At 72.7% G+C, this 56660-nt stretch carries 53 protein-coding genes (1 of these 53 running past the window's edge); 23 read left to right on the forward strand and 30 right to left on the reverse strand.

Annotation, left to right across the window (positions count from 1 at the left end; genetic code table 11):
• From AB0B86_RS17660 to AB0B86_RS17670, 3 genes are all read right to left on the reverse strand, one after another.
• A partial coding sequence (locus AB0B86_RS17660) for a DUF222 domain-containing protein (protein WP_357413355.1) occupies positions 1-438 on the reverse strand: 438 nt, incomplete at its 3' end.
• 175 nt (positions 439-613) lie between these two features.
• Complete coding sequence (gene panB, locus AB0B86_RS17665) at positions 614-1459, reverse strand: 3-methyl-2-oxobutanoate hydroxymethyltransferase (RefSeq protein ID WP_357413357.1); 846 nt, start codon at positions 1457-1459, stop codon at positions 614-616.
• Positions 1460-1663: 204 nt separating this feature from the next.
• Positions 1664-3421, reverse strand: coding sequence for an NAD+ synthase (locus tag AB0B86_RS17670; RefSeq protein ID WP_357413359.1), 1758 nt, complete (start codon positions 3419-3421; stop codon positions 1664-1666).
• A gap of 258 nt (positions 3422-3679) precedes the next feature.
• Here AB0B86_RS17670 and glnA (AB0B86_RS17675) point away from each other — a divergent pair, with 258 nt between their 5' ends.
• From glnA (AB0B86_RS17675) to AB0B86_RS17690, 4 genes are all read left to right on the forward strand, one after another.
• The gene (gene glnA / locus AB0B86_RS17675) at positions 3680-5029 is read left to right on the forward strand and encodes a type I glutamate--ammonia ligase (RefSeq protein WP_357413360.1); all 1350 of its coding nucleotides are present in this window, start codon (positions 3680-3682) and stop codon (positions 5027-5029) included.
• Between the two features lie 89 nt (positions 5030-5118).
• The gene (locus AB0B86_RS17680; protein WP_357070446.1) at positions 5119-5544 is read left to right on the forward strand and encodes a DUF350 domain-containing protein; all 426 of its coding nucleotides are present in this window, start codon (positions 5119-5121) and stop codon (positions 5542-5544) included.
• Positions 5545-5587: 43 nt separating this feature from the next.
• Positions 5588-6280: a WYL domain-containing protein gene (locus AB0B86_RS17685; protein ID WP_357418628.1), complete on the forward strand. Its 693-nt coding sequence runs from the start codon at positions 5588-5590 to the stop codon at positions 6278-6280.
• 200 nt (positions 6281-6480) lie between these two features.
• Positions 6481-6858, forward strand: coding sequence for a VOC family protein (locus AB0B86_RS17690; protein ID WP_357413364.1), 378 nt, complete (start codon positions 6481-6483; stop codon positions 6856-6858).
• A 147-nt stretch (positions 6859-7005) separates the two neighbouring features.
• On the opposite strand, the gene AB0B86_RS17695 is transcribed toward AB0B86_RS17690, so the two are convergent.
• On the reverse strand, positions 7006-7467 hold the full coding sequence (locus AB0B86_RS17695) for a hypothetical protein (RefSeq protein ID WP_357418750.1): 462 nt from the start codon (positions 7465-7467) through the stop codon (positions 7006-7008).
• A gap of 184 nt (positions 7468-7651) precedes the next feature.
• Between AB0B86_RS17695 and AB0B86_RS17700 the strand changes: the two genes are divergently transcribed.
• Positions 7652-8569, forward strand: coding sequence for a hypothetical protein (locus tag AB0B86_RS17700; RefSeq protein ID WP_357418630.1), 918 nt, complete (start codon positions 7652-7654; stop codon positions 8567-8569).
• A gap of 33 nt (positions 8570-8602) precedes the next feature.
• On the opposite strand, the gene AB0B86_RS17705 is transcribed toward AB0B86_RS17700, so the two are convergent.
• Positions 8603-9538 carry an LD-carboxypeptidase gene (locus AB0B86_RS17705; protein WP_357413368.1) on the reverse strand — a complete coding sequence of 312 codons (936 nt, stop codon included), beginning with the start codon at positions 9536-9538 and terminating at the stop codon, positions 8603-8605.
• A 103-nt stretch (positions 9539-9641) separates the two neighbouring features.
• Here AB0B86_RS17705 and AB0B86_RS17710 point away from each other — a divergent pair, with 103 nt between their 5' ends.
• Both AB0B86_RS17710 and AB0B86_RS17715 read left to right on the forward strand, forming a co-directional pair.
• Positions 9642-10409: a type 1 glutamine amidotransferase gene (locus AB0B86_RS17710; protein WP_357413370.1), complete on the forward strand. Its 768-nt coding sequence runs from the start codon at positions 9642-9644 to the stop codon at positions 10407-10409.
• Positions 10409-13456, forward strand: a complete 3048-nt coding sequence (locus AB0B86_RS17715) for a bifunctional [glutamine synthetase] adenylyltransferase/[glutamine synthetase]-adenylyl-L-tyrosine phosphorylase (RefSeq protein ID WP_357413371.1) — start codon at positions 10409-10411, stop codon at positions 13454-13456. The genes AB0B86_RS17710 and AB0B86_RS17715 overlap by 1 nt, the downstream gene beginning before the upstream one ends.
• 4 nt (positions 13457-13460) lie before the next feature.
• On the opposite strand, the gene AB0B86_RS17720 is transcribed toward AB0B86_RS17715, so the two are convergent.
• Complete coding sequence (locus tag AB0B86_RS17720; RefSeq protein ID WP_357418632.1) at positions 13461-15065, reverse strand: hypothetical protein; 1605 nt, start codon at positions 15063-15065, stop codon at positions 13461-13463.
• Positions 15066-15109: 44 nt separating this feature from the next.
• On the opposite strand from AB0B86_RS17720, the gene mptB (AB0B86_RS17725) reads away from it, so the two are divergent.
• The 4 genes from mptB (AB0B86_RS17725) (at position 15110) to AB0B86_RS17740 (ending at position 18963) form a co-directional block, all read left to right on the forward strand.
• Positions 15110-16510 (forward strand): polyprenol phosphomannose-dependent alpha 1,6 mannosyltransferase MptB, encoded by a 1401-nt coding sequence (gene mptB / locus AB0B86_RS17725; protein ID WP_357418635.1) that lies wholly within the window; start codon positions 15110-15112, stop codon positions 16508-16510.
• A gap of 14 nt (positions 16511-16524) precedes the next feature.
• The gene (mptB, locus tag AB0B86_RS17730; protein WP_357418637.1) at positions 16525-18000 is read left to right on the forward strand and encodes a polyprenol phosphomannose-dependent alpha 1,6 mannosyltransferase MptB; all 1476 of its coding nucleotides are present in this window, start codon (positions 16525-16527) and stop codon (positions 17998-18000) included.
• Positions 18001-18105: 105 nt separating this feature from the next.
• Positions 18106-18582 (forward strand): hypothetical protein, encoded by a 477-nt coding sequence (locus AB0B86_RS17735; RefSeq protein WP_357413379.1) that lies wholly within the window; start codon positions 18106-18108, stop codon positions 18580-18582.
• Positions 18583-18639: 57 nt separating this feature from the next.
• Positions 18640-18963: a hypothetical protein gene (locus tag AB0B86_RS17740; protein WP_357418639.1), complete on the forward strand. Its 324-nt coding sequence runs from the start codon at positions 18640-18642 to the stop codon at positions 18961-18963.
• A 52-nt stretch (positions 18964-19015) separates the two neighbouring features.
• Here the strand turns inward: AB0B86_RS17740 and AB0B86_RS17745 are convergent, their stop codons facing one another.
• Positions 19016-19552, reverse strand: coding sequence for an SUKH-4 family immunity protein (locus AB0B86_RS17745; protein WP_357413383.1), 537 nt, complete (start codon positions 19550-19552; stop codon positions 19016-19018).
• Positions 19553-19780: 228 nt separating this feature from the next.
• On the opposite strand from AB0B86_RS17745, the gene AB0B86_RS17750 reads away from it, so the two are divergent.
• From AB0B86_RS17750 to AB0B86_RS17760, 3 genes are all read left to right on the forward strand, one after another.
• Entirely contained in the window at positions 19781-20314 is a 534-nt protein-coding gene (locus tag AB0B86_RS17750) for a sigma-70 family RNA polymerase sigma factor (protein ID WP_357413384.1), read from the forward strand.
• Positions 20311-20781 carry a hypothetical protein gene (locus AB0B86_RS17755; RefSeq protein WP_357413386.1) on the forward strand — a complete coding sequence of 157 codons (471 nt, stop codon included), beginning with the start codon at positions 20311-20313 and terminating at the stop codon, positions 20779-20781. Before AB0B86_RS17750 ends, AB0B86_RS17755 begins: the two co-directional genes overlap by 4 nt.
• A gap of 65 nt (positions 20782-20846) precedes the next feature.
• Entirely contained in the window at positions 20847-20993 is a 147-nt protein-coding gene (locus AB0B86_RS17760; RefSeq protein WP_357418641.1) for a hypothetical protein, read from the forward strand.
• Here AB0B86_RS17760 and AB0B86_RS17765 read toward each other — a convergent pair whose 3' ends face one another.
• From AB0B86_RS17765 to glnA (AB0B86_RS17780), 4 genes are all read right to left on the reverse strand, one after another.
• Positions 20994-21116 (reverse strand): hypothetical protein, encoded by a 123-nt coding sequence (locus AB0B86_RS17765; protein ID WP_357413388.1) that lies wholly within the window; start codon positions 21114-21116, stop codon positions 20994-20996. It abuts the gene before it with no gap.
• A 141-nt stretch (positions 21117-21257) separates the two neighbouring features.
• Positions 21258-22217 carry a hypothetical protein gene (locus tag AB0B86_RS17770; protein WP_357413390.1) on the reverse strand — a complete coding sequence of 320 codons (960 nt, stop codon included), beginning with the start codon at positions 22215-22217 and terminating at the stop codon, positions 21258-21260.
• On the reverse strand, positions 22214-22579 hold the full coding sequence (locus tag AB0B86_RS17775) for a helix-turn-helix transcriptional regulator (protein WP_357418643.1): 366 nt from the start codon (positions 22577-22579) through the stop codon (positions 22214-22216). The genes AB0B86_RS17770 and AB0B86_RS17775 overlap by 4 nt, the downstream gene beginning before the upstream one ends.
• A gap of 122 nt (positions 22580-22701) precedes the next feature.
• Entirely contained in the window at positions 22702-24126 is a 1425-nt protein-coding gene (glnA, locus tag AB0B86_RS17780) for a type I glutamate--ammonia ligase (RefSeq protein WP_357410991.1), read from the reverse strand.
• 262 nt (positions 24127-24388) lie between these two features.
• On the opposite strand from glnA (AB0B86_RS17780), the gene AB0B86_RS17785 reads away from it, so the two are divergent.
• Positions 24389-24787, forward strand: coding sequence for an RDD family protein (locus AB0B86_RS17785; protein WP_357410989.1), 399 nt, complete (start codon positions 24389-24391; stop codon positions 24785-24787).
• A 225-nt stretch (positions 24788-25012) separates the two neighbouring features.
• On the opposite strand, the gene AB0B86_RS17790 is transcribed toward AB0B86_RS17785, so the two are convergent.
• Positions 25013-25699: a DUF4191 domain-containing protein gene (locus tag AB0B86_RS17790; protein ID WP_091407420.1), complete on the reverse strand. Its 687-nt coding sequence runs from the start codon at positions 25697-25699 to the stop codon at positions 25013-25015.
• 205 nt (positions 25700-25904) lie between these two features.
• Here AB0B86_RS17790 and AB0B86_RS17795 point away from each other — a divergent pair, with 205 nt between their 5' ends.
• Both AB0B86_RS17795 and AB0B86_RS17800 read left to right on the forward strand, forming a co-directional pair.
• On the forward strand, positions 25905-26075 hold the full coding sequence (locus tag AB0B86_RS17795; protein ID WP_357410986.1) for a hypothetical protein: 171 nt from the start codon (positions 25905-25907) through the stop codon (positions 26073-26075).
• A gap of 116 nt (positions 26076-26191) precedes the next feature.
• Positions 26192-29083, forward strand: a complete 2892-nt coding sequence (locus AB0B86_RS17800) for an AAA family ATPase (RefSeq protein WP_357418645.1) — start codon at positions 26192-26194, stop codon at positions 29081-29083.
• Between the two features lie 72 nt (positions 29084-29155).
• On the opposite strand, the gene AB0B86_RS17805 is transcribed toward AB0B86_RS17800, so the two are convergent.
• Together AB0B86_RS17805 and lipA are read right to left on the reverse strand one after the other, a co-directional pair.
• The gene (locus AB0B86_RS17805) at positions 29156-30880 is read right to left on the reverse strand and encodes a hypothetical protein (RefSeq protein WP_357418647.1); all 1725 of its coding nucleotides are present in this window, start codon (positions 30878-30880) and stop codon (positions 29156-29158) included.
• Positions 30881-30949: 69 nt separating this feature from the next.
• Entirely contained in the window at positions 30950-31939 is a 990-nt protein-coding gene (lipA, locus tag AB0B86_RS17810; protein WP_357418649.1) for a lipoyl synthase, read from the reverse strand.
• A gap of 447 nt (positions 31940-32386) precedes the next feature.
• Between lipA and aspS the strand changes: the two genes are divergently transcribed.
• On the forward strand, positions 32387-33673 hold the full coding sequence (aspS, locus tag AB0B86_RS17815; protein WP_357418651.1) for an aspartate--tRNA(Asn) ligase: 1287 nt from the start codon (positions 32387-32389) through the stop codon (positions 33671-33673).
• 49 nt (positions 33674-33722) lie between these two features.
• On the opposite strand, the gene AB0B86_RS17820 is transcribed toward aspS, so the two are convergent.
• From AB0B86_RS17820 to AB0B86_RS17835, 4 genes are all read right to left on the reverse strand, one after another.
• Positions 33723-34115 carry a VOC family protein gene (locus AB0B86_RS17820; RefSeq protein ID WP_357418653.1) on the reverse strand — a complete coding sequence of 131 codons (393 nt, stop codon included), beginning with the start codon at positions 34113-34115 and terminating at the stop codon, positions 33723-33725.
• 45 nt (positions 34116-34160) lie between these two features.
• Positions 34161-34802 carry a lipoyl(octanoyl) transferase LipB gene (gene lipB, locus AB0B86_RS17825; protein ID WP_357418655.1) on the reverse strand — a complete coding sequence of 214 codons (642 nt, stop codon included), beginning with the start codon at positions 34800-34802 and terminating at the stop codon, positions 34161-34163.
• Positions 34803-34937: 135 nt separating this feature from the next.
• Entirely contained in the window at positions 34938-36227 is a 1290-nt protein-coding gene (locus AB0B86_RS17830) for a hypothetical protein (RefSeq protein ID WP_357418657.1), read from the reverse strand.
• Positions 36228-36284: 57 nt separating this feature from the next.
• Positions 36285-38117, reverse strand: coding sequence for a DUF2079 domain-containing protein (locus AB0B86_RS17835; RefSeq protein WP_357418659.1), 1833 nt, complete (start codon positions 38115-38117; stop codon positions 36285-36287).
• Between the two features lie 212 nt (positions 38118-38329).
• Here AB0B86_RS17835 and AB0B86_RS17840 point away from each other — a divergent pair, with 212 nt between their 5' ends.
• Complete coding sequence (locus AB0B86_RS17840) at positions 38330-39571, forward strand: PHB depolymerase family esterase (protein ID WP_357418661.1); 1242 nt, start codon at positions 38330-38332, stop codon at positions 39569-39571.
• A 118-nt stretch (positions 39572-39689) separates the two neighbouring features.
• Here AB0B86_RS17840 and AB0B86_RS17845 read toward each other — a convergent pair whose 3' ends face one another.
• The 4 genes from AB0B86_RS17845 to AB0B86_RS17860 all read right to left on the reverse strand — a co-directional run bounded on the left by AB0B86_RS17845 (position 39690) and on the right by AB0B86_RS17860 (position 42518).
• Positions 39690-40595 carry a TIGR01777 family oxidoreductase gene (locus AB0B86_RS17845; RefSeq protein WP_357418663.1) on the reverse strand — a complete coding sequence of 302 codons (906 nt, stop codon included), beginning with the start codon at positions 40593-40595 and terminating at the stop codon, positions 39690-39692.
• A 163-nt stretch (positions 40596-40758) separates the two neighbouring features.
• Complete coding sequence (locus AB0B86_RS17850; protein ID WP_357410964.1) at positions 40759-40998, reverse strand: hypothetical protein; 240 nt, start codon at positions 40996-40998, stop codon at positions 40759-40761.
• A gap of 28 nt (positions 40999-41026) precedes the next feature.
• Entirely contained in the window at positions 41027-41389 is a 363-nt protein-coding gene (locus AB0B86_RS17855; RefSeq protein WP_357410962.1) for a DUF6086 family protein, read from the reverse strand.
• Between the two features lie 130 nt (positions 41390-41519).
• Positions 41520-42518: an aldo/keto reductase gene (locus tag AB0B86_RS17860; RefSeq protein WP_357418665.1), complete on the reverse strand. Its 999-nt coding sequence runs from the start codon at positions 42516-42518 to the stop codon at positions 41520-41522.
• Positions 42519-42574: 56 nt separating this feature from the next.
• Between AB0B86_RS17860 and AB0B86_RS17865 the strand changes: the two genes are divergently transcribed.
• Positions 42575-42988: a MerR family transcriptional regulator gene (locus tag AB0B86_RS17865; protein ID WP_357410958.1), complete on the forward strand. Its 414-nt coding sequence runs from the start codon at positions 42575-42577 to the stop codon at positions 42986-42988.
• Here AB0B86_RS17865 and AB0B86_RS17870 read toward each other — a convergent pair.
• Positions 42978-43481 carry a hemerythrin domain-containing protein gene (locus AB0B86_RS17870; protein ID WP_357410956.1) on the reverse strand — a complete coding sequence of 168 codons (504 nt, stop codon included), beginning with the start codon at positions 43479-43481 and terminating at the stop codon, positions 42978-42980. The two genes, AB0B86_RS17865 and AB0B86_RS17870, sit on opposite strands and share 11 nt — an antisense overlap.
• Before the next feature lie 95 nt (positions 43482-43576).
• The gene (locus tag AB0B86_RS17875; protein WP_357410954.1) at positions 43577-44914 is read right to left on the reverse strand and encodes a low temperature requirement protein A; all 1338 of its coding nucleotides are present in this window, start codon (positions 44912-44914) and stop codon (positions 43577-43579) included.
• 212 nt (positions 44915-45126) lie between these two features.
• On the opposite strand from AB0B86_RS17875, the gene AB0B86_RS17880 reads away from it, so the two are divergent.
• A complete protein-coding gene (locus AB0B86_RS17880; protein ID WP_357418667.1) occupies positions 45127-46062 on the forward strand; it encodes an SDR family NAD(P)-dependent oxidoreductase in 936 nt (311 codons plus the stop codon).
• 65 nt (positions 46063-46127) lie between these two features.
• Here AB0B86_RS17880 and sucB read toward each other — a convergent pair whose 3' ends face one another.
• Positions 46128-47969 (reverse strand): 2-oxoglutarate dehydrogenase, E2 component, dihydrolipoamide succinyltransferase, encoded by a 1842-nt coding sequence (gene sucB, locus AB0B86_RS17885; RefSeq protein WP_357410950.1) that lies wholly within the window; start codon positions 47967-47969, stop codon positions 46128-46130.
• 65 nt (positions 47970-48034) lie between these two features.
• Positions 48035-49426 carry a dihydrolipoyl dehydrogenase gene (gene lpdA / locus AB0B86_RS17890; RefSeq protein WP_357410948.1) on the reverse strand — a complete coding sequence of 464 codons (1392 nt, stop codon included), beginning with the start codon at positions 49424-49426 and terminating at the stop codon, positions 48035-48037.
• A 179-nt stretch (positions 49427-49605) separates the two neighbouring features.
• Between lpdA and AB0B86_RS17895 the strand changes: the two genes are divergently transcribed.
• On the forward strand, positions 49606-49935 hold the full coding sequence (locus tag AB0B86_RS17895) for a hypothetical protein (RefSeq protein WP_357410946.1): 330 nt from the start codon (positions 49606-49608) through the stop codon (positions 49933-49935).
• A 50-nt stretch (positions 49936-49985) separates the two neighbouring features.
• On the opposite strand, the gene AB0B86_RS17900 is transcribed toward AB0B86_RS17895, so the two are convergent.
• Complete coding sequence (locus AB0B86_RS17900; protein WP_357418669.1) at positions 49986-51560, reverse strand: leucyl aminopeptidase; 1575 nt, start codon at positions 51558-51560, stop codon at positions 49986-49988.
• A gap of 162 nt (positions 51561-51722) precedes the next feature.
• On the opposite strand from AB0B86_RS17900, the gene gcvT reads away from it, so the two are divergent.
• A complete protein-coding gene (gene gcvT / locus AB0B86_RS17905) occupies positions 51723-52853 on the forward strand; it encodes a glycine cleavage system aminomethyltransferase GcvT (protein WP_357418671.1) in 1131 nt (376 codons plus the stop codon).
• 156 nt (positions 52854-53009) lie between these two features.
• Here gcvT and AB0B86_RS17910 read toward each other — a convergent pair whose 3' ends face one another.
• The 3 genes from AB0B86_RS17910 to AB0B86_RS17920 form a co-directional block, all read right to left on the reverse strand.
• Positions 53010-54305 (reverse strand): DUF2314 domain-containing protein, encoded by a 1296-nt coding sequence (locus AB0B86_RS17910; RefSeq protein WP_357410939.1) that lies wholly within the window; start codon positions 54303-54305, stop codon positions 53010-53012.
• A gap of 66 nt (positions 54306-54371) precedes the next feature.
• Positions 54372-55145, reverse strand: coding sequence for an adenosylcobinamide-GDP ribazoletransferase (locus AB0B86_RS17915; protein ID WP_357410936.1), 774 nt, complete (start codon positions 55143-55145; stop codon positions 54372-54374).
• Positions 55135-56660, reverse strand: partial view of a bifunctional adenosylcobinamide kinase/adenosylcobinamide-phosphate guanylyltransferase gene (locus AB0B86_RS17920; RefSeq protein ID WP_357410934.1) — the 3' portion only. 373 nt of this gene lie beyond the right edge of the window; 1526 of the gene's 1899 nt are visible here — the last part of the coding sequence; its start codon lies off the right edge, out of view; its stop codon occupies positions 55135-55137. The genes AB0B86_RS17915 and AB0B86_RS17920 overlap by 11 nt, the downstream gene beginning before the upstream one ends.

Raw genomic sequence — 56660 nt, forward strand, 5'->3', positions numbered from 1 at the left:
GAACTGCCCGGCCCACTCGACAAGCAAACCGACGGCCTTGTCGGCGGCAGCGGTGCCGGCGGAGGTCTGGACCGTGTCGACGGTGTCGGCGATGATCCGGGCCTGGTCGACGGTGATGTCGGCGTCGGCCAGCGCCTGTCGTATCGCGGGGTTGCCGGTGTCGAGAGTGGCGGCCAACTCGACGAGGCGGCGGGCGGCGGGGACGGTGAGGTGTAGGCGTTCGCGCAGCCAGACCGCTGTGGAGGACGCGCCCTGCGCGGTGGGCGTGCCACGACCGTCGAGTTCGCGGATCACTGTCAGTTTGACGGCGGCGAGGCGCTGCTCGATGCGGTGCGCGGCGTCGAGCGCGGCGATCAGGTCCTGCTCGGGCAGAGCCCAGGTGGCGGAGCCGGCGCAGCCCAGGACTGTTGCCTCTGCCTGCGCCAACCCCTCCATCATGACCCGAGACTAGAACACCTGTACGACACTTTCAGTCGCCATGATCGATCGATCCAGCCCGGCAACCTGGCCCGGCGGCCATCCGGCCCGGCGGCCATCCGGCCCGGCTACCGCAGGCCACGGATCGTGACGGCCGTGGCCTGCGGTGGCCGTGCACTGGAGTTCGTGGACTGCTCTAGAAGGTGTGTTCGGCGGTCGGGAACTCGCCGCCGCGGACCTCGTCGGCGAAGCGGCGGGTGGCGTCGGTGAGGACGTCGGCGAGCTCGGCGTAGCGCTTCACGAAGCGCGGCGCCTTGCCGGTGCGCAGGCCGGCCATGTCCTGCCAGACCAGCACCTGGGCGTCGGTGTCCGGGCCGGCGCCGATGCCGACCGTGGGGATCGCCAGTTCGTGGGTGATCTGCTTGGCCACCTCACCCGGCACCATCTCCAACACGACAGCGAACGCGCCGGCCTCGGCCACCGCTCGCGCGTCGGCAAGCACCTCGTCGGCGGTGTCGCCCCGGCCCTGCACGCGGTAGCCGCCCAGGGTGTGCTCGCTCTGCGGGGTGAAGCCGATGTGTGCCATCACCGGAATGCCGGCCCCGACGATCGCGGCGATCTGCGCGGCGCAGCGTCGACCGCCCTCCAGCTTCACCGCGTGGCAGCCGCCCTCCTTCATGAACCGGACGGCGGTGCGCAGCGCCTGGGTCGGGCCCTCCTCGTACGAGCCGAAGGGCAGGTCACCGACGACGAGTGCCTGCCGGGTCGAGCGCACCACGGCCCGTACCAGTGGAAGCAGGTCGTCGGCGGTCACCGGCAGGGTGGTCTCGTAGCCGAACACGTTGTTCGCGGCCGAGTCGCCGACAAGCAGCACCGGCACGCCGGCCCGGTCGAAGATCCCCGCCGTGTACTGGTCGTACGAGGTGAGCATCGGCCACCGCTCGCCGCGCTCCTTGGCGGCGATCAGGTCGCGGGTGCGGACCCGACGGGTGGCCGGCCCGCCGTACAGCGCGGTCACCTCGCTCGGAGTGGACTCCACCATCTCTGTCTCCCTTCCTCGAGGCCGCCTGCGCGGTCCCCGGGTTCCGTCGCGATCGTCGCACCGCGAGAGGGGGCGATGGCAGGGCCCAGTGCAAGATGTCACTCCACCGCGCCGCGAGGCCCGCGCCGTGCGGCCCGCGCCGCGCGGCCCCGGCGAGGCGGTGCCGGGCCGTGCCACCGACCCGACACCCCGAGGGGGTACGCCTCAGCCGTGCTCGCGCCACCGGTTGGTGATCGGCAGCCGCCGGTCCCGGCCGAACGCCTTCATGGAGATCTTCGTGCCCGGCGCGGACTGCCGGCGCTTGTACTCGGCGGTATCCACCAGCCGCAGCACCTTGTCGACCACCGCCGGGTCGTGGCCGGACTCGATCAGCCCATCGCGGCCGAGGTCACCGTCGACGTACCCGATCAGGATCGGGTCCAGCACGTCGTAGTCGGGCAGGCTGTCGCTGTCCAGTTGGCCCGGGCTCAGCTCGGCGCTCGGTGGCTTGCCTATCGAGTTCTCCGGGATCGGGGCGGTCTCACCGCGCCGCGCCGCGTCGGTGTTGCGCCACTTCGCGAGGCGCCAGATCAGCGTCTTCCAGACGTCCTTGACCGGGTTGAAGCCGCCCACCGAGTCGCCGTACAGCGTGGAGTAGCCGACCGCCAGCTCACTCTTGTTGCCGGTGGTCAGCACCAGGTGGCCCTCCTGGTTCGACAGGGCCATCAGGATCACGCCACGGACCCGGGCCTGGAGGTTCTCCACTGCCACCCCGGACAGCGACAGGTTGGCCAGGAAACCGTCCACCATCGGCTGGATCGGCTCGACCCGGTAGTCCAGGCCGGTGCGCTTGCCCAGGTCGGCGGCGTCCTCCCGGGAGTGCTCGGAGGAGTGCTGACTGGGCAGCGACACCCCGACCACCCGGTCCGGCCCCAGGGCGTCGACGGCCAGGGCGGCCACCACCGCCGAGTCGATGCCGCCGGAGAGCCCGAGCACCACCGACGGGAACCGGTTCTTGTTCACGTAGTCGCGCAGACCGAGCACCAACGCCTGCCACACCTCGGCCTCGTCGGCCACCGGCTCGATCAGCCCGCCGGTTGCGGCCGGGCCGCTCGGCGCGGCCGGAACGCCGTCGAGGGTGTGGTGCACCACGCGCATGCCGTCCGCGACGGTCTCCGTGGTCGCCGCGGCGGTGGCGGCGGGCAGCTCGACGTCGTGCACGAGCAGGTGCTCGACGAACTGCGGGGCGCGGGTGAGCAGCTCACCGTCGGCGCTCACGATCATCGAGTCGCCCTCGAAGACCAGCTCGTCCTGGCCGCCGATCATGTTGACGTACGCGATGGTGGCGCCCGCCTCGGCGGCCCGGCGGCGTACCAACGGCAGCCGGACGTCGTCCTTGTTCAGCTCGTACGGCGAGCCGTTGATGTTGACCACCAGGCCGACGCCGGCCTGCCGGGCGGCGGCGAACGGCCCGCCGGACTGCCACAGGTCCTCACAAATGGTCAACGCGACGTCCACGCCGCCGACCCGCACCACTGTCAGCGTGTCGCCGGAGACGAAGTAACGGTCCTCGTCGAAGACCCCGTAGTTGGGCAGGTGGTGCTTGAAGTAGCGGGCGGCGACGGTGCCCCGGTGCAGCAGCGCGGCGGCGTTGCGGGCACCCCGGCCCGGTTCGGCGTCCCCGCTGATCTGCGGCGGCCCGTCGGCGTCCAGGTAGCCGACCACCACCGGCAACTCCCCGAGGCCGTCGGCGGCGAGGTCGGCGGCGAGCCGCTCGATGGCGGCCTGGGACGCGGCGACGAAGGAGCGCCGGAAGACCAGGTCCTCGACCGGGTACCCGGTGAGCATCAGCTCCGGGAAGAGCACCAACTGGGCACCGGCATCGGCGGCCTGGCGGGTCCAGCTGCGGACCAGGTCGGCGTTGCCGGCGAGGTCGCCGACGCTCGGGTTGACCTGGGACAGGGCGAGACGCAGGGTGGGCATGCCCTCATCTTGCCCCAGGCTCGACACGACAATCCCCACCCTCCGACGAGATGGCCGCCACGCTGCGGCGGCCACCAGGTGAGGTCGCGGTGGACGCGCCGGCCCGCGGCGCAGCAGGTGCCCGCCGAGCGGGAGGCGAGGGGACGGCGGGCGGCAGTTCGCGTAACGTCTGCGTAACCAGGCCCGGGAAGACTGGGCGATCAGGTCGGGCGCAGCCCGACCAAGGCGGACAAAAGAGTGTCGCGAGGGGTTGGGGAAGTGGACCGTCAGCAGGAGTTCGTCCTCCGGACGCTGGAAGAGCGGGACATCCGGTTCGTCCGGCTGTGGTTCACGGACGTGCTGGGCACGCTCAAGAGCGTTTCGGTGGCGCCGGCCGAGTTGGAGGCGGCCTTCGAGGAGGGCATCGGCTTCGACGGCTCGGCGATCGAGGGTTTCGCCCGGGTCTTCGAATCGGACATGGTGGCCATGCCCGACCCGACGACCTTCCAGGTGTTCCCGTTCGAGGGCGGGGTCAGCGGCGAGAGCGCCCGGATGTTCTGCGACATCCTGCTGCCCGACGGCGGCCCGTCCTGGGCCGACCCCCGGCACGTGCTGCGCCGCGCGCTGTCCAAGGCCGCCGAGAAGGGCTTCACCTTCTACACCCACCCCGAGATCGAGTTCTTCCTGCTGGAGAACGGCCCCCAGGACGGCTCGGTGCCCATTCCGGTGGACACCGGCGGCTACTTCGAGCACACCACCCACGCGGTGGCGCGTGACTTCCGCCGCCAGGGCGTGCTGGCGCTGGAACGGATCGGCATCTCGGTGGAGTTCAGCCACCACGAGGTCGCCCCCGGCCAGCAGGAGATCGACCTGCGTTACGCCGACGCGCTGACCACCGCCGACAACATCATGACCTTCCGGCACGTGGTCAAGGAGGTGGCACTCTCCACGGGTGTGCAGGCCAGCTTCATGCCGAAGCCGTTCACCGACCAGCCGGGCAGCGGCATGCACACCCACCTGTCTCTGTTCGAGGGCGAGCGCAACGCGTTCCACGACAGCGGCGACCCGATGAAGCTGTCCAAGGTGGCGAAGTCGTTCATCGCCGGCCTGCTGGTGCACGCCCGGGAATACACGGCGGTCACCAACCAGTGGGTCAACTCGTACAAGCGGCTGTTCCCGCAGGCCCTGCCGGACCGCATCACCGAGAGCCCGGCGTACGTCTGCTGGGGTCACCTGAACCGCTCCGCGCTGGTGCGGGTCCCCGCGTACGGCAAGCCCAACTCGGCTCGCGTCGAGGTCCGCTCACCGGACTCGGCGGCCAACCCGTACCTCGCCTTCGCGGTGCTGCTCGGCGCCGGCCTCAAGGGCATCGAGGAGGGGTACGAGCTGCCGCCGGGCGCCGAGGACGACGTCTGGTCGCTGACCAGTGCCGAGCGGCGTGCCATGGGGTACGAGGCGCTGCCGGAGAACCTCGCCGAGGCGATCGACGTGATGGCGGAGTCCGAGTTGGTCGCCGAGGTGCTTGGCGAGCACGTCTTCGACTTCTTCCTGCGCAACAAGCGGGCCGAGTGGGAGCAGTACCGCCGGGAGGTCACCCCGTACGAGCGGCAGCGTTACCTGGCGCTGTGATCGTCGGGGGCTGACGCGGTTGCGCGCTGCCGCTATCGTCTCGATCACCGCGCCGGTACCCCTCCGGGCGGAGAGTCGGGAGGCAGTCGGTGCTGGAGGATCTGCTCAGCGGTGCCTGGCAGAGCGTCGTGTTCGGGATCGTCGGCGTGGGGCTGATGGCTGCCGGTTTCGGCCTGGTCGACCTGCTCACCCCCGGGCGGTTGCGGGACCTGATCTGGGTCGACCGCAACGCCAACGCGGGGCTGCTGCTGGCCGCCAACCAGCTCGGCATCGCCGGGATCGTCTTCACCGCGATCCTGACCAGCTACAGCGACTTCGGCCGAGGGCTCGCCTCCACTGTGTTGTTCGGGCTGGTCGGGTTGGCCATCATGGCGTTGGCCTTCGTGGTGCTGGACCTGCTCACCCCGGGCAAGCTCGGTGAGGTCATCTGCTCGCCGGAGCCGCACCCGGCGGCCCGGGTCAGCGCCGCCACCCACTTCGGCGCGGCGCTGATCGTCTGCGCCTGCATCGCCTGAGCGCGGTCCGGGCTGGTCGTACCCCGGCCGTAGCGTGTCGGGAATGAACCGCACGGATCGTCTCTACGCGCTGGTCGAGGAGCTGCGGGCGGTGTCACCGAGGCCCCGCAGTGCCCGCTGGTTGGCAGCGCGCTTCGAGGTGAGCAGCCGGACCATCGAACGGGACATCGGCGCTCTCCAGGAGGCCGGGGTGCCGATCTGGGCCGAGCCCGGGCGCATCGGCGGCTACGTGGTGGACCGCACCCGCACCCTGCCGCCGGTCAACCTGACCGCCGCCGAGGCGGTCGCGATGGCCGTCGCGCTGCACCGACTCGCCGGCACCCCGTTCGCCGGGCCGGGTGGCACCGCGCTGCGCAAACTGATGGCGGTGCTGCCGCCGGCCGACGCCGTCGAGGCGCACCGGCTGGCCAGCCGCGTGCACCTGATCGGCGACGGGCCGACGACTCCCGTCCCGGCTGTCGTCGCCGACGCGGTCGCCGCCCGGCGGGCGCTGCGCATCAGGTACGCCGACCGGGCCGGCGTCGACTCGGTCCGTGACGTCGAACCGCTCGGCTACCTCGGCAACACGCAGCACTGGTATCTGCTCGCCTGGTGTCGGCTGCGCGACGAGCTGCGGTGCTTCCGCACCGACCGGATCCGGAGCGTCCGGGCGCTGCCCGACGTGGTGTCCCGCGAGTTGCGCCGGGACGACCTGGACATCCCCCGCGGACGGGCCCGTCCGCTGAGCCTGGTCTGAGACACGCCGAGCCGGGCGTTTCGCAGGACATGTCGGGCCGGCTGGCCGGGCCCGGCCGGGTGGCCGGCGTGCCGGGTCTGGCCAGGCGGAAACCCCGTCGGGTGATCTGGAAACACCGACAGGACGGTGTCGCGGAGGCCCCAGAGACTGCTCCGAGAAGACGGCCGAACAGCCGGCCTGGAAAACCTTGGAGGCAGCAGATGTCCACGACCCCCATCACCTGGTTCGAGATCGGCACCGACCGGCCCGAGGAGGCGGAGCGTTTCTACGGGGAGCTGTTCGGCTGGACCTTCGAGGAGCAGGGATCGGCAAACGGTGGGTCCTACCGGGTGACCGGTGCCGGAGGCGACACCGGCATCGGCGGAGCGATCCGGGCTACCGACGGGACGTCACCGAACTACGCGATCTTCTACGCCGAGGTCACCGACGTGGCGGAGGCCTGCCGGCGGGCCGAGGCGGCCGGTGGCAAGGTGTTGGTGGCGGCGCGCACCACACCGGCTGGGCTCGCCCTCGCTCACCTGCTCGACCCGGCCGGCAACCACCTCGGCGTGTTCTCGCCGCCGCCGGCGCAGAGCTGACGCCCCAGCGCCCCGGCGGTCGGTCCCAGGCGGGCCTGGCCTGGAGGTGCACGGGGTGATCGACTCGGTTTCGCCGAAACCGGGGTGTCCGAGCGCCTTGGGCACCGCCGATTCCGTGAAACCGAGTCGATCAAGTCCCGGCCGGGCTTACTTGCCGGGCGTACCCGCCGGACCGCCGTGCTGGCCCCACCCGCGGTGACCGCCGGCCCCGGGGAAGACGCCGGCCTCGACGGCCTTGGTGATGGCGTCGGCCTGCTCCTGGGTGAGCTTGCCGTCCTTGACGGCCTGGTCGAGCCGCTCCTTGAGGGCGGCCTTACGGTCCTCGCCGGTGGGGCGCTGTGGCCGATCGGCCGGCCGGTGCTGCTCGCGGACCTTCTCCAGGGCGGCGGTCACCTTGTCGGTGGGCACGCCCAGCTCCTTGGCGAGTGCCTCGGCGAACTCGCCCTGCCGGTCGGCCTTCGCACCGGGGGCCGGGGCGCTGCTGGCGCTCGGCGCCGGGGTGGGGGTGTCCGCGGCGAAGGCGATGGTCGGGGCCGCGATCCCGACGCCGAGGACGCCGGCGGTGGCCAGGCCGGCCAGCAGGTGCTTCCTACGGATGGTGCGGGACATGCTGTCCTCCAGAGGTTCGGTCATCGTGCGCTGTCATCGCCGACGGTGACCGGACAGCCTGGGTGCGAGCCGTGGCGATCCTGTCAGCGGGCTGACAATCGCGGCGGGCGGGAGACGAAATCGGTTGTGCCGTCGCTGGCCGACCGGTCAGGGTGGGCGATCCGCCAACGGAAGGACACAGCACGTGACGACCGTCGAGATTCGGGAGATACCGCTCGCCGGGGCGGGTGCCGGCCCGTACGGCATCACGGTTGGGCCCGACGACGCGTTGTGGCTGACGCTTGTCCACGCCGGCGCGATCGCCCGCCTGGGCGTCGACGGCGCGGTCCGGACCTATCCGCTGGACCCGGCCGGCGGCCGCCCGTTGATCATCACGGCCGGTCCGGACGACGCGCTCTGGTTCACCCGCTCCGGGGACGACCGGATCGGTCGCCTCAGCGTCGATGGTGACCAGCGCACCATCGCCCTGCCCGCCGGCACCGGGCCGGGCGGCATCGCCACCGGAGCCGACGGCGCGCTCTGGTACGCCGGGATGACCTCCGACACGATCGGCCGGGTGAGCACCGACGGCACGGTCACCGCGTTCCCGTTGCCGGTGACCGGCGGGTTCCCGTCGATGATCACCGCTGGCGCGGACGAGGCACTCTGGTTCACCCTCAACCAGGCAGACGCGATCGGCCGCATCGACCTCGACGGTCGGTCACGCTGCACCCGCTGCCCACCGCGAACGCCGGTCCGGTCGGCCTCACCCTCGGCGCCGACGGTGCCGTCTGGTTCGTCGAGATCGCCGCCGGTCAGCTCGGGCGGATCGCCCCGGACGGCCGGATCGTCGAGTTTCCGCTACCGGACCGGGCGGCCCGTCCACACGCCATCGTGGCCGACCCGGCCGGCGGCGCGTGGTTCACGGAGTGGGGTGCCAACCGGATCGGTCACCTCGGCCCGACCGGCCGGATCGAGAGCTACGACCTGCCCACCCCGAACGCCGAACCACACGGCATCACCCGTACCGCCGACGGCGTCTGGGCCGCCCTGGAGTCCGGTGGAGTTGCCCACCTGCCCCGGCCCGCCTAGCTGCTCAGGAGGCCCGGGCCGGCGGACCTGACGCGAACCTCCTGAGCGTCGGGGCACGGCCTGGCTACTGGACGGCGGGGGCGGCCGTCAGGGTGTTGGTGTCGGTGTCCAGGGTTGCCGTGGTGCCCACCGGGACCGTCAGTTGGCCGTGCCCGTGGCCGATGGGCAGGCCGCCGAGCACCGGTACGCCCAGGTCGCCAAGGCTTTCGGTGAGGACGTCGACGACGGTGGTGTCCCACTCGTCGCCGCAGTCGGTGAACTGCCCGACCGCCACGCCGACCAACCCGTCGAGCGCGCCCGCCCGGCGCAGGTGGGTCAGCATCCGGTCGACCTTGTACGGGGGTTCCTGCACGTCCTCGATCAGCAGCACCGCACCGGTCAGGTCGGGCAGGTCCGGGGTGCCGATGGACGCGGCGATCATGCACAGGTTGCCGCCGAGCAGGGTGCCGGTGGCGCGACCCGGGACGCGGACGCCGAAGGTGTCCTCGGTGGGCAGCGCGGTGATCGACACCGGTTCGGTGGTCATCAGCGCCGCGTGCAGGGATTCGGCGGAACGCAGTGGGGTCCGGTCGTCGCGCCAGGCCACCCCCGGGCCGTGCACCCCGGCCAGCCGGGCACCTCGCCACAGTGCGAACTGCAACGCGGTGATGTCCGAGAACCCGGCCACCACCTTCGGGTCGCGGCGGACGGCGGCCATGTCGATGGCGTCCACGATCCGTTGGGCGCCGTACCCGCCCCGGGTGCAGATCACCCCGCGGATCTCCGGGTCGGCGAAGGCCGTGTTCAGGTCGGCGGCCCGTAGGTCGTCGGTGCCGGCGAGGTAGCCGTGGCGGGCGTACGCGTTCGGTGCCGGCACCGGCCGCAGCCCCCAGCCGATGAGCAGCTCCATCCCGCGGGCCACCCGCTCCGGCGAGGTCGGTCCGGACGGTGACACGAGCAGCACCGTGTCACCAGGTCGCAGCACGGGCGGGCGGACGGTGGCCATGTCCTCGCTGATCACAACCGCAGAGCCTAGCGACCCCGCCGGAGCCCGGACCGGCGCCCGGCGCCGGCATCGCGGTGGCGGGGGTGGCGCCCGGCGGTGCACCGGTTAGCCTCGACGGGTGGCAACCGCGCTGGTGATCGAGAACGACCCGACGGACGACGCGCGCCGGTTGGGTGAGTGGCTGACCGAGGCGGGGCTTGAGCTGTCGGTGGTTCGTCCGCACGCCGGCGACGCCCTGCCCGCCGACCTGGAGGGGTACGCGGCGCTCGTGGTGCTCGGCGGCGACCAGCAGGCGTACCCGCTGCCGGACGGCTCGCCCGGCGCACAGTGGTTCCCGGCCGTGGAGGGCCTGCTGCGCAAGGCGGTCCGGCACCGGGTGCCGACCCTGGCCGTCTGCCTGGGCGCGCAACTGCTCGCCACCGCGCACGCCGGGCTGGTCGAGCGCAGCCCGTCCGGGCCGGAGATCGGCCCCGGTGTGGTCGGCCGGCGCGACGCCGCCGAGAACGATCCGTTGTTCCGGTACGTGCCGTTGATCCCGGACGTGCTCCAGTGGCACGCCGACGAGATCACCGAACTGCCCCGCGGCGCGACCCTGCTGGCCGCGTCCACCCGCTACCCGCACCAGGCGTTCCGGCTCGGTGACCGGGCCTGGGGCCTCCAGTTCCACATCGAGTGCGACGCCGCGATGATCGCCGACTGGGCCACCGACTCGACCCAACTCGCCGAGCTGGGCTACGACCCGGAGCTTGTGGTCGCGGCCTGCGCCTCGGTGCTGCCCGACATCGAGGAGGTCTGGCAGCCGTTCGCCGCCCGTTTCGCCGCGCTGGCCCTCGGCGAGCTGGACGACAGCACGATGCGGCGCGGCCTGCCGCTGCTCGGGCACTGATGAGCCGGCCGACCAGGGCACCGGGCCGACTCGCCCGGTACGGCTTCGGCACCGCCGAGGGCGACGGCGGCGCCCGCGCCGCGGACCTGCTCGGCCCGGCCGGGCTGCGGCTGTGGCGGCCGGAGGAGCAGGAGCCGGCCGACGAGTCGGCCGGGGAGTTGCTCGCCGCGCTGTCCCGGGCCGCCGACCCGGACCTGGCGCTGCGGCAGCTGCACCGCATCGTGGAGGCCGAGCAACGCCTTCGCGGCGACGGTGCCGAAGGCCGCCAGAGCGCCGGCGGGGTCGAGTCGCCGCTGCTCGCGGAGCTGCACACCGACCCCGGGTTGCGGCGGCGGCTGGTCGCTGTGCTCGGCGCGTCGGCGGCGCTCGGTGATCACCTGGTGGCCAACCCCGACCACTGCCTGGCGCTGCGGACCGCCGCGGACGGGCTCGCGCCGGTCGCCGAGGGTCGACTGGAGCTGACCGGCGGCGACAACCCGGTGGCGGCGCTGCGAACCGCGTACCGGCTGGCCCTGCTGCGGATCGCGGCGGCCGACCTGACCGGCGGGCGCGGCCTGGAGCAGACCATGGCGGCGCTGTCGGCGCTTGCCGACGCGACGTTGGCCGCGGCGTACGAGATCGCCGTCGCCGAGCTGGCCGACGGCACCGAGCGACCCCGGCTCGCGGTCGTGGCGATGGGCAAGTGCGGCGGCGGCGAGTTGAACTACGTCTCCGATGTGGACGTCATCTTCGTGGCGGCCGAGGACGCCGACCTGCCGGCGGCGACACTGGTGGCGACCCGGCTGATCCACATCTGCGGGCTGGTCGCCTGGCCGGTGGACGCCGCGCTGCGACCCGAGGGCAACCGGGGTCCGCTGGTGCGCACCCTCGCCAGTCACCTGGCCTACTACCGCAGGTGGGCGCGTACCTGGGAGTTCCAGGCGCTGCTCAAGGCCCGCCCGGCCGCCGGTGACGTGCCGGTGGCCCAGGAGTGGATCGACCAGCTCGCGCCGCTCGTGTGGCGGGCGGCCGAGCGGCCCGAGGCGGTCGAGGACGTCCGCGCCATGCGCCGCCGGATCATCGACCACATCCCGCCGAAGGAGCTGGAACGCGAGATCAAGCGCGGCCCCGGTGGCCTGCGTGACATCGAGTTCGCCGTCCAGCTGCTGCAACTCGTGCACGGCCGGGTCGACGAGACGCTACGCGAACCCGGGACCATCCCGGCGTTGCGCGCGCTCGTCGCCGGCGGCTACGTCGGTCGGGCCGACGGCGAGGCACTGCTGCGCGGCTACCGCTTCCTGCGCAGCGTCGAGCACCGCCTGCAACTCCAGGCCCTGCGGCGTACCCACACGGTGCCGAGCGAGCCGGGCGCGTTGCGGTGGCTCGCCGCCGCGCTTGGTTTCACTGCCACGCCGGGGCACAGCGCCGTGGAGAGCTTCCGGGCCGAGTGGGTCACCCACGCCACCGAGGTACGCCGACTGCACGCCAAACTGCTCTACCGGCCGCTGTTGGAGTCGGTGGCCCGGGTGCCCGCCGACGGGTTGCGGCTCACCCCGGAGGCGGCCCGGCACCGGCTGGAGATCCTCGGCTTCGCCGACCCGGCCGGGGCGCTGCGCCACCTGCAGGCGCTCACCGGCGGGGTGAGTCGCACGGCGGCCATCCAGCGGACCCTGCTGCCGGTGCTGCTCAGCGAGTTCGCCGACGCGCCGGAGCCGGACCGGGGGCTGCTCAACTACCGCAAGGTCTCCGACAAACTGGGCAGCACCCCCTGGTATCTGCGGCTGCTGCGCGACGGCGGCCCGGTGGCCCGACGGTTGGCCCGGGTCCTCGCCCTGTCCCGGTACGTCGCCGACCTGCTCGCCCGGGACCCGGAGGCGCTGCGGCTGCTGGCCGAGGAGAACGAGTTGGCCCCCCGCCCGCCCGAGGTGCTCCGGGAGGGGTTCCTCGCGGCGGCGGCCCGGCACACCGACCCGGTCGAGGCCACCCGCGCGGTGCGTGCGTTGCGCCGTCGGGAACTGGTCCGGGTGGCCTGCGCGGACGTGCTCTGCCGGGCCGGCGCGCTCGCACCCAGCCCGAGCCGACCGGACGGCGCGAACCGGCCGGCACCGGGGCTCGCCGACATCACCCAGGTCGGCACGGCCCTCGCCGACGTTACCGACGCCACCCTCGCCGCCGCGCTGCGCGCCGCCCAGGCCAGTCAGCCCGCGCCGCCCGGGCTGCGGTTCGCGGTGATCGGCATGGGACGGCTCGGCGGGTACGAGTCGAACTACCTCTCCGACGCCGACGTGCTCTTCGTCTACGACCCGCCCGCCGGGGCCAGCGAGAGCGACGCCAGCGCCGCCGCGCACGCGATCGCCGAGGAGTTGCGCCGGCTGCTCGGGGTGCCCGCCCCCGACCCGCCGCTCGGCGTCGACGCCGACCTGCGTCCGGAGGGCCGGCAGGGTCCGCTGGTGCGCAGTCTCGCCGCGTACGCGCAGTACTACGCCCGCTGGTCGCGGGTCTGGGAGGCGCAGGCGCTGTTGCGCGCCCGGTTCGTCTGCGGCGACGCCGACCTGGGTGCCGAGTTCGAGACGATGATCGACCCGGTGCGGTACCCGGCCGACGGGCTGACCCGTGAGCAGGTCGTCGAGATCCGCCGGATCAAGGCCCGGGTGGAGACCGAGCGGCTGCCACGGGGCGCCGACCCGGCCACCCACACCAAGCTGGGCCGGGGCGGGCTCGCCGACGTGGAGTGGGCGGTGCAGCTCGTCCAGCTCCGGCACGCCGGTGCGGTCCCGAGGCTGCGCGGCACGCGTACCCTCGATGCCCTCACGGCGGCCGAGCGGGCCGGCCTGATCGACCCGGCGGACGCCGCGGAGATGGCCGCCGGGTGGTCCCTGGCCGCGCAGGTCCGCAACGCGTTGATGCTGGTCCGGGGCCGGGCCGGCGACCAGCTTCCCCGACACGGGGTGGAGTTGGCCGGGGTGGTCCGGCTGCTCGGGCGCGACGACCCGGGGGAGTTCCTCGACGAGTACCTGCGCACCGGCCGCCGTTCCCGCGCCGCCGCCCAGCGGGTGCTGGAGTCGTAGGGCGTCAGCTGCCGAGGGTGTACTCGCCGGGGCGGGGCACGGTGACTGCGGTCCAGTCCCCGTCGGCGGTGACAGTGGCGCCGCCGGACGCGACAAGCCACCGGCTGTGCCGGACCCGGACCGCCACCCGGCCGGCGCTCGGGGCCCGGAAGGTCACCGCCGCGCCGTCGGCGCGGATCAGCTCGGCGGGTGCGGCGACAAGCGGCGTCGGGTCGGCCACTGCCCAGACCCGCCAGTGCGGGCCGGACCAGACCGGCGTCAGGTAGGGCAGGCCGGCCTCGACCAGTTCCGCCTCGGCCCGCCCCACCCAGGACAGCGGGGCGTCCGGCAGCGCCACGTACTGCACGGCGTTCTCCGCCAGCCAGGCCCGGTAGCTGCTCGCGGTCAGCGGTGTGCCGGTACCGGCCGCGCCGGGCACCGTGGTGAAGAACAGCGGGTTGCGGTCGATGTCGGCCTGCCGCAGCCACCCCCGGGCCAGCGGCACCTCACCGAGCCGGGCCGCCTCCCAGTAGTTGCGGGTCGGCGGCACCTCGACCCGGCCGGTGAGCCGTTGCCCGGCCAGGAACGCGCGCAGCGGCGCGTGGTAGCCGGGGGCGCTCGTCGGGTCGCCGATGCCGCGCAGGTCGGCGGGGACCGCCGGTGGCTGCCACACGCAGACCGCCACCAGCAGCACGGTCAGGCCCACTGCCGGGCGCAGCCGAGCCAGCCGGGACCGCCCCCCAGGGGTGGCGCGCCGGGCGGACCTGCGGGCCAGCCGGTCGGCGAGCCAGCCGGGCGGGCGGGCGGCGGCGGCCAGCACCGGCAGCGCGAACATCGTCACCAGCCGGGTCGCGTTCAACCCGACCGGCGTGTGCACGAGGGCGGCGGCGAGCACCCCGGCGGCCGAGAGCAGCGCACCGAACCGCACCGGCCGGTACGCCACGAGCGCCGCCACCACCAGGCTGGTCAGCACCGCACGCACCGCGTCGGTGCGGCTGATGTTCATCCAACCGCCGTCGCCGAAGAGCAGCGCCGTCGCGGCCAGCGGCACCGCCGCCGCGACACCGAGCGCCAGACCGTCGGCGTACCGGCGGGTCACCAGCAGCGCGACGCCCGCCAGGCCGACGAACAGGCCGGCCACCGGGCTGGTCGCCGACGCCAGCAGCGCGCCGGCCGCGGCGAGCGCGAGCCGCCGATTCTGGGGTACGCCCCGAGTCAGCGCCGCCAGCGCGGCCAGCCCGAACGCGACACCCAGGGCGTACGTGACCCGGCCGGAGACCAGGTTGCCGGCAAGCGTGACAACCCCGACCAGGCTGCCCAGCAGCGGGCGGGGCACCGGGCCGCGGACCAGCAGGGCGGCCAGCGCGGCGGCCGACGCCACGAGCGCCAACGCACCGGTGACCCGCACCCCGAGCACTGCCATCACCGGCTGGGAGAGCAGGCTGTAGCCGAACTGCTGCACCCCGGCGTACCAGCGCAGATCGACAGGGGTCAGGCCGTGGGCCGCGAAGAAGTCCGCCCGGGCCACCTGCGCGGCGAGATCCGACCCCATCAGCGGCAGGGCCAGCCAGAGCGCGCCGAGCACGACTGCGGAACCGGTGGTCACCGCCACCACCCGACTGCGCCGCATGCCCACCTCCGTACCGCGACCACCGTACTGGCAGCATGTCCGGCGTGCCTCACCACCTCGCGCGTTGGACCGGCCTGGCGGGATCGGCGTTGCTCGCCGTCGCCGCGTTCCTTGGCGGCGCCCTGCCCGACTCCCCGCTGCGGCCGACGCCGGTCAGCATCTGGCAGGGCCCGCACGGTCCGCTCGTCATCGCCGCCTGGCTGGTCGGCACCGTGCTGCTCGGCTACGCCTGGTGGGCGCTGCGCGACTCGGTGCCGTCGACCCGCTGGGCGCTGACCACCGTCGGGCTCTGGCTGCTGCCGCTGCTGATCGCACCGCCGCTGGCCAGCCGGGACGTGTACGCGTACGCCTGCCAGGGGGCCAGCTACGCCGCCGGGATCAACCCGTACGAGCAGGGCGTCTCCGCGCTGCCCTGCCCCTGGCTGGACACCATCTCGTTCATCTGGCGGGACACGCCCGCGCCGTACGGGCCGCTGTTCGTGGTGCTCGCCGGCGCGGTGGTGAAGGCCACCGGCTCGCTCACCGGCGCGATAGTGGTGTTCCGACTGATCGCGCTGGCCGGGGTGGCGTTGACCGCGGTCAGCCTGCCGGTCCTGGCGCGACGCGTCGGCGTACCCGCCGAGCGGGCGGTCTGGCTCGCGCTGGGCTGCCCACTGGTCGCCGTGCACCTGGTCTCCGGCGCGCACAACGACGCCCTGATGGTCGGTCTGCTTGTCGCCGGGCTGGCGGTGATCGCCTCCCGGCCGGGCCGCCCCGGCCCACTGCTCGCCGGCGGGGCGCTGCTCGGGCTGGCCGCCGCGATCAAGGTGACCGCGCTTGTCGTGGTGCCGTTCGCGGCGCTGGCCGCGATCGTCGGCGGGTACTCGGTCCGGGCGCTGATCCGGCACGGCGGGTGGGTGGTCGGCGGCGCGGCCGCCGTGGTGGTCGGGGTGACCTTCGCGGCCGGGCTGGACTTCGGCTGGGTCGGCGGGCTGGCCCGCGGCGGTGACGTGATCGCCTGGACGTCGCCGTCCACAGCGGTCGGGCAGACGGTCGGCTACCTGGCGGTGCCGTTCGGCGCGCACCTCGACGCGCTGCCGGTCACCAGGGGAATCGGCATGGCGGTGCTGGCGCTGGTGCTGCTCTGGCTCTGGTGGCGGGCCCGCACCCGGGAGCCGCTGTGGTACGCCGCGTTGGCGCTGGCCGCCACCGTCGCCCTCGCGCCGCTGTTCCACCCCTGGTACTGGATCTGGCCCCTCGCGGTGCTCGCGGCCACCGCCCGGCGGACCGGATGGTTCACCATCGTCGCGCTCGTCGCGTCGTTCCTGGTGCTGCCCGACGGCACCGGCCTGGCCCGGTTCACCAAGACGGTCGGGGCGCCGCTGATGACGCTGTTGGTGATCGTGTTTGCCGTCTGGTTGGTACGGTCGGCTCGGGCGGCCCGTCAGCCGGTCGCCGCCGACTGAGGGAAGGTGCGCCGGTGACCGCTCCCGGCGCACCGCCACCCGACGCGCCGCCGCTGGTGGCCCGCGCCGCCCGGTACGCCGGGCTGGTCGGCGCGGTGCTGCTCGCCGTCGCCGGACACCTCGGTGGGGCGCTGCCCGACGCCCCGCTCGGCGCGACACCGGAGTCGATCTGGCGCGCCCCGGGCGGCCCGGCCACGCTCGCCTGCTGGCTGGCCGGCAGCGCGCTGCTGGTCGGGGCGTGGTGGTCACTGCGCGGGGGAGCTCCGTCGACCCGTTGGGCGTACGTCACCGCCGGACTGTGGGCGCTGCCGCTGCTTGTCGCACCGCCGCTGGGCAGCCGGGACGTCTACTCGTACGCCTGCCAGGGCTGGACGTACGCGCACGGCGTCGACCCGTACGCGGTGGGCGTGGCGGCGGCGGGCTGCCCGTGGCTGGACGCGGTGGCACCGATCTGGCGGGACACCCCGGCACCGTACGGACCGGTGTTCGTGCTGCTCGCGGCGCTCGCGGTGAGTGTCGGCGGTGGGCTCACCGGCACGATAGTGGCGCTGCGGGTGATCGCCGTGGCGGGGCTGCTGCTGGGCGCGCTGAGCCTGCCCGGGTTGGCGCGGGCGGTCGGCGTACCGACCCGGCGGGCGGCCTGGCTGGCGCTTGCCGGCCCACTGGTCGGGGTGCACCTGGTGGCCGGGGCGCACAACGACGCGGTGATGCTGGGCCTGCTGCTGTCCGGGCTCCTGATCGTGGTCCGCCGACCCTGTCGGCCGTGGGCGTTGCTGGCGGCCGGGGTGCTGTTGGGGTTGGCGGTGACGGTGAAGGCGAGCGCGGTGGTGGTGGTGCCGTTCGCCGCCCTGGCCGCGGTCCGGGGCCGCCCCACCGTACGGTCGCTGGTGCGCGACGGGGGTTGGCTGGCCGGCGGGTCGCTCGCCGCGCTGCTGGTCTCCTCGGCGGTGTCCGGGCTCGGCTTCGGCTGGGTGGGCGGGTTGACCCACAGCGGTGACTCGGAGCAGTGGACCTCACCGCCCACCGCCGTCGGCCTGGTGGTCGACTACGCCGGCGCGCTGGTCGGTCGGGACCCGCAGGCGGTGCCGGTGTTCCGGACGGTGGCCCTGCTGCTGCTCGTCGCGGTGCTCATGGTGCTCTGGTGGCGGGCCTGGGCGGCCCTGCGGGCATCGAGTGATCCGGCCCTGGCCCGCCCCCGGGTCGCCCTGCGCGGCGCCGGCCTGGCCCTGGCCGCCACGGTCGTGCTGTCCCCGGTTTTCCACCCCTGGTACGCGACCTGGCCGTTGGCGCTGCTCGCCCTCAGCGCCGGGCGGACGAAGTGGTTCGTGCTGCCGGCCGCGGCGGCGGTCTTCCTCGCCCTACCGGACGGCACCAACCTGGCCCGCTTCACCAAGGCCCCCGGCGCCGTGGCGATGACCGCCCTGCTCCTGATCCTGCTCCCCACCGTCCTCCCACCCCTCCTCCGGCGCAGGCAGCACCGATCGCGCTGATCATGAGGTTGGCGGTCGCCTGGAAACGCCGTCCTTGACACCCGGCGGTGCGATTCCTACCTTTGTCGCTCGTGAGCTGGGGCGGGGAGACTGGCGTGTCAGGCCATGAATAGCGTCAGGTTGGCGGAGGCGCTCGGCTACCGAGTCGGCGACCTACTCATGATCTCGGCCGAGGCGTTCGACGCTCGCGTCGTCGGGACCACACCCCAGCACCTGCTCATCGACTGGCCGTGGTGGACGGCTGACCCCGAATCGGCCAACTCCTGGGACGGCACTATCGGTCTTCCTCGCGACGCCGATGACTACGGCTGGCACAACACGCCGTGGCGACTGGAGCCCGACCCCTCCGAACTCCACACCGGTGACCCCTGCTTCGTGGGCATCCCACCCACGACAGTGCGAATCACGTCCATCGAGAAGTACGAGCCTCCGGCCGACTTCGGATTCCTACCCCGGCCTGACTACGTACTTGGGGTGGTGCCTGTCGACGCGACCCTGGACGAAGAAGCGGGCTACGTCCTCTACCTCAACAGCTACCCACTCGACATCGAAGTCCTTCCGAACCCCGCCCAACTGACCTGAAGCGTCCAGTGCCCGGACCGAGAACGTTGGCCGGCCAAGGCCCAGTAGCCTCGGCTCGTGGGCGATCGTCAGCAGTACCTGCGTTATCAGGAAGACCGGACCGCGCTGGCGGCAATCGGTACTGATCTGGATCGTCAGGTTGGTCGGATCAGCGTGCGGCTTCCTCGATCTCTGGCGGAGTTGGCGATCGGTGCCTGGAACCGCGAAGAACCGCATGATGGTGGTGAAGAAAGCCGCGAAGAGTACGAACTGCGTGATGCTGCTGCTGAACTGGCCTTGATCGGCCTCGCGATCAGCGAGCGCGGCACGTGGGAGGGTGAGCAGGTCGCCGTCGAGCTGGATGTCGTCCAGGTCGCCGCGGCATTGCGAGCTGCTCAGTAGTCAGGCCGCCCGGGCGGCGGGCATTGGCGTTACACGCGCGACATCCGTCCGATCAGTAGAGCCACCGGTCGAGCACCCCGGGCCAGAAGTGGGTTGTGTGGTCGCCGTCGCCGAACGCGGGCGGGTCAAGGTCCCTGATGCGTGCCAACAGGTCGGCGAGCTCCGCGAGCGCCTGCTCTTCGGCCTGTCCGTCCTCGTCCCAGCGGTCGACGGCGGTTGAGCTGGTCAGCCAGCTACCAACCAGGTGCAGCGAACACAGCCACTGGATGATCGTTGAGTTGACGAACCCGGCGCTGCCGTCCGGCGACCATATTCGCACCTCACCGGTCCCCGGCGCGGCACCGTACACCCAGCGCGCGTTGTCGTCGGAGTTCGCCAACCGGTACATCGTTGGCTCTTCGTCGAATGACACCGCACTGACGAGGTCATCGATAAGCGGCACGCCACAGGAGACCAGCGCGGCCTTCTGCTGCTCGGGAAGCCGCCACGTCGCCACGTCCCGTTCGGTGGCACGCACCACCCGCCCGGTACCAGCCCAGGCCGTGACCGCTTCGAACGCAGGAGGCACCGGAAGATCGTCAACAGGCACGCCGGTGAGGGTAGTCCGGGCAGGCTCTCAAGCGCTCCGCTTGACGGGTTACGCGGTCCCCGATCCGCTGGCTGCCGACTGTGCACCTCCGGCCGAAGACGCGGATGCGGCACCATCCGCCTCTGCCGAAGAAGCGCACCTCACCGCGCCGCGGGCGGGGGCCGTGAACCAGATCGGTCCGCCGGGCGACTGTCATGGGTGCGGCAGGTCGTACGGATAGGGGGCGATGTGGATCGGGTCGGACGTGATGCGCTGCTGGTGGTGCGCGCGCAACTCGGAGACCGGAGGGCGCTGGCAGAACTGGTCGGGCATTGGCACGACCCGGTGTGGCGGTATGTGCGGCGCATGCTCGACCGGCCGGACCAGGCAGACGACGTGAGCCAGGACGTGTGGGCGGGTGCGCTGAAGGCGCTGCCACGTCTACAGCGGCCGGAGCGGTTCGCGCCGTGGCTGTTCACCATCGCCCGGCGTTCGGTGATGGACCACCTGCGGGAGAAGTACAGCCAGGCGGACCCAGTCGACGGCGACGGGTCCGGCGACGACGATGTTTCGGCCGTGTTGGACCGGGCGCAGGTGGCCGAGGGTCTGGCTGGGTTGCCGGTCCACGAACGCGAAGTGCTGATCTTGTTCTATCTCCATGACCTGGCATTGGAGGAGTGCGCGCAGGTGCTACAGATTCCGCCGGGAACGGTCAAATCCCGGTTGTTTCGGGCACGGCGGCTGTTGCGTGACTCACTGGTCGAGAAGGGGTATTCGTCATGACCGAACGACCTGGATACACCCCGGACCACGTCGTACGGGGGATGTCACTGCCGCGCCGCGTCGGTGTCCTCGTGGCCGGACTGGGCGGCCTGGCCGGGTCCACGACCATCGGCCTGTTGTGGGCCACCGAGCCCAAGGCGTTGCCGGCGGGGACCCAGCTCGCCTTCGCCGCCATGATTCTCATTGGCGTGACCTGGGTGGGCATCGCTGGCTGGGCGTTGGTCCGCCGCCCACTGTTCGCGGCGGATCGGGTGATCACAGGCTGGCTCGCGGTCATCTTCAGCACACTCACGACCGTCAGCACTGTCGCGATTGCAGTCACCCGCACGAGCACCGCCGGTGTCCTGGCCGCTGGGGGCCTGGGCCTGATCCCGATCGTCGTCTCGAGCACGATGCTGATCCGCGCCCGGGCCTACCGTGCGGCCCTGCTCGCCCGCAAGCGCGACCTGGAAGGCCACCAGCCATAGGCGGGCACGCGATCGATGCTCAGCCAGGCCAGATGACACCTCACCACACCGCAGAGGGAGAAACCATGAACGCACGCAAGCCCGCTCCCATCGGCCCGCTGGCCCTGGCCCTGCGCCATCTTCGACCCGAGTCCGCCGGCCGCCGTGTCGCCGGACTCGCCGTGGTCTTCGCTGTGGCCCTGCTGGCCGGTATCGCCCTACTCCTACGCTGATCACTGACGTGCGGCCACCAACTCAACGACGGCGGCCGACGAGTGCGAGTCGTACGCCGGCCAGGGCTGGACGTACGCGCGGCGGCCGGCTGCCGCGCTCGCGGTGAGCCTGGCCCGGTTCACCAAGGCTCCCGGAGCCCTGGTGCTGACCGCCCTGCTCCTGCTCGCTCTCCGCAGCGCCCGGCGGTCCTGTCGATCTGCGAACGCCCCGCCAACATCATGACCAACTCGTGGTTTGCCTCAGGATCGCGCGCCGCAGGTGGGTCAGCCGCGGTCGGCGCGCCTGGTGCCGGAGGTCAGGCGGATGCGCACGAGGATGGTCAGGAGTAACACGGCGGGTCCGGCCAGCGCGACGGCGATGCTGCTCGCGGCCAGCGCCGCGAAGCTGACGCCGCCGCGGATCGGGTCGATGGCATCGCCAAGGGCCGGCACCGCCAGGAAGGCGGCGGGGGTGAGCAGCGTGACCAGCGCCCAGCCGCCGCGGGTGTCCCCGCCGAGGGCCAGGCCCGTGGCCAGCAGGGCCCCGACGACCAGCAGCAACCCGCCGACGGTGGGCAGCAAGCTCAACGCGGTGTAGCCGTAGTAGCCGAAACCGTCGTCCAACCCCACCAGAAGTTCCGTTGCCGCCACCGCCGTCACAGCGGACAGCAGCGGCGCGAGGCGGATCGCCGTCACGGGCCGGTCGGGCAGGGCCAACGCCAGTAGGCCGAGAACGACCTGCGGCAGCAACACGAACAGCGGCGGCCGGAACGCGTCGAGCACCGCGGCCAGCGGTGGCAGCGCCAGCGTGAGCAGGAGGGCCAGGACGATGGCCAGCCGGGCGACCCGGCCCGGCGCGACGGCGGTGGCAATCGCGGCCAGCAGCCAACCCGCCCAGGCGATGACACCGATCGAGACGAACGGGCCGACGTGGGGTACCAGCCATTCCACCGGCGCCGGATCCAGCTCTGCCGAGCCCCAGACACCGGCGAGGACGCTCGCGGTGACCATGGACAACCACGCCGCGAGGCGTACCCCGGGAATCAGGCTGGCGACGCCTGCGGCCCGCAGCCGCTGGCGCGCGCCACCGCGCAGGAGGTCCGCGGCGTCCGCGGGCGAGGGCCAGCGACGACCCGGCTCGGCCAGGTCCAGGTAGGTGCCGACGATCTCGGCGCCGCGCGAATGCCGGTAGTCGGCGGGGTACGCGCGCAGCAGCCGCAGGTAGCGGCGCTCCAGCTCGGTCATGCCAGCCCTCCGGCCACGCGCGGGGTGGTCGGCCGGGCGGCACGGGCGCGCCGGGCCAGCCGGGCGGTGGCGGCCTCGACGTTGCGTCGCAGCCGCTCGGTCTCGGCGGTCAGGGTGGCGTCGCCGGCGGGGGAGAGCCGGTAGTAGCGGCGCAGTCGGCAGTCCACCACCTCCTCCCTGTCGACAGCGACCAGACCGGCGTCGACGAGCCGGTCGAGCGCGCCGTAGAGGGTGCCGGGGCGCAGCGTCACCCGCCCGTCGGACAGCGCGGTGACCTCGCCGATCAGCCCGTAGCCGTGCAGCGGCCCGCCAGCGAGCGCGGTGAGGATGAGGAACGTGGGTTCCCGCAGGGGAGTCTCCATGGCCGTAATATAACGGACGCGAAGGTATTACGGGGGGCGGCAGGTCAGCGCGTCGGGACCGAAAACGGCCGGGCCGGCCCCGCTGTCCGCGGAGCCGGCCCGGCCGGTGATCGGTGACTGCGTCAGCAGTCGTAGTACATGGCGAACTCGTGCGGGGTCGGGCGCAGACGCACCGGGTCGACCTCGTTGGCGCGCTTCCAGTCCACCCAGGTGGAGATCAGGTCCGGGGTGAAGACGCCGCCCTCGAGCAGGTAGTCGTGGTCGGCCTCCAGCGAGTCGAGCACGGCCGGCAGCGAGCCGGGCACCTGCTTGACGTCGCCCCACTCCTCCGGCGGGAGGTCGTAGAGGTCCTTGTCGATCGGCGTCGGCGGCTCGATCTTGCTCTTGATGCCGTCCAGGCCGGCCATCATCATGGCCGAGAAGGCCAGGTAGACGTTCGCCGACGGGTCCGGCACCCGGAACTCGACGCGCTTGGCCTTCGGGTTCGCGCCGGTGACCGGGATGCGGGTGCAGGCCGAGCGGTTGCGCTGCGAGTAGACCAGGTTGACCGGCGCCTCGAAGCCCGGCACCAGGCGGCGGTACGAGTTGACCGTCGGGTTGGTGAAGGCCAGCAGCGACGGCGCGTGGTGCAGCAGACCGCCGATGTACCAGCGGGCCATGTCGGACAGGCCCGCGTAGCCGGTCTCGTCGTAGAACAGCGGCTCACCGTTGAGCCAGAGGCTCTGGTGGGTGTGCATGCCGGAGCCGTTGTCACCGAAGAGCGGCTTGGGCATGAAGGTGGCGGTCTTGCCGTTGGCCCAGGCCTCGTTCTTCACTATGTACTTGAAGAGCTGGAGCTGGTCACCGGCGTGCAGCAGGGTGGAGAACCGATAGTTGATCTCGGACTGGCCGGCGGTGCCCACTTCGTGGTGCGAGCGCTCCACGTTGAAGCCGGTGTCGACCAGGCGACGCACGATCGAGTCACGCAGGTCGGCGTAGTGGTCGACCGGCGGCACCGGGAAGTAACCGCCCTTGTACGCGGTCTTGTAACCACGGTTGCCGCCCGGCTCTTCGCGGCCGGTGTTCCAGGCGCCCTCGATCGAGTCGATGTAGTAGAACGACTGGTGCGCCGAGGTCTCGTGGCGGATCGAGTCGAAGATGTAGAACTCCGCCTCGGCTCCGAAGTAGGCGGTGTCGGCGATGCCGCTGGCCGCCAGGTACGCCTCGGCCTTCTTCGCCACGTTGCGCGGGTCCCGGCTGTACGCCTCGCGGGTGAACGGGTCGTGGATGAAGAAGTTCAGCGCGAGCGTCTTCTGCGCGCGGAACGGGTCGATGAACGCGGTGGCGACGTCCGGGAGCAGGAGCATGTCCGACTCGTGGATCGCCTGGAAACCGCGGATCGACGAACCGTCGAACGCGAGGCCGTCGGTGAAGAGGTCGTCGTTGACGGACTCGACCGGCAGGTTGAAGTGCTGCATCACGCCGGGCAGGTCACAGAAACGAACGTCGACGAACTTCACGTCCTCGTTCTTGAGGTATCGCAGCAGTTCCTCGGGGTTGGCGAACACACATCCTCCTGGCACGTCCACGGGGTGGCTAGGCTTCTGGCGACGCTAGGGCCGGGCGGTTGCCCGGCCGTGTCTCCGTTGTTTCTGCCGTGTTACGTCCCTCGCGGAGTGTCAGTGACGCGCCGGTCCACGCCTCCGGCCCACCGCGAACGCCGCCCGACTGCGCCAGTGTAGTGACATCTGCTGCCTTTGGCCCGAATTGGCGCACCGTGGCGGCGACACCCCGCAAGTCCTCATCCCCGCGCGGATACCCTTGATCGCTGTGACCAATCCGCACCCCCCGGCAGCGCCGGCCAGCGACCCCACCTTCAGTCCGCCGAGCCTCGGCAAGCGGTTCGGGGCGCTGGTCATCGACTGGGTGCTGTCCCTGCTGGTGTCCAACCTCTTCGCCGACCCGATCCGCGACAGTTGGGCGCCGGTGCTGGTGCTGGTGTTGGAGTACGGCTTCTTCCTCGGCCTGTTCGCCCAGACGCCCGGCATGTACATCACGAAGATCCGCTGCCTGAACTGGCACGACGGGGGCCGGATCGGGGTGCTCCGCGGACTGATCCGGGGCCTGCTGCTGGCCGTCGTCGTACCCGCGCTGATCATGGACGAGCACCGCCGTGGCCTGCACGACCGCCTCGCCGACTCGGTGATCGTCGACGCACCCCGAGGCTGACCCCGACTCCCCGCGCCCAAGCGGGTCTCCCGGCTCGGTGGCCCGGTGATCGTGCTCGATCCTTGTTGTGGTGGCATCCCCGCACCGCCGAGGCCACTACATGCAGGTTCGAGCACGATCACGGGGTCGCCCGCACCCGGCGGTGGGACGGGGCGGGTGCGCTGGAACGGGAAAGAGCCGGACCCGTGCTCGGGTCCGGCTCTTTTCGGCGTACGTCGAAGGGGTCTAGCGGCCCCGCGACTGGCGGAAGGCGCCCGGCGGCCGCATGTTCTTCGGGATCGCGCCCTTGGGCATCTGCGGACGCGCGGTGAGGGCCTTGAGCCGCTTGTCGAGCGAGTTGACGTCCTTGCCGGAGAGCGCGCGCGGCAGCCGCAGCAGCGTCGTGCGGAGCTTGCGGATCGGCAGCTCGCCCTCCTCCTGCCCGATCACGTAGTCGTGCAGGGGCGCGGAGCCGATCACCTTCGACAGCCGCCGCTTCTCCTGCCCGAGCAGGCCGCGCACCCGCTGCGGGTTGCCCTCGGCCAGCAGGATCACGCCCGGCCGGCCGATCACCAGGTGGACCATGTCCATCTGGGTGGTCGAGCTGACCGCAGGGGTCACCCGCCAGTCGCCGCGCATGTTCTCCATGATCTGCGCCGCCGCGCCAGGCTGCCCCTCGGCGGCGTTCATCATCGCCTTGTTTGACCGCAGGTTGAGGACGATCAGCACCGCGAGCAGGACGAACAGGATGCCGATCGGCAGCCAGATCCAGCTCCAGAGGATGACCGCGACCACGGTGAGGGCGAGCGGGATGAGCACCGCGGCGGCGACCAACGGCGCGAACCACCGGTCCTGCTTGGCGGTGAACTGGAACACCATCCCGATCTGCTTCAGCCGTTGGCCGAACGAGACCTTCTCCTGGGGCTTTGCCATGCCGCAGAGTCTAGTGGTCGCCGCCCGGCCCGTTGATCCGCGTCCGGGTGCCGGCCGACTGAGTACCTTACGTCGCCTCGCCGCTGCGGCCCGGGCGAGTAAGGAGGGTACCGGCGGTGAAGATCAGGCGCTGTGCCCATGCCGGGGTGGGGCCTTCGCGCGAAGAGTCGTCAGCAGCGACGACACCACGACGAAGGAGACCGACATGTTCGGCAACGACGCGGAATTCCTGCTCTCCCTGCACCGTACGCACGCCGCCGAGCTGCGCGCCGAAGTGGCCGCCGCCCAGCTCGCCCGCGCGGTGTCGCGACGCCCCGGCCGCACCTGGCTGGGCCGCCGCCAGCAGACCCGCCGCCTCGGCGACGACCGCCGGTGACCGCGCCCGCCCCGGCGGCCCCGCCCACGGCACCCGTCCCGCGGGACGGTCGACCACCGGCCGTCCCGCCGGTCGGCGGGGCAGGTGCGGGCGGCCGCCATGGCATGCTCGCTTCCGTGACCGTACGCGCCGCCAGCTCCGTCATCGTCGGCCGCCAGCGTGAGCTGGCGACGCTGCGCGAGACGCTGACCCGTGCGGGGGCGGGGGAGCCGACCACAGTGCTGGTCGGTGGCGAGGCGGGGGTGGGCAAGACCCGGCTGTTGGAGGAGTTCTCCGCCGGAGCCACCGACGGCGGGGCGCGGGTGCTGGTCGGCCAGTGCCTGGAGCTGGGCGAGGCGGGTCTGCCGTTCGCCCCGTTCGCCGCGGCCCTGCGTGCGGTGCTGCGTGTCGACGGTCCCGAGGTGTTCGCCGGGTACGAGGCGGAGTTCGCCCGGCTGCTGCCGGAGCTGGGCCGAGCGACGCTGGCCACGCCGAGCGCCGCCCCGGTCGGTGACGCCCCACGCGGCTACCTGTTCGACCTGGTCGCCGAGCTGTTCCAACGGCTCGCCGACACCCGGCCGCTGGTGCTGCTGATCGAGGACCTGCACTGGGCCGACCGCTCCACCCGCGACCTGATCGGCTTCCTGGTCCGGGCGGCCCGACCGGGTCGGCTGCTGCTGGTCTGCACCTACCGCACCGACGAGTTGCAGCGCGGGCACCCGTTGCGCCCGTTCCTGGCCGAGCTGGACCGGGTCCGTGGCGTGCACCGGGTCGAGCTGGGCCGACTGGACCGCGACGGCACCGGCGCGATCCTCGCGGATCTCCTCGGCGCCGAGCCGACCACACGTGCCGTCGACGACGTCCACGAGCGTACCCAGGGCAACCCCTTCTTCATCGAGGAGCTGGCCGTCGCCGGCGATCCGGTCGGCTGCGCGGCGCTTCCCGAGACCCTGCGCGACCTGCTGTTGGCCCGGGTGGACCGGCTGCCCGAGCCGTCCCAGCGGGTGCTGCGGATCGCCGCGGCCGGCGGCACCCGGTTCGCCCACGACCTGCTCGCCGAGGTCGCCGGGCTGCCGGACACCGAGTTGGAGGACGCGCTGCGGGCTGCCGTCGCCGCCCAACTCGTGGTGGCCGACCCGGACGGCGACTACGAGTTCCGGCACGCGTTGGTCCGCGAAGCCGTGCACGACGAGTTGCTGCCCGGCGAGCACGCCCGGCTGCACGCCCGCTTCGCCGCCGCGATCGAGGCGCAGCCGCACCTGGTCGCCGTCGGCCGGGCCCCGGCCGAGGTCGCCCACCACTGGTACGCCGCACACCACCACCCGCGCGCCCTGGTCGCCGCGCTTTCCGCGGCCCGCGCCGCCGCCGACCGGTACGCCTACGCCGAGCAGCGTCGACTGTTGGAACGGGCGCTGGAGCTGTGGGAGCTGGTGCCCGCCGCCGCCGACCTGCTCGGCATCGACCACCTGGCGTTGCTGGAGCAGACCCTGGACGCGGCGATCACCGCCGGTGACTTCAGTCGGGCCATCACCCTGACCCGGGCCGGGCTTGCCGAGGTGGACGCCGACGCGGCGCCGCTGCGGGCCGCCCGCCTGCTGGACCAGCGGGGTCGACTGCTGGCCCTGCTCGGCAAGAGTGACGGCAGCCGTGAGCTGGATGAGGCGTACCGGCTGGCGGCCGGTGGCCCGGCCGGCGTGGAGCGGGTCCGGCTGCTCGCCGACATCGCCTCGCACCTGGCCAAGATCGCCCCTCAGCAGGCCGCTCGGGTGGCCGCCGAGGCGGGTACCGCCGCCGCGGCCCTCGGCGAGGAGTTGGCCCTGCTGCCGACGCGGATCGCCCTGCTCTGCCACGGCGAGCGGGATCTGGAGCGCGGGTTGACCGAGCTGGCCGAGGTGGAGGCCGTCGCCCGCACGGCCGGGGACACGGCAGCGCTGGTGCTCGCCAAGGTGTTCCAGTCGGACCTGCTCTGCGAGCTGGGCCGCTACGCCGAGTCCGCCCAGGCGGCGGAGGCCGGCGTGGCCGAGGCGCGGCGGGTGGGGATCAGCCGCTCGACCGGGGCGTACCTGCTGTCGAACCGGGCCGAGGCGCTGATCGCGCTGGGTCGGTGGGACGAGGCCGAGGCGGTGTGCGCGGAGGCCGCCCGGATCGACCTGTCCGGCGTCACCGGCTTGCACTGGCTCCAGTTGGGCGCCGGGCTGCGGCTGGCCCGCGCCCATCCGGGCACCGACGAGCTTGTCGACCGGGCGTTGGCCTTCCTCAGCCGGCCCTACCTGTGGCCGAACCACCGCTTGCCCCTGCACGAGCTGGGGATCGAGGCCGCGCTCGCCGCCGACGACAAGGTCGAGGCGGTACGCGCCGCCCGCGCCGCGGTGACCGACGCGCATCTGCCGCAACTGCCCCGGGAGGGCTGGCCGGTGCTCAGCGCCGTCGCCCGTACCGCCGCCCGGGTTGGTGACCGGGACCTGGCCGCCGCGGCCACCGCGCTCGCCGCGGACCTGCCGGCCCGACACCCGGCGGCGCTGGCGCACGCCGCCCAGGTCACCGCGCTGCTGGCCGTCGGCGACCAGGCGCTGCCGGCCTGGCGGACGGCGGTGCACGCGTGGCGTGCCGACGGGCAGCCGTACCCGCTCGGTCGGGCGTTGCTGGCGCTGGCCGAGGCGGGCGCAGCCGTCGGCGAGCGGGCCGAGGTGTCGGCGGCCGTCACCGAGGCCGCGGAGATCGCCCGGCGGTTGGGCGCGACACCGCTGGCCGAGGCGGTCGCAACCCTGGCGCGGCGGGTCGGCCTGCGCGGGACGGGTCAGGGCGGGGCCGGCGCCGATCTGCTGACCGCCCGGGAGCGGGAGGTGCTGCGGCTGGTCGCCGAGGGGCACAGCAACAGCCGGATCGCCGAGCAGTTGTTCATCTCCCCGAAGACGGCAAGCGTGCACGTCTCCCGGATCATCGCGAAACTCGACGTGACGAACCGGGGGGAGGCCGCCGCGCTGGCCCACCGCCTCGGCCTGCTCGCCGAGCCCGCGCCACCCCGCTGACGAGCGCGCCAACGACCTGAGCCTGCGGTCGTCGTTGCGGGCGCACCGGAACTGGCGGGGCGGGCGCGGCGGTCATGCCGACGGCAGGTAGATCCGCCATCCGTCGATCGTCACCAGGTCCAGGCTGCCCGGCGCGGCGCGCAGCCGTTCGTCGAGCGTGTGCGCCAACGGCGAGCCGGTCGGTGCGACCCAGGCGGGCGCCACCGCGCCGTCCACCTCCCGCCGGTACGCGGGGTAGCGGTCGAAGCCGGGGCGGAGCGCGTCGTCGACGACCGCGCAGACCACCTGCTCCGCCGCGGCGAAGGTGAGCCGGTTGCAGGTCCAGTAACCGGCGCGGACGTGTCGTACGCCGAGCTGACGCAGGGTGGCCACCAACTCGGTGTGCCGGGCCTCGGCGGCGTGCGTCGCGGGGGCGGTCCGCGCTGCCTGCCAGGTGGCCTGGCCGGCGGTGCCCACTGTGGCCACGAGCAACGCCAGCGCGACCGGGCGGGCCAGCGCCGACCCGACGCCGCGACGGTCGCCTGCGGACTGCCGGAGACCGCCACGGGCCGACGCCCAGACCGGCCACAGCAGAGCCGGCAGGGAGATGAGCAGGCAGGACAGATAACGGGCACTCTCCACCGGGGTGAGCCCGGCGGAACTGCTCACGGTGTACGCGCCGAGGGTGGCGACCGCGGCCAGCACGAGCGCCAGCCAGATCGCCGCCGACACCCGGGCCGGAACCGCAGCAGCGCCGCCAGGTCCGCCAGCGCTGGCAGGTCCGTCAGCGCTGGGCCCGACACCGCCAGGTCCGCCAGCGCCACTGGAGGCAGGGAGTGCGGGTGCCGCCGCGCGACGCAGCGTCCGCCAGGCGGTGGCGGCGGCGAGGACAAGCAGCAGCGGCAGGGCGACCGCCCACCACAGTTGCCAGGCGGCGCACCGCCCAGGATCGCAGAACCCCATGCCCAGTGCCGGGCCGAGCAACAGGCCGCCGTGCAGCCGGTCCGCCCATCCCGCGCTGGCGTTCGCACCGCTGGCGGCGAGCACCGCGTCCAGTGGGTTCCGGCCGGTCAGCAGGCTGTCCAGCAGCAGCGGGGCGGCCCCCAGCGCGGCGGCGGCCCCGAGCAGCGCCCCGGCCGCACCCCGCAGCTCCCGGTGGCAGTACCCGACGAGCACCGCACCGATCGCCACCACGTACGGCAGCACCAACGGGTCGACCCAGAGCATCAGGCCGGCCAGGAACCCCCACATCGTCCAGCGCGCCAGCCGCCACCCCGGCCGCCCGGTGGCCAGATCCACGGCGAGTACGGCCAGCGCCATCCCGACCGCGTTCATCTCCGGGTAGCCGCCGCCGGCGATCAGCTGGTTCTTGACCAGCCGATCCGAGCCCAGGGCCAGCACCGCCACCACCAGCAGCCCGAACCATCGGTCCCCGGTCAGTCGCAGCGTCAGCCGCCAGGCGAGCAGCAGGAACAACGCGTACAGCGCGAGGGTGGGCAGTCGCAGACCGAGCAGCGAGGGCCCACCGGCCACTGCGAACACCGGGGCGGCCAGGTACGCCTCCAGCGGGCCCATGTACTGCTGGCCGTAGAACCAGACAGGGAAGTCCTCGCCCCGGGAGATGTGCAGCGCGGCCAACCCCATGGCGGCCTCGTCGCTGTTCGTCAAGGGCGCGGCGTGCCACAGCAGCCAGAGCCGGTAGCCCACCCCGGCGAGCACTACCAACCCGGTGAGCCAGCCGACCGACCCGAGACGCCCGCCCGCCCGTGGGCGCGGGGAGCCCGCGCCACGCGGCTGGTGGCGTACGCCGAGGGTCATTCCACGATCATGACATTCGGACGCCGGATGGCCGCGCGACGCGAGCGGCCGGGGTGGGACCGGGGCGGGTCAGCCCGCGGTGACGACCGCGGCGCGGGCGTCGAGCGCCTGCTTGTAGAGCCGACCGGCCCGGTACGACGAACGCACGAGCGGACCGCTCATCACCCCGGCGAAGCCGATCTCCTCGGCCTCCTCGCGCAGCTCCACGAACTCCTCCGGCTTGACCCAGCGGGTCACCGGGTGGTGCCGGGGGGTGGGGCGCAGGTACTGCGTGATCGTGATCAGCTCGCAGCCGGCCCCGTGCAGGTCGCGCAGGGCCTGGGAGATCTCGGCGCGCTCCTCGCCCATGCCCAGGATGAGGTTGCTCTTGGTGACCAGGCCGTCGGCGCGGGCCTGCCGGATCACGTCGAGCGAGCGGTCGTAGCGGAACGCCGGTCGGATGCGCTTGAAGATGCGCGGCACGGTCTCCACGTTGTGCGCCAGCACCTCCGGACGGGACCCGAAGACCTCGGCCAACTGCTCGGGCACGGCGTTGAAGTCCGGGATCAGCAGCTCGACGCCGCAACCGGGCTGCAGGGTGTGGATCTGTCGGACGGTCTCGGCGTACAGCCAGGCACCGCCGTCGGGCAGGTCGTCCCGGGCGACACCGGTGATGGTGGCGTAGCGCAGCCCCATCGCGACCACCGACTCGGCGACGCGGCGCGGCTCGTCGGCGTCGAACTCGGCCGGCTTGCCGGTGTCGATCTGACAGAAGTCGCAGCGCCGGGTGCACTGGTCGCCACCGATGAGGAAGGTGGCCTCCCGGTCCTCCCAACACTCGTAGATGTTGGGGCAGCCGGCCTCCTGGCAGACGGTGTGCAGCCCTTCACGCGAGACGAGCCCGCGCAGTTGGGTGTACTCCGGGCCCATCTTGGCCTTGACCTTGATCCATGGCGGTTTGCGCTCGATCGGCGTCTCGGCGTTGCGCGCCTCGATCCGCAGCAGACGTCGCCCCTCGGGGGCCGCCGTTGCGGTGCGCGCTGCCTGGCCGGTCGTCGGCGCGGAGTGCTCGATCGTCACGAAAACGAGCCTACGCCGGACGGCGGGCGTCTATGTGCGTCGGGCGACCGGCGTCACGCCCCAGACCTTGTGACGCCGGACACCGGGATGTCGAAAATGGGCGTCACACGAGCGGGTTTCGGGTGCTACGGTCTGCGCCAACAGCGATGACGGAGCCGAGTAGCGCCCCGACCCGCCAGTGCAGAGAGCCGCCGGTTGCTGAGAGGCGGTCTGGCGCCGGGTGCGTGAAGACCCTCCCGAGCTGCGGGCAGAACGGCCGCGACGCCTAGTAGAGCCCGCCCGGCTGGCCCCGGTCATCAGGCGACGAACGAGGCCCCCGCTCCGGCGGGGGTGAAGGTGTGGTGGCACCGCGAGGATCCCGCTCGCCCACACCTCCCTGGGGCTGATGCGACGCTTCGCTTCCTCAGGGCGGCGACGGCGTGGCGATCGACCGAGGAGCAGCCCGCCATGAAACGAACCCTGTCCCACCACCTGCCCACCCGGATCGGCGAGACCGTGCGCGTCGCCGGCTGGGTGCACCGCCGCCGACTGCTCAAGTCGGTGGCGTTCCTGATCGTGCGGGACGCCACCGGCCTGGCCCAGGTGGTCGTCACCGACCCGGCCGTCCGCGCCGAGCTGGAGAAGCTTCCCGAGGAGACGGTCGTCGAGGTCACCGCGACGGTCACCGCGAACGACACCGCGCCCGCCGGGGTCGAGCTGACCGACCCGGAGGTACGCCCGCTCGGGCCACCCGCCGTGCCGCCACCGTTCGACCTGTACCGGCCGGCGCTCACCGCCAGCCTGCCCACCCAGCTCGACAACGCGCCCACCGCGCTGCGACACCCCACCCGGTCGGCCGCGCTGCGGATCTCGGCGGCGGCGGTGGCCGGTTTCCGGGCCGCCCTCGACGCCCGGGACTTCGTGGAGATCCACACCCCGAAGGTGGTCAGCTCGTCGACCGAGAGCGGGGCGAACGTGTTCGCGCTTGACTGGTTCGGCGGGCCCGCGTACCTGGCCCAGTCACCGCAGTTCTACAAGCAGTTGATGGTCGGTGTCTTCGAACGCGTCTACGAGGTGGGGCCGGTCTTCCGGGCCGAGCCGCACGACACCGTCCGGCATCTCGCGCAGTACACGTCGCTCGACGCCGAGTTGGGCTTCGTCGCCGACCACTCCGACGTGATGCGGGTGCTGCGCGACACTCTGGCCGGGATGCTGGGCACGGTCGGCGAACGGGCCGGTGCCGCGCTGGAGACGCTCGGCGTCACACCGCCGCAGGTGCCCACGGAGATCCCGGCGGTGCACTTCACCGAGGCGTTGACGATCGCCGGTGCCCCCGCCGACGAACCGGACCTCGCACCCGCCCACGAGCGGGCACTGGGCGAGTGGGTCCGGCGCGAGCACGGCTCGGACTTCCTCTTCGTCACCGGCTACCCGATGGCGAAGCGACCGTTCTACACCCACCCGGACCCGGCGCGGCCCGCGTACTCCAACGGCTTTGACCTGCTCTTCCGTGGTCTGGAGCTGGTCACCGGCGGGCAGCGGCTGCACCGGCACGCCGACTACCTGGCGGCGCTGGCGGCCCGGGGAGAGCCGGTCGAGCCGTACGCCGGCTATCTCGACGCGTTCCGGCACGGCATGCCGCCGCACGGTGGTTTCGCCATCGGCCTGGAACGGTTCGTGGCCCGCCTGGTCGGTGCGGCCAACATCCGGGAGGTCACCGCGTTCCCGCGCGACCTGCACCGCCTGACCCCGTAGGAGGGTGCCCTGCCGGCCCACTCGATCTGGTGGAGCGGGCCGGTGGGGCTCAGGCGGGACCGAGCAGGTCCCAGAGATTGCCGGCGATGTCCCGGAAGACGGCGACCCGGCCGTACGATTCGGTGGGCGGCGGCTTGACGAACTCGACGTGCTTCTCGACCATCCGGCGGTAGGTGGCGTCGAAGTCGTCGACCTGGAGGAAGAACCCGACCCGGCCGTGGGTCTGGTCGCCCACCGCGGCCTCCTGCCGGTCGCCGTCGGCGCGGGCCAGCAGCAGCCCGGTGCCGCCGCCCGGCGGGCGGACCACCACCCAGCGCTTCGGTCGTCCGTCGTTGGTGAGCGACGGGGAGTCCTCGGCCAGCTCGAAGCCGAGGACGTCGGTGAAGAAGGCGATGGCGGGGTCGTACTCGGTGACGACGACGGTGACGAGATCGATCTGCACCGGCCGAGGGTAGGCGACCTTCGGTCACCCGGCGCGTGGCCGGTCTCAGACCGTGACGAGGGTCGCGAGTCGACGCTCGACCACCGGCAGCACGTCGGCCACGCTGATCGGGCGGCCCAGCTCGGCGGTGAGCGAGGTGACGCCCGCGTCCCGGATGCCGCACGGCACGATCCGGTCGAAGTGTGTCAGGTCGCAGTCGCAGTTGATCGAGAAGCCGTGCAGGGTGACGCCCCGGGCGACCCGGATGCCGATGGCGGCCACCTTGCGGGCCGGCCCCCGGTCGTCCTCGGGCACCCAGACCCCGCTGCGCCCCTCGACCCGGCCGGCGGTCAGCCCGAACTCGGCGCACACGTCGATGAGGAGCTCTTCGGTGCGCCGCACGTACGCGACCACGTCCACCGGGTCGGGCAACCGCAGGATCGGGTAGCCGACGAGCTGCCCCGGCCCATGCCAGGTGATCTTGCCGCCGCGGTCCACGTCGACGACCGGGGTGCCGTCCGTCGGCCGGTCCCACGGTTCGGTGCGCTTACCCGCGGTGTAGACGCTCGGGTGCTCCAGCAGCAGCACGGTGTCGCCGCGCTCGCCAGCCACCACCGACTCGTGCAGGCGTCGCTGCTCGTCCCAGGCGGCCTGGTAGTCGAGCAGACCAGCGCGGACGGCGGTGAGGCCGGAGATCGTCGTTGTCACGGTTTCCAGCCTAGTCCCGCTCCCGGCGATCTTCCCTGGTGAGCCGTCTCACCGGGGAAGATCGCGCCTGCTGTCCGTGCTGGGCCGGGGCCGCTCGGTGGCCGCGCCGGCCCGGCCCACCCGCGTCGCTCGGTGTCACGCCGACGCCGCGCCGGCTGCGGCTCGGCGACGAATGTGCCGAGCGACCAGGGCGACGCCGAGCAGCAGCGGCACGGCCAGCGTGAGGTAGACCCAGAGCGGGGCGGCGAACGGTGATGGCCGAGGCTCCGGCCCACCGAAGGCGGCCCGGGTCAGCAGGTCGTCCGGCACCATCAGGTCGGTCGAGCCGACCGGCGTGGTCACCAGCACGTCGCGACCGCCGTCGGGCGACAGCGCGGCGAGAACGGTCTGTCGGTCGGTGTCCCGCTCCGTTGCGCTGACGTACCGCACGATGGGGTCGTCGCCGCGCCAGCCGATGATCTCGCTGACCGAGGTGCCCGCCGGCAGGGCCTGACCGACGGCGTGGCCGGTGGCGGTGTCCAGGAACTCGACCCGCCAGGCGCGCGCCTGCGCCTGCTCCGGGGTGCACCGGGGCCCGGCGCAGCCGTCGAAGGCGAGCAGCGCGAGCCGCCGGCCGTCGGGATGCCAGGCGGCCGCGCCGGCGAGAGTTCGCCTGTCGCCCAGGTCGACCTGCCAACGAGGGCCGCCGCCGGCCGGGTCGACGACCACCAGTCGCTCGCGCTCGGCGAACTGGGCGGGCACGTCCGGCCAGCCGGTGACGGCCACCAGATCGCCTCCGGGTGACCAGGCCGCTGCGGTGTGCGCGGCGAAGGTGCCGACGTCGACCACCTGCTCGGTGCCCCGGAACGGGTCGACGACGAGCAGGTCGTCTGGCTTTTCCGGGTCGTTGAGCTGCTGATTGTCCGGTCCGTAGGTGATCACGTCGTCATCGTTGTCGCGGGTGCCCAGCACCTGCTGCCCGTCCGGCGACCAGGCCATCGGGTAGACGCCGACGCTCGCCGTGTGGCGCTGCCGGCCGGTGGTGAGGTCCAGCAGCTCGCCGGAGCCCGGCCGCAGGTAGTGCCGTCCATCCGGGGAGAGCAACCCGTGCCCCTCGGCGATGCCGATCGGGATCAGCCGGTACGCGCCGTCCCGGTCGACAAGCACGCCTGTCGACTCGAAATAGCGTGTGCGGTCGGTGAAGAACACCAGCGCGGCCGGGCCGGCCGGGCGTTGCCCCACGGTGGCCTGCCACAGCCACGGATTGTGCACCCGGGTCGGCACCACGCCGGCCGCGCTGCCGGAAGTCGTGGTGCTGCCGGCAGCCGTGGTGCTGCCGGTGACAGCGCTGTTCGCGGCCGTGGCGGCCGGCGCGCTGATTGCCACCAGCCCCAGCGCGACCCCAACCGCAGCGGCGCGCCGCAGCCGCCCGCCGATCTCTCCCATCAGCCCATTAGACGCGACGCAAGCCGGATGCGATGCCCCGCTCGGTTGTGGCGCGGTCTACCGGTCGGCCGGCGGGATCCGCCAGAGCCAGACGTCGTCGACCCGCTGCGGCTCGCCGAACAGTGCGGTGGCGGTACGCCGGACCGCCTCCTCGTCGACCTCGAACTTCGCGCCGTGCACCCGGTCGGCGAGCACCACCGTCTCGATCCGCCAGTGCCGCAGGTCCGACTGGACCTCCCGGAGCGTCCCGTCGGTGACGATCGGCACCAACCCGGTCCGGCCCGCCTGGTCCATCAACGCGCTGAGCGTGCGCGGCACCGGGCCGATCCGGCCGCGTCCGTCCGGCCCGCCGGGGCCGAGGAAGAAGCCACCCGGAATGGCGAACTCACCCTGCCGGTGCGACAACGCGTACGCCTGCCAGCGTTGACCGTCCGGGTAGATGTCCACTGTCAACGGCACCGGAGTGAGCACGCCGTCCTTCGAGACGTAGTCCCGCCAGGTGCCGGAGGTGATGAACCGGGGGATGGGTTCCCGCTCGTCGGTAAGCAGCGGGGTGGGCAGCAGCGGCACCAGGGCCACCGCGAACCCGATAAGCCACGCCACCTCGGTGGAGCGGTGTCGGGGCGGTGCGGCGCGCAACTGGTCGACGGTGTACGCCAGCAGCAACCCGATCACCGGCGCGACCACGAGCGCCAGCCGGGCCGGTAGCGCGGCGTTCACCACCGGCAGTTGTCCGAGCAGGTCGAAGGGCATGGGCAGGTCGGTGCGCCGCCCGTCGACCTTGGCGACCGGGCCGAAGGAGAGCACCGCGAAGATCAGCGCGAGGACGCCGAGCGCCCACAGGGTGGCCCGCCGGCTCGGGTCGGCCCGCCGCCAGAGCGCGACGAAGCAGACGACGGTGAGCACCAGCAGGGGGATGCCGAAGAACGAGTTCTCCTCGGTCGGGTTCGGTGCCAACGAGGTGCCCAGCCCCGCCTCGCCGGCGAGCGAGCGGCGCGGGAACGCGGCGAACGCGGCGATGTCCTCGGAGTGGATCACCGGGTCGAAGCCGGTGCCGTGGAACCGCTGCGGCCCGGCGAAGTGCAACCACAGCGGGTACGCCAGCAGCACGCCGGCCACCACCGCGGTCACCCCGAGCCCGCGCAGGAAGGTGGGGAGCGCGGCGCGTGCCTCGGCCCGGTTGGCCGGGTGCAGCGCCCAGACGGCGACGAACACCCCGAGCGCCAGCGCCGCGAAGAAGAGCCCCTCGGCGGCGATCGAGAAGGCCACCGCGACAAGTACGCCGAGGATCACCCCGTCGCGGAGCCAGTGTCCGGCGCGGCGCAGCGCGAACAGCCGCCAGACCAGCAGCGGCACCAGCCAGCCGGCGGTCCAGTTCAGGTGGGCGTTGGCGTGCGAGACCATGCCGGGGGAGTAGGCGATGAACAGGCCGCCGACCCCGGCGGCCAGCCGGCTGCGCACCAGGTGCCGGGAGAGCAGCCAGTACCAGGCCAGCGCGGTGGCGACCAGGTTCAGGGTGAGGATCACCAGGAAGGTGGCCGGCGGCCCGATCAGGTACGTGAGCGGGGCGAAGACCACCGCGTACACCGTGATCGAGGTGTTCACCGCGAGGTTCACACCGTCCGGGACGTTGATCAGATACGTGAAGAACGGGTTCTCCCCGTGGGTGACCGCGTGCCCGCCGAAGGCCAACAGCCACTCGAAGAGCGCCTGGTCGCTGGAGTTGACGGTGATGGTGCGGACGTTCGGGTCCCGCCACAGCCCACTTGTCACCCAGACGGCGAGCGCGAGGGCCACCAGCACGACGATCAGGTCGGCCCGGCGGTCCCGGACGACGCGTGGCGGTGACGCGGGTGCGGGCCCGGTGGCCAGCGACGGGGAGGACGGCACGCAGCGGACGTTACCAACCGGACCTGGACGGGCCGGTCAGACCGGCGGTTGTTGTCGGCCCGCCTTCCGACACGGTGGGTCGCTGGTGCGACGTACACAGCGGTCGGCGTAGATGTGTGAGCGCACCCCATGTCATAGCGGCGACACATCGTCGTAACGTCTCGGCAACTCGACAGTGACCCAGTTCACAGTCCGCCCCTCAGGAGGCCGCCGTGCGCCGCTCCTCGTCCACCCTCACCCGGCTGCTCGGTGCGGTCGCCGGGTTCGCCCTCGCCGTAGCGGGCGCGGTCGCCGTCGCCGCACCCGCCCAGGCCGCCACCCTCACCCAGGTCACCAGCTTCGGCTCCAACCCCGGCAACCTCACGATGTACGCCTACCGACCGGACAACCTGCCGGCCAACTCCCCGGCCGTGGTGCTGCTGCACGGGTGCGTCCAGAACGCCTCCGGATACTTCGCCAACTCCGGCTGGCAGAAGTACGCCGACCAGTGGAAGTTCACACTGATCGTCGCCCAGCAGCCGTCCGGCAACAACGCCAACTCCTGCTTCAACTTCTTCGAGGCCGGCGACACCACCCGGGGCCAGGGTGAGGCGCTGTCGATCAAGCAGATGGTCGACCACGCCAAGGCGAACTTCGGGGTGAACGGCTCCCGGGTCTACGTCAGCGGGCTCTCCGCCGGCGGGGCGATGAGCGCGGTCATGCTCGCCACCTACCCGGATGTCTTCGCCGCCGGGTCGATCATCGCGGGGATCCCGTACCGCTGCGCCACCAGCATGGTCAACGCGTTCAGCTGCATGAACCCCGGCGCGGACAAGACTCCGGCCGCCTGGGGCGACCTGGTCCGCGGCGCGTACTCCGGCTACACCGGCCCGCGCCCCCGGGTGGCGATCTGGCACGGCACCTCGGACACCACTGTCACCCCGCTCAACGGCACCGAGTCCCGCGACCAGTGGACCAACGTGCGGGGCGTGTCGCAGACCCCGACCAGCACGTCCTCGCTGCCCGGCAACACCAGCCTGGAGGTGTACGGCAACGACGACGTACGCCTCTACCGGGTCTCCGGCATGGGGCACGGCACCCCTGTCGACCCGGGCTCCGGCGCGGACCAGTGCGGCACCGCCGCCGCGTACTTCCTGGACACCATCTGCTCGACGTACCGCGACGCGCTCTTCTTCGGCCTGAACAGCGGCGGCACCACCCCGACCCCGACCCCGACCGCCACGCCCACCCCCACCCCGACGGCCACGCCGACCCCGACCCCGACGCCGACCCCGACCACGCCCGCGACCTGCGTGACGGCCAGCAACTACGCGCACGTGACGGCCGGCCGGGCGTACCAGTCCGGCGGGTACGCCTACGCCAACGGCTCCAACCAGCGGATGGGTCTCTACAACACCTTCTACACCACCGCCCTCAAGCAAACCGCCCCCAACTACTGGGTAATCGGCTGCTGACCCACCCCACCCCACCCCACCCCACCCCACCCCACCCCCCGGATCTCCCCGGTTGATCATGAAGTTATTGCCACGACACGCCGAGGCGAGTGGCAATAACTTCATGATCGACGGGGTCTCATGGTGTGGGGTTCAGGGCTGCGGTCAGGGCCTTGGGGAGGGTGGGGTGCCGGTAGGGGTAGGCGGCTCTGGTGAGGACGCCGGGGAGGACACGGGTGCTGGTGAGGGCCTCGTGGGAGAAGCCACCGAGGGCCACCTTGAGCGCCAGCGCGGGGATCGGGATGATCGCCGGACGGTGCAGCTGGCGGGCCAGCTCGCGGGTGAACTCGGCGTTGGTCACCGGGTGCGGCCCCACCACGTTTACCGGACCGGCGATCTCGTCGTGGTCCAGCAGGAAGACCGTCGCGTCCAGCCAGTCGACCATCGAGATCCACGGCAGCCACTGCCGGCCGCTGCCCAACCGGCCGGCGATGCCGAGCTTGAAGGGGAGTAGCTGCGGCTTGAGCAGCCCGCCGTGGCGGTCCAGTGGCAGACCGGTGCGCAGCCGCACCACGCGTACCCCGGCGTCCTCGGCCGGCCGGGTCGCGGCCTCCCACACCCGGCAGACGTCGGCCAGGAAGCCGTCCCCGGCCGGCGCGTCCTCCTCGACCGCCCGGTCGCCGGTGTTGCCGTACCAGCCCACGGCCGAGGAGTTGAGCAACACCCGGGGCCGGTCGGCGGCGGAGAGCCCGGCGATGGTGGTCGCCAGCGTGGTGGTGCTGTCCACCCGGCTGGTCCGGATCAAGCGCCGGTAGTCGTCGTTCCAGCGCTTGTCGCCCACGCCCGCGCCGGCCAGGTTCACCACCGCGTCGGCCTCGGCGACCACGTTCGGGTCGAGCTGCCCGGCGGTCGGGTCCCACTGCCGTTCGTCGGGGGTGCGCGGCGGCCGGCGGACCAGCCGGGTGATCTGGTGTCCGTCCGCCGCGAGCCGGTCGGCCAGCCGGGTGCCGAGGAAGCCGGACGCGCCGGCCAGAAGGATCCGCATGCTCATATCTTCGGGTACGGACGGCAGGTTGGCTGCGTCGAGCCCGCGCACCGACGCGCTGCGCCGGCCGCTCACCCCCCTTGCGCGACGTCCCACCCCGCTCGGCGTGTCGTCGGCGGCACCCGCGGCGGTCCGCGAAGGGTCGGCGCCCACCGGTGACGCGTCAGCCGGCGGGCGGCGGCGTGCACTCCTCGATCAGGGCCCAGGGGTTGAAGAACTTCGGCTGCGGGCCGAACAGCGCGCCGAGATGATGCGTCGGGGGTCCGGTGCGGTCGTCGCCGGGTAGCCAGACCGAGTCGCACTCGGGGCACAGCAGAAACATCCGCCCGCCACCCCGAACCCGGTACCAGGTCTGCCAGTCCTGCCCGCACGCCGTACAGGCGATCTTCTGGGAGTCGTTCACATCTGCCTTCCCCGGACTCGCGCCATCGCTAGACAGGCATGGTGGGCGCCAGCGTGGCGGCCTCGGCGAGCAGGGCGTCCAGCACCTCGCCGCCGGCCGGCGGAGGGGACCCACCGGCACGGTCCAGCAACACCAGGGAGACCAGGAGGACCCCGCGCAGCAACTGCGAGAGGGTGGGGTGACGGCCCCCGTTGTAGAACCGGAGAAGGTGGTCCACGAAGGTCGCGAACGTCGCCGGGTCGAGATCGCAGCTGCCGTTGCGCAAGGGCGTCAGACCTGACGGCGCCCCCACGACCTCCGCCACCGACCGGGCCTGGCCGAGGTAGACCTCGCCGACCCGGAGCGCCGGATCCCACACTGGCGTGTCGGCGGTCTGGAACGGATAGCTCACCGGGCGACTCCATCCTCAGCTGGACGTGGCGGCGTCGACGGATGCCACGCTACAAGTGCGTGATCGCTGGCGCTGTCCCACCGGGTGGGCCCAGCGTCCGCCGACGCCGCCCGGGGCCGTGGACCGGTGGTCAGGCCGCGTGGGCCGGACGCAGGTCGGCGAGCAGTCGCTCCACCTCGGCGTACGCCTCGGCGTCGAGCGGCCCGAGGGCCAGGGTGGCCAGGTTCTCGTCGGCCTGCGCCACGGTGCGCAGCCCGGGGATCGGCACCGTACGCGGGCTGCGCGCCAGCAGCCAACCCAACGCGCCCTGCGCCAGGGTCCGCCCGTCGGCGGTGAGCGCCGCGCGGACCTGCTCCACGCGGGTCACCCAGCGTGGCGTCGGCCGGCCGTCGGTGAACCACTCCAGCCATTCCGGCGCCCGCCCGCGCACGTCGTCCGCCCCGACCGCCCGGGTCGACCCGGTGAGCAGACCCATCGCCAGCGGCCCACGGTTGAGGCTGGCGAGGTCGTGGGCGTCGCAGACCGCCAGCACCGCGGCGTTGTCCCGCAGCACCGACTCGTCGTGCTGGATCGCTGCACAGTGCGGGCCGGCAGCCGCGAACGCCTCCGCCGAGGCGGGATCGTCGGTGCTCCAGCCGTACGCCCGGATCTTGCCCTGGTCGACAAGGCCCTCCAGGGTGTCGACCAGATCGAGCGCGGCGGGCACCGGCAGTGCGTTGATGTGCAGTTGGTAGAGGTCGACGTGGTCAGTGCCGAGCCGGCGCAGCGAGTCTTCCAGGCTGCGTACCGCGAAGGCCGGGCTGGTGTCGGTGCCGAGCGCCCGCCGAGTGGCCTCCTCGCTGACGTTGCCGAACTTGGTGGCGATGACCACGCTGTCCCGCCGCCCGGCCAGGGCCTGACCGAGGATCCGTTCGCTGTGCCCGGCGCCGTAGTTGCTTGCCGTGTCGAACAGGGTCACCCCGAGATCGAGCGCCCGGTGGATGGTGCGGATCGACTCGGCGTCGTCCACCTCACCCCAACCGAACGGCTGCCCGTCGTCACCCCAGAGCGGGCCGCCGATGGCCCAGCATCCCATTCCGATAGCGCTCACCGTGATGCCGCTGCGTCCCAGCGTCCGTGTCGTCGTCATGGTCACCAGCCTCCAACCTGGAGCGCACTCCAGGTCAAGCACTAGGCTCCTGTGACATGAGCGGTTACGCCCCCTCGGAGGCCGCCCGCCGCAGCGGCTTCAGTCTGGACACCCTGCGGTACTACGAGAAGATCGGCCTGCTCGCCGACGTGGAGCGGACGGCGGGCGGGCAGCGGGTCTTCACCGATGACGACCTCGGCTGGCTGGTGCTGTTCCGCTGCCTGCGCGACACCGGGATGCCGATCGCGCAGATGCGCCGCTACGCGCAGTTGGCCCGGGAGGGTGAGCACACCGTCGCCGAGCGACGCGAACTGCTGCACCACCACGCGGTGCGGGTGGAGGAGCAGATGCGCCTGCTCCAGCGCCAGTACGACCACCTGCGGGAGAAGATCCGCTTCTACGAGCGGCTGCCCGCTCCGGTGCCGGCGGCCGGACAGCCCGCCGGGATCGGCCCAGCCGTCAGCCGGTGAGGTGTGCCGGCGCGGTCAGGCCGAGGAGTTCCTCGGTCGTCCCGGGCCGGCCGGTGAGCGCGTTCAGTGCGCCTACCAGCCGCTTCTCCTCGTAGCGGAAGTGTGACTCCAGCAGCGCGGCCAACCCGTCAAGCTCGGCGCGCAGCTCGGGGCGCGGCACCGCCGTGTCGTCGGTGAGCAGCGCCTCGACCCGCGCCAGGATCCCCGCCACCACCTCGTGGTCGGTGATCAGGTTCGCGATGACCGGGCGCAGCTCGGGGACCTGCTCGGCCAGCAGTTCGAACGCGCCGGTGTCCTCACCGGTGTGGTGCCGGCCGAGCGCGGTGCAGAAGGTCAGGCAGTGCGCCCGCAGGTCACGGGACGCTCGCACGTCGCCGGAGGTGTCGAGGGTGGCCCGGAGGCGGGCCAGTTCCGCGCTGAGCCAGAGGTGGATCTCGATCATCTGATTGCCGACGGCGGCGAGGCGGCCGGCCGGTGAATTGCTCGGGTGCACGTTCGTCCCATGCTGTCCCCGCGCCTCCATGCCCACGGCGGCCTTCGGGCCGGGTGCACTGCGACGCTGCGCCGGAGTCTATCCGGGGCGGGGGGTCACGGGGTGGTCGGCTCGTCGCTCTCCCGGACGTCGTGCCAGCGGGCCCGCCAGGCGGCCTCGTGGGCCTCGTGGGTGGTGCGCTCCTGGAAGACCGCGGCCCGCAGCGCGTGCCGGGAATCCGACATCACCAGCACCTCGACCGCCACCAACCCCACGCAGATCACCGTCGCGAGGGTGAGCGCGCCGAGCGCCGGCAGGTGGTGGCCGACCGGCAGGGCGGCGGTCAGCACCACGATGACGCCGACCCGGGTCCAGGTGACGGTGTGCAGGGTTCGTAGCTGGAACAGCAGGTTGACGGCGAAGTAGCAGATCAACCCGCCGAACAGCATCGGCACGGCCGGACCCTCGATCCGCTCGGCGATCCCGCCGGCCGGGTCGGTGATCTTGTGCAGGATCTCCTCGTTGCCGATCGAGAAGAGGATCACCCCGGCGATCATCGGCAGGTAGAGGTACGCGTACGCGTCGCGGGCCATGGCCACCCGGGGGCCACCCTCCGCGGCGTGCAGGGCGATCCGGGCGGCCGGCCCGACGAAGTCGAAGTGCGCCCACCAGAGGGCTGCTGTGATCACGATGCCGAGCGCCGCGGCGGCCACCGCCGGCCAGGTCACCGGTTTGCCGAGCAGATTGCCGCCCACCCCGGTGGAGATGATGGACTCGCCGAGCGCGATGATCAGAATGAGGTCGTAGCGCTCCGTCCAGTGCTCGGCGCTGGTCACCCCCCAGCCCCAGGTGCCGACGATGAAGCCGGTGGCGTACTGCACGAGCACCACGGCGATCCACAGCCCGTCGCGAACCAGGGCGGCCTCGTCCGGTTCGGTGATCCTCGGCGGGATCAGCGCGGCGGCCAGCAGCAGCACGATGCTCAACGCCAGTTCCGGGGCGAAGCGGCGCAGCTGCCGGCGCTCCTGCGGGCTGTCCCGCACCACGTGCTGATAGAGGATCATGTGGACCGCCCGGACCACTACGTAACTGATGGCCACCAGCATCGGGCCGCCGGCGATCCCCTTCGGGTCGCTGAACGCCTGCGGCAGCGCCAACGCGAACGCGAACAGGGCCACCATGGCGATCACCATGAGCACCGGTACGTAGCCCTCGCCGAGCCGGACCCGGGTGGCGACCAGGCTGTGCACCACCCAGATCCACCACAGCACGGCCAGCACCAGAGCGGCGTGCAGCAGCTGTCGGCTGGAGATGTTCGCGGCGGTCGCCCGGGTGATGATGAAGAACGAGAAGACGAAGACCAGGTCGAAGAAGACCTCGAACTTGTCCACCCGGGCACCGGGGGCGATCGGGACGGCAGGACCCAGTCGCCCACCCCGCCGGTAGCTGCCCACGGTCCCACTCTGGCAGCGTCCGGCCTGGTCGAAGGCCCGAACGGCAATGGCGGCGCGGCCGAGCGTTACCTGCGGCCCGGGGCGGGAAAACGCCTGGACCGGCGTTCATCCGGTCCGCGGCGCCGGTGGCGGCGCGGACGCCGAATCATCGCCGCCAGCGGCCCCCGGCAGACGGGCCGGCCGGTCCGACCCACCCCGGACAAGGATGGATCATGACGACGAAGAACCCGATCACCACGTCATTCGCCCACACCTCCACTGCCATGGACGTGATCCGGGGTGTGGACCTCGTCGGCCGGCGGGCGATCGTCACCGGCGGTTCGTCAGGCATCGGCGTGGCGACCGCCCGCGCCCTGGCCAGCGCCGGCGCGGAGGTCACCCTTGCCGTTCGCAACCCGGACGCCGGCCAGCAGGCCGCCGACGACATCACCGGCACCACCGGCAACGACCGGGTCATGGTCGCGCCGCTCGACCTCGCCGACCAGGGATCAGTCGCCGACTTCGTCGCCAACTGGGACGGCCCGCTGCACATCCTGGTAAACAACGCCGGCATCATGGCCGCGCCGCTGAGCCGGACTCCGCAGGGCTGGGAGATGCAGTTCGCCACCAACCACCTGGGGCACTTCGCGCTCGCCACCGGGCTGCGCCCGGCACTCGCGGCCGCCGGCGGGGCCCGGATCGCCTCGGTCAGCTCCGCCGCCCACCTGCGCTCGCCGGTGGTCTTCGAGGACATCCAGTACGACCACCGCGAGTACGACCCGTGGCAGGCGTACGGGCAGTCCAAGACGGCGAACGTGTTGTTCGCCGTGGAAGCGACCCGGCGTTGGTCCGACGACGGCATCTTCGCCAACTCGCTGATGCCCGGCGCGATCCAGACCAACCTGCAGCGTTACGTGAGCGAGGAGGAGCTGAATCGGATGCGCGCCGGTAACGCGGCGGCCTGGAAGACAGTCGAGCAGGGCGCCGCCACCTCGGTGCTGGTCGCCGCGTCACCGCTGCTCGACGAGGTGGGTGGGCGCTACTTCGAGGACTGCCAGCAGGCCGCCCCCGCCCAGCCCGGCGGGCGCACGGGCGTCGCCGACTACGCGTTGGACCCGGAGGCCGCCGAGCGGCTCTGGCAGGTCTCCACCGATCTGCTGAAGAGCTGAGGTACGTACAGACGACGGGGCACCCCGGTCGACGACCGGGGTGCCCCATCGGTTGTTGCGGTGGATCAGGACAGACCCAGCTCCGACTCGAAGTTGCCGGCCTCCAGCCGCTCCTTGACCGCGGTCAGGAAGCGGGCCGCGTCGGCGCCGTCGATCAGCCGGTGGTCGTAGGACATGGCCAGGTAGACCATCGACCGGATGGCGACGACCTCGCCCAGCTCCGGGTCGTTGACCACGACCGGACGCTTGACCACGGCACCCGTGCCGAGCATCGCCGACTGCGGCGACGGCACGATCGGGGTGTCGAAGAGCGCGCCCCGGCTGCCCGTGTTGGTGAGCGTGAAGGTCGCCCCGGCCATCTCATCCGGGGTGATCTTGTTGGCCCGGGTGCGCTCGGCCAGGTCGGCGATCCGCTTGGCGATGCCGCCCATGTTCAGCTCACCGGCGTTGTGGATGACCGGCACGAGCAACCCGCGCTCGGTGTCCACGGCGATGCCCAGGTGCTCGGCCGCCGGGTAGGTGATCGTGCCGCCCGCCAGGTCCATGCTGGCCTGGATGATCGGGTACGTCTGGAGCGCCTCGACGGCGGCGAGCGCGAAGAACGGCAGGAAGGACAGCTTCACGCCGTGCTTGGCCTGGAACGACTCCTTCGCCCGCGTCCGCAGCTTGGCGACCCGGGTGACGTCCACCTCGACCACTGTGGTGAGCTGGGCCGTCTCCTGCAGCGACTGCTGCATCCGCTTGGCGATCGTCGCCCGGATGCGCGGCAGCTTCTCGGTGGTGCCCCGCTTGCTGCTCGGCTGCGGCTTCGCGGCCGGCGTGGCCGGGGCCGCCGACGGCGCGGCGGTCGGCTGCGCGGCGGCGGGAGCGGCCTTGGCGGCCTTCGCCTTCTCGGCCGCGTCGAGGACGTCCTGCTTGCGGATCCGGCCACCCACGCCGGTGCCGTTGAGCGTGGCCAGGTCGACGCCGTGCTCACCGGCCAGCTTGCGTACCAGCGGGGTGACGTATCCGGCGGCCTCCTCGCCACCACCCTGCGCCGGGGCGGACGGACGCGGCGGCGTCGAGGTCGGCGCGGCCGGCTGGGCGGCCTGCTCGGTCTTCGCCGGCTGCGCCGAACTCTCGGTCTCCGCGGCCGGCTCGTTGTACGACATGCCCGGCGTCGGCTCCTCGACCTTCGGCTCGGGCTTGGTCTCCGCCTTCGGCTCGGGCTTGGTCTCCGCCTTCGGCTCGGGCTTCGGCTCCGGCTTGGCCTGTGCGGGGGCCCCGCCGGCGACGCCGATGATCGCCAGGTCGGCGCCGACCGCTGCGGTCTCGTCCTCGGCGACCTTGATCTCCAGGACCGTGCCGGCGACCGGCGACGGGATCTCGGTGTCCACCTTGTCGGTGGAGACCTCCAACAGCGGCTCGTCGACCTCGATGGTCTCGCCGACCTGCTTGAGCCAGCGGGTGACAGTACCCTCGGTGACGCTCTCACCCAGGGCCGGCATCTTGACCGCGGTGCCCTCGCCCGAACCGCTCGCCGACGGGGCCGGCGCGTCCTCGGCCACGTCGTCCTGCGCCACCTGGTCGGCGGTGCCCTCGGCGGCGGCGGTCGGCTCGGCGGCCGGCTCGACCGCCTCGGCCGGGGCCTGCTCCTGCGGAGCGGCCTCGCCGCCACCCGTCGACTCGCCCTCACCGGCGATGACGGCGAGCTCGCTGCCGACCTCGGCGGTCTCGTCCTCGCCGACCACGATCCGGCTCAGCACGCCCGCCGCGGGCGACGGGATCTCGGTGTCGACCTTGTCGGTCGAGACCTCGAGCAGGGGCTCGTCGACCTCGACAGTGTCGCCCTCCTGCTTGAGCCAGCGCGTGACGGTGCCCTCGGTGACGCTCTCGCCGAGCCGGGGCATGGTGACCGATACCGGCATTTTCTGAGACTCCTTCATTCCCCTGGTGGGATCTTCGCCCGTCGCCGGACGCCGCGGTTGGATGGTCAGGCGTGTGCGTGCAGCGGCTTGCCGGCGAGGGCCAGGTGCGCCTCGCCCAGGGCCTCGTTCTGGGTCGGGTGGGCGTGCACGAGCTGGGCGACCTCGGCCGGGTAGGCCTCCCAGTTGTAGATGAGCTGCGCCTCACCGATCAGCTCACCCACCCGGGCGCCGACCATGTGCACGCCGACGACGGGGCCGTCCTCGACCCGGACCAGCTTCACGAAGCCGGTGGTCTTGAGGATCTGGCTCTTGCCGTTGCCGCCGAGCGGGTAGTTGTACGCCTTGACCTTGTCGGCGCCGTACTGCTCCTTGGCCTTCGCCTCGGTCAGACCCACCGACGCCAGCTCCGGGTCGCAGTAGGTGACCCGCGGGATGCCGACCTCGTCGATCACGGCCGGGTTCTGCCCGGCGATCTCCTCGGCCACGAAGATGCCCTGCTGGAAGCCCCGGTGGGCGAGCTGGAGGCCGGGCACGATGTCGCCGACCGCGTAGACGTTCGGCACGCTCGTGCGCAGCCGCTCGTCGGTCAGCACGTAGCCGCGGTCCATCTTGACGCCCTGCTCCTCGTACCCGAGGTTTGCGGTGTTCGGGCCGCGACCGACGGCGACCAGCAGCAGCTCGGCCTCCACGGTCTCGCCGCCCTGGATCGTCAGCTTGACGCCGCTCTCGGTCTTCTCGACCTTCTCGAACGGCTTGCCGACCTTGAAGTTGATCTTCCGCTTGCGGAACGCCCGCTCCAGCGCCTTCGACGACTCCTCGTCCTCGGCGGCGACCAGCCGGGGCAGCGCCTCGACGATCGTCACGTCCACGCCGAAGGACTTCCACACGCTTGCGAACTCGACGCCGATCACGCCGCCACCCAGGACGATCACCGACGACGGGATCCGGTCCATGGTCAGCGCGTGGTCGCTCGTGATGATCCGCTCACCGTCGACATCCAGGCCGGGCAGGCTCTTCGCGTACGACCCGGAGGCCAGAATCAGATTGCGGCCGGTGTAGCGCTTGCCGTCCACCTCGACCACGTTCTTGCCGACGAGCTTGCCGTTGCCCTCGACGATGGTGATCGCCTTGTTGGTCCTCAACATGCCCTGCAGGCCCTTGTACAGGCGGGCGATCACACCGTCCTTGTACGAGTTGACCCCGGCCATGTCGATGCCGAGCAGCTCGGTCTTCACGCCGAACTGCTCCGACTCGCGGGTCTGGTCGGCGATCTCGGCGGCGTGCAGCAGCGCCTTGGTCGGGATGCAGCCGTTGTGCAGGCAGGTCCCGCCGAGCTTGCCCTTCTCGATCAGCGCGACCTTCAGGTCCAGTTGAGCGGCGCGCAGCGCCGCCGCGTAACCGCCGCTGCCAGCTCCGAGGATGACAATGTCGAAGGTCGCTTCGTTCGGCTCGCTCACGTCCAACTCCCAGGTCGCGTCGCTGCATCGGGGGTCACGGGGTGGTAACACGGACACACCCCACCTCGGTCATCTTGTCACCACCGGGCACAGGGTGCGTACTGAGGTGCCCAACGACACGTCATCGACACGTACCCTTGGCACCGTTGTCGATGACGCACCGTTGGGGGAGAGAACCGGTGGGGTTGTTCCGGCGCCGTAGACAGACGGCTGTGCCGAGCCGTGACCGTGCCGCCGATCGTGGCGACCTGGACCATCTGGAGAATTTCATCCGGAGCCGGCGCGGCGTGGAGGCGTTCATCGAACCCCGGACGACGGTGACGGAGACCACCGTCATCCTGATCGCCGACGACGGCGAGTGGACCCGACGCCGCATCGACGGCCCGGACGGCGCGCGGCGCTTCGCGTACCGGATGGGCATCCCGGTGTACGACGTCCGCCTGATGGGCTACCCGCAGCGCATGCGCGACTTCAACGAGCGGCGTAAACGCCGCCCCGAGCAGATGTAGCGAAGGGCCCCTTGTCGACGCAGCGTTGACAAGGGGCCCTTCCGTGTCTCTCAGCCGTTGCTCGCGACATCCTCGACGAGCTGCACGAGCGTGCGGACCGGGACACCGGTGCCGCCCTTGGTCCAGTAGCCGGTCGGCTCACCCGAGTGGTAGCTCGGCCCGGCGATGTCGATGTGCGCCCAGGCCACGTCGTCGGTCACGAACTCGCGCAGGAAAACTCCGCCCTGCAACATGTGACCGGCCCGGTCCATCCCGGCGTTCACCTGCGAGATGTCCGCCACGTCGGACTCCATGCCCTTGCGCACGTCCTCGGGCAGCGGCATCGGCCAGGCCGGCTCGCCGACCGCGTCGCCGGCCACCTGGACCCGCTGGCACAGCTCCGGAGTGCCCATCACGCCCGCCACCCGCTTACCCAGCGCGACCACCTGGCCGCCGGTCAGGGTGGAGGTCTCGAACAGGTAGTCGGTGCCGTCCGCGCAGGCGCGGGCCATGGCGTCGCCCAGGATCATCCGGCCCTCGGCATCGGTGTTGAGCACCTCGACCCGCTTGCCGTTGTACATGGTGATCACGTCACCCGGCCGGTAACTGGTGCCCGAGGGCATGTTCTCCGCCATCGGCAGGTAGGCGCTGACCGCCACCGCCGGCTTCAGCGCGGCGATCGCGAGCATTGCCGCGCCCACCGCGGCCGCGCCGCCCATGTCGGACTTCATCTCCCACATGCCCTGCGCCGGCTTGATCGAGATACCGCCGGTGTCGAAGGTGATCCCCTTACCGACAAGCGCGACCCGCTTGCCGTTACCGCCGTCCGACGGCGTGTAGGTGAGCTTCACCAGCCGGGGCGGAGCCTCCGAGCCCTGACCGACAGCGACGATGCCCCCGTAACCGCCGGCGGCCAGCTCCGCCTCGTCCAGCACCTCGACGCCGAGGCCCGCGTCCCGGGCGGCAGCGGCGACCGCGTCGGCGAACGACGGCGGACGCAGCTTGTTCGGCGCGGTGTTCACCCAGTCCCGGGTGAGCCGGACCGCACCCGCCACCACCTGCGCCCGGGTGACCTCCGCCTGCGCGCCCGCGTCGCCCGCGTCCGGCACCGCGATCAGCACCTCGGTCACCGGCTCCCGCCGGGTCGGCTGCGGGCGGGTCTGGTAACCGGCGAACCGGTACCCACCGAGCAACGCGCCCTCGGCGACCGCGCGCAGCTCGGCCGAGGCGTCCGTGTCGTCCGGCAGCGGCATGGCCAGCGCCACCCGGGGCGCTCCCGCCAGCGCCCGGATCGCCGCACCGGCGGCCCGACGCAGCGTCTCCGGAGCCGGGGCGGCACCCGACGGCTCCGGGCCGAGCCCCACCGCGGCGACCAGCGGGGCGGTCACGGTGCCCAGCGTGGCCAGCTTGATGACCTCACCCGGCCCACCGGTCGCGCCGAGCAGCGCCAGCGTCTCGGTCAGCTTTCCGTCGAACGCGGCGGCGATGCTCTCCGCGCCGCTGGCGAGCAGCAGGTTGCCGGCGAGGCCGCTGGTGGCGCCCTGCTCTCCGGTCTGGCTGTGCACGCCGATCACGATCGCGTCGACGGCGAGCTCGGCCGGGTCGGTGTCGACCAGGCTCAGGTTGGTGGTGCGGGGTGATGTCACTGAAGCTACTCCGGGCGGGCCGGGCCGGTCGCGGCGTCGCGTACCAGCGGTGAAGGTCTCCGGCGGAACGTACCCGCCGAACGTCATGGCTGTCCCGCCGACAGTGCCAGCGGGCTCCCGCCGATGCTAACCAGCGAGCTCGCCCCCGGTAAGTTGCCACCCATGACCGACGTGACCTTCGACGCCGCCGCGACCCGGCTGCGCCGTTCCCCGCTGCACGAGCGACACCTCGCCGCCGGCGCCAAGTTCGCCCCCTTCGGGGGCTGGGAGATGCCGCTTGAGTACGCCGGCGGCGGAGTGCTCAAGGAGCACACCGCGGTGCGTACCGCGGTCGGGGTCTTCGACGTGTCGCACCTCGGCAAGGCCCGGGTGAGTGGCCCCGGCGCTGCCGACTTCGTCAACTCCTGCCTCAGCAACGACCTGGGCCGGATCGGTCCCGGCCGGGCGCAGTACACGCTCTGCTGCGACGACGCCACCGGTGGCGTGGTGGACGACATCATCGCCTACCTGTACGCCGAGGACCACGTGTTCCTCATCCCGAACGCGGCGAACACCGCCGAGGTGGTGCGCCGGTTGCGCGCCGCCGCGCCCGCCCAGGTGAGCGTCACCGACGAGCACCAGGGGTACGCCGTGCTGGCCGTACAGGGCCCTCGCTCGGCCGAGCTGCTGGCCGCCCTCGACCTGCCCACCGAGCACGACTACATGAGCTTCTCCGCGGCGCGGCTGGCCGGGGTGGAGCTCACCGTCTGCCGCACCGGCTACACGGGCGAGCTGGGCTACGAGCTGGTGGTCGCTGCGGAGGACGCGGTGACCGTCTGGGACGCGCTGTTCGCCGCGGGGGAGGCGTTCGAGCTGCGGGCCTGCGGGCTGGCCGCCCGGGACACGCTGCGCACCGAGATGGGGTACCCGCTGCACGGGCAGGACCTCTCGGTGGACATCACCCCGGTGCAGGCCCGCTCGGGCTGGGCCGTCGGCTGGGACAAGCCGGCCTTCTGGGGCCGCGCCGCGCTGCTCGCCGAGAAGGCCACCGGTCCCCGGCGTACGCTCCGCGGCCTGGTCGCCGTCGACCGGGCCATCCCGCGCCCCGGGATGACCCTGCACGTGGGCGACACCCAGGTCGGCACCGTAACCAGCGGCACCTTCTCGCCCACCCGCAAGCAGGGCATCGCACTGGCCCTGCTGGACACCGACGCCAACCTGTCCGACGGCGACCAGGTCGAGATCGACATCCGCGGCCGCCGCGCCCCCCTGACCCTGACCAAACCCCCCTTCGTAACCCCCAGCGTCCGCTAACCCCACCCCACCCCACCCCCACCCCCGGCCCCGCCCCACCCCGGCCCCGCCCTCCCCGGTTGATCATGAAGTTATTGCCACCGCCATCGGCGTGTCCTGGCAATGACTTCATGATCAACGGGAGAGGGGGCGGGGTGGGAGAGGGGGTGGGGTGGGTTAGGGGGTTGGGGTGGGGGGTTCGCCGGAGTCCAGGACTGCTTGGGTCCAGCCGCCTTCGATGACGCCTGTCCCGTCCAGGACGGCCCAGTCGACAACGTCGGACGTCTCGACGACCACCGGGGCGCCGATGCGGACGCTCTGGTCGGTGTTGGCGTCGCTGGCGCTCACGCCGACGATCCGCTCCGGGGTCTCCCACGAGGTCACGCCCGCCCAGACATACTCCGGGCCGTCGTCGCCGGGCAGGCCGTACTTGACCACCAACTGCGCCTCGCTGGGCAACTCACCGGCCACGAACCGGGCTCGCGCGTCGCCCAGCGCCGCCCGTGCGGTGGCCACCGCATGGCTCATCGCGTCACCCGAACGGGCGTAGCGCACGTCCGGCTGGATCCCGGAGAACAGGGTGGCGCAGGCGGCGGCGAAGTAGCGCCCGTCCGGCCCCGGGTGCCCGGCCGGCGGGCGCAGGCTCAGGAACGAGTCGGCCTCCGGGTCGGTCGCCGGGTCCAGTTCCAGCCGCAGCAGCACCGGGGCCGTCGCGCCGTGCTGCTCCGGATTGCCGTACGCCACAGCGATGTCGTGCCCGGTGACAGTGGCCAGCACCGGCAGCTGCACGAACGCCGGCACCTCCTCGCCGGTGAGCCCGTCGGTCCAGTCCCGCAGCAACCGACGGGCCGCCCCGGTCATCACCGCACCCCAGGCGCGGGTGAGGTGGTCGGGCACCCCCTGGGTCTGCAACTCGAGCAGCCCGAAGCGGCGCAGCCCCTTGGTGGTGAACCACAGCCCTTCGGTGTCTGACGAATACGGCACCAGCACCCAGTCGACAAGTCGGATACGGCCCTGCTCGTCGGGGAGCGAGCGCAGCGCGGTCGCCGGGTCGAGGAACTGCAGACCGAAGACGTCCACCACGTCGCCGTCGACGGACTCCGCCACGGCCGCCGCGACCGCGCGGGCCGCCCACTCGTGCGCGGGCGGCCAACCGGGCCGGTACTCGGCCTGCACGACCACCAGATGGGTCGCCGCGGCCAGCCGGGCCAGCTGCTCCTCGGTGGCGCCGAACGCGCTGAGCAGATCCGGCGGCAGCGCGGGGAAATCGGCGATCGGTCGGGTGTCGACGCTCATCAGCGGGCTGTCCAGCATCTGCCGGGCCAGCCCGTGCACCGGCTCGGCCAGCCGGCCGCTCAGCGCCGCCACCGCGGTCTTCGCGCTGACCTTCGGCAGCCCGGCCATGGGCACCAGGTAGGTCGCGCTTAGCGACTCCGGCACCGGTACGGGCAGGAAGTCGTCCGTGATGAGCATGTGGGTTCCCCCGGTGGCCGTGCCGGTGCTGTCGAGCCGAACGCTACCCGGCCCGTCCGGCCCGGTTCAGGCGGACAGCACCAGACCCAGGTAGACAAGCGTGGTGACCACCTCGACGGTCGCGCCGAGCACGTCGCCGGTGATCCCGCCGAGCCGGCGTACCACGTGGGTGAGCAGCCTGAGCGCGACGGCGAGCGCGGCGGCGACGGCCAGCGGCCCCTGCCACGGGCGGCCCGGCACCGCGGGCACCGCCAGCAGCACGACGGCGACCGCGCCGACGGCCAGGGCCACCGGGCCGACCGTCCCCGCCACCAGCGCGCCGAGCCCGTCCGGTCGAGCCGCCGGCACTGCCCGGCGGCAGGCGAGCGTGACGCCGAACCTCCCGGCGGCGGTCGCCGCGACCACCGCCGCGAGAGCGGCCGGCCCGGACCGCCCCACCAGGTCGGCAAGCACCGCCGCCTGCACCAGCAGGACGACGACCAGGGCGACCACCCCGAACGGGCCGACGTCCGGCTTCTTCATGATCTCCAGTGCGGCCGCCCCCCGCCGGTACGAGCCGAGCGCGTCCACGGTGTCGGCCAGCCCGTCCAGGTGCAGCCCGCGGGTGAGCAGGGCGGCCACGCCGACCGTCACACCGGCGGCCACCAGCGGGGGAGCGAACGCGCCGGTCAGCAGCAGCACCCCGGCCAGCAGGACGCCGAGCAGCGCGCCGACCGCCGGCGCGAGTGCCATCGCGGTGCCGGCGACGGAACGATCGATCCGCCCGGCCCGCACCGGCAGCGTGCTGAACGTGGTGACCGCCAGCCGGGCTCCGGCCAGGAACCGCGACTCAGCCGGCACGCCAACCCGACGCCGGCTGCTCGTCCGCCCCGGTGCTGGCCGGGCCCGGACCGGCCGGCTCCGGCTCGGCGAAGTCGGACTCGTCGAGAGTCGTGTCAAGGTCGGCCGACTCGTCGGCGGCCGTGCTCGGGTCCTCGTCGCCGCCGAGCGACGGGTGGACCGGCAGTGCGGCGGCCAGGGCGAGCACCGAGCGCAGCAGCGGGAGTGCGACAAGCGCGTTCGCGCCCTCGCCGAGATCCATCCGCAGGTCGAGCAGCGGCGTGAGGCCGAGCACGTCGGCGGCGAGCCGCACCGCCGGGTGCCCGCCGTGGTCGGCGAGCAGGCACCAGTGCCGGGCCTGCCCGGCCAGATCGCGGCTGACCATGCCGGCGGCCAGCCCGACCGGCCCGTCGAGCAGCACCGGCACCCGGCGCGCGGTGGCGCCGAGCAGCACGCCGCTGGCCACCGCCACGTCACCGCCGCCCAGCTCGGCCAGGATGTCCTTGGCGCCGCGCGACGAGCGGCGGGTGCGGTGCAGCGCGTCGCGCACCGCCGCGCAGCGGATCATCCACGCCGCGTCGTCGATCTCGCCGGAGTCGGTGATGACCCGGCCCAGCACGGCGGGTGGCTCCGCGCCCGCGGTCGCCGCCAGCACCGCGGCGGCCGCCGCCTCGGTGCCGGCACCGCACGCCCCCAGCACCAGCAGTTGTACGCCGGCGTCGGCGGCCTGCTCGGCGAGCCGCCAGCCGTAGCGCAGCGCGGACTCCACCTGGTCGAGCGAGAGCGCCGGTTGGTCCTCCATCGGCGCGGCGGTTGGGGTGTCCACCACCTGCAGGCTGGCCCCGCTCTCGGCGGCGAGTCGCGCCAACGCGCCCCGGCCGGCGCGGGCCTGCGCGGCCCGGCGCGCCGACTCACCGGCGACGGTGCCGGCCGACGCCCCACCGGCGTGGTCGCCGTGCAGCAGCAACACCCGCACCGACCCCCAGGCCTGCGGGGTGGCGGTGCCCTGGGTGGCGGCGGCGAAACCGACCACCCGGTCCAGCACGCCCAACCCGGCGCCCGGTACGTCGAGCGTGGCCAGGCGGTCCACCGCCTGCGGGCCCGCGTACTCGTCGGGCATCGGCAGCTCCATGCCCGGCTGGATGACCAGCCCGGTGGCCACCATCGGCAGCGCCATGGTCGGGGCCGCCCACGGGTTGCCGGCCTCCTGGTGCGGCACCACCGGCGGGGTGTGGGTGAGCACCTCGGGCAGCTGCACCTCGGGGGTGGGCTCGGTGTCGGCCAGCTTCGCGGCCACCACCTGGGCGGTCCCGCTGGCCGGGGCCGCGGGCTCGGCCGCGCTGACCGGGGCGGTCACGCCGGCGGCCGGCTTCAGCCAGACCGGCTGGCCGGCGACCACGAGCACCACAGTGTCGCAGGCGTCGGCGACCGCCCGGTTGGCGGCGCCCAACGCGTCGGTGAACGCCCGACCCAGCGGGGTGGTCGGCACCAACGACAGCCCCACCTCGGGGCTCACCAGCACCACCCGGGCCGGGC

This window comes from Micromonospora sp. NPDC049047, assembly GCF_040649135.1.
In the GTDB taxonomy this organism is placed as follows: Bacteria; Actinomycetota; Actinomycetes; order Mycobacteriales; family Micromonosporaceae; genus Micromonospora.

Excerpts from the sequence above, each read along its gene's own strand:
- sucB (WP_357410950.1), bottom strand. The coding sequence starts at position 47,969 with ATGCCGGTATCGGTCACCATGCCCCGGCTCGGCGAGAGCGTCACCGAG.
- AB0B86_RS17860 (WP_357418665.1), bottom strand. The coding sequence starts at position 42,518 with ATGACGACGACACGGACGCTGGGACGCAGCGGCATCACGGTGAGCGCT.
- AB0B86_RS17755 (WP_357413386.1), top strand. The coding sequence starts at position 20,311 with ATGACCGAACGACCTGGATACACCCCGGACCACGTCGTACGGGGGATG.
- AB0B86_RS17830 (WP_357418657.1), bottom strand. The coding sequence starts at position 36,227 with ATGGGAGAGATCGGCGGGCGGCTGCGGCGCGCCGCTGCGGTTGGGGTC.
- aspS (WP_357418651.1), top strand. The coding sequence starts at position 32,387 with ATGAAACGAACCCTGTCCCACCACCTGCCCACCCGGATCGGCGAGACC.
- AB0B86_RS17805 (WP_357418647.1), bottom strand. The coding sequence starts at position 30,880 with ATGACCCTCGGCGTACGCCACCAGCCGCGTGGCGCGGGCTCCCCGCGC.
- AB0B86_RS17695 (WP_357418750.1), bottom strand. The coding sequence starts at position 7,467 with ATGTCCCGCACCATCCGTAGGAAGCACCTGCTGGCCGGCCTGGCCACC.
- panB (WP_357413357.1), bottom strand. The coding sequence starts at position 1,459 with ATGGTGGAGTCCACTCCGAGCGAGGTGACCGCGCTGTACGGCGGGCCG.
- gcvT (WP_357418671.1), top strand. The coding sequence starts at position 51,723 with ATGACCGACGTGACCTTCGACGCCGCCGCGACCCGGCTGCGCCGTTCC.
- AB0B86_RS17790 (WP_091407420.1), bottom strand. The coding sequence starts at position 25,699 with ATGGCAAAGCCCCAGGAGAAGGTCTCGTTCGGCCAACGGCTGAAGCAG.
- AB0B86_RS17770 (WP_357413390.1), bottom strand. The coding sequence starts at position 22,217 with ATGACCGAGCTGGAGCGCCGCTACCTGCGGCTGCTGCGCGCGTACCCC.
- AB0B86_RS17880 (WP_357418667.1), top strand. The coding sequence starts at position 45,127 with ATGACGACGAAGAACCCGATCACCACGTCATTCGCCCACACCTCCACT.
- AB0B86_RS17670 (WP_357413359.1), bottom strand. The coding sequence starts at position 3,421 with ATGCCCACCCTGCGTCTCGCCCTGTCCCAGGTCAACCCGAGCGTCGGC.
- AB0B86_RS17845 (WP_357418663.1), bottom strand. The coding sequence starts at position 40,595 with ATGCGGATCCTTCTGGCCGGCGCGTCCGGCTTCCTCGGCACCCGGCTG.
- AB0B86_RS17775 (WP_357418643.1), bottom strand. The coding sequence starts at position 22,579 with ATGGAGACTCCCCTGCGGGAACCCACGTTCCTCATCCTCACCGCGCTC.
- AB0B86_RS17690 (WP_357413364.1), top strand. The coding sequence starts at position 6,481 with ATGTCCACGACCCCCATCACCTGGTTCGAGATCGGCACCGACCGGCCC.
- AB0B86_RS17685 (WP_357418628.1), top strand. The coding sequence starts at position 5,588 with ATGAACCGCACGGATCGTCTCTACGCGCTGGTCGAGGAGCTGCGGGCG.
- AB0B86_RS17715 (WP_357413371.1), top strand. The coding sequence starts at position 10,409 with ATGAGCCGGCCGACCAGGGCACCGGGCCGACTCGCCCGGTACGGCTTC.
- AB0B86_RS17720 (WP_357418632.1), bottom strand. The coding sequence starts at position 15,065 with ATGCGGCGCAGTCGGGTGGTGGCGGTGACCACCGGTTCCGCAGTCGTG.
- AB0B86_RS17735 (WP_357413379.1), top strand. The coding sequence starts at position 18,106 with ATGAATAGCGTCAGGTTGGCGGAGGCGCTCGGCTACCGAGTCGGCGAC.
- AB0B86_RS17795 (WP_357410986.1), top strand. The coding sequence starts at position 25,905 with ATGTTCGGCAACGACGCGGAATTCCTGCTCTCCCTGCACCGTACGCAC.
- AB0B86_RS17865 (WP_357410958.1), top strand. The coding sequence starts at position 42,575 with ATGAGCGGTTACGCCCCCTCGGAGGCCGCCCGCCGCAGCGGCTTCAGT.
- AB0B86_RS17760 (WP_357418641.1), top strand. The coding sequence starts at position 20,847 with ATGAACGCACGCAAGCCCGCTCCCATCGGCCCGCTGGCCCTGGCCCTG.
- AB0B86_RS17910 (WP_357410939.1), bottom strand. The coding sequence starts at position 54,305 with ATGCTCATCACGGACGACTTCCTGCCCGTACCGGTGCCGGAGTCGCTA.